Raw genomic sequence first — 56563 nt, 5'->3', positions numbered from 1 at the left:
GAGAGGGCTATCTGGCAAAAAATACTTAATCAGTCGGTTATTTTTTTGATTATCTTTTGGATGGCTTGTTTACTTAAATGATAGCGAACAATCTAATAAAGAGAGCGCTTTTACGGGGCGCTAGGCTTTCTTTTAACGAGCCAAGTCCAGCCTAATATGGTATAATAGGGTCAAGAAATTTAAAAGGAAGTGCCCTAATGTCTCAATATGATGTGAAGCAAGTGGCTTGCCACCAATGTCAGGCACCAATCGACGTCAAGGTCTATGGAACAATCGATGTCACTGACCAGTCACCGGAACGTGAAGCCATTCTGTCTGGGGAATTTTTCAAAGTAAAATGTCCTGAGTGTGGCCATGAGGGCATGGCGGATTACGGCTTCCTCTATCAAGATTTACAAAAGGGCCTTGTCCTCTTCTACGAACCAGATCCTAGTTTTTTTGAAGAAGATGTGCAAGTATTGAAGGACACCTTCACCCCTGAACAGATGGCTGTCACCACTATCCGGATTGTACACGGCTTGCCTAATCTCTGGGAGAAGATTCAAATTCATGAGGCGGGACTAGATGACCGCATTGTAGAGTTACAAAAATACTTGGTCTTTGCTGGTTTCCACCAACAAATGCCAGACCAGCCTATTAAGCATATTCTTTATCAAGTGGCCAAGGAAGGTAAAGCCCAATTTCTGCTGGGGGATGACCGAGAATTGGTCGCGACGGTAGCCTTTGACCAAGGCCAGTATGACCTAACTAAGGACAGCTTTGCCCAGGAGCTAGCCCGCTACGGTGGCGGCTTCTTCATCAATCAGCAATGGGCGGAATGGCTCATGGCTCAACTAGAGCAAGACCAAGACTAGGTGATGAGAATGAATCAACAAAGTTCAGAAACCATGGCGGCCATCAATCGTTTCCGCGATGAACGTCATTGGCGACCTTATCATAATGAGAAGGATTTGGCTATGTCTATTGCGATTGAAGCCGCGGAGTTGATGGAAATCTATCAATGGCGGACGCCTGAGGAAGCTAATAGTCAAGATTTAGAACATATTAAAGAAGAAGTAGCAGATGTTTTAATCTATACTTATATGCTGGCAGATAATTTAGGCCTGGATATTGACGACATTATTGCGGATAAACTGCGTAAGAATGCCATCAAGTACCCAGCCCCGCCAACAGAATTAGATGGGGCTGCTAGTGAGTAGCTTCTTTTATATTTAAAATCACATCTTCGCAGAATGTGGTGGAGTTTTTCATATCTTTTTCATATACGTGGTGTAAACTATGAATTGTAGAAAAGTAATCACTAGTTCTAATAGGGAACAAGGAAACGTTTGGAGTGAGTGAGTATGTTGAAATTTATGCAAGCAATCCAAGCCCATCGTAACTCACAGGTCCTGGCTTGCCAATTGAATCGTTTGAATCAGGATGCCCAAACACTCACCTATCGGGATATGTGGCTAGCCGTTGACCAATTAGCAGGCTGGTTGCATGAGACCTTAGGCCAGGACCGTTCACCCTTAGTCGTCTACGGACATAAGCATCCCTACATGTTGGTTTATTTCTTGGCTTGCCTCAAATCAGGTCATGCTTACTGTCCCATTGATTTGTCCATGCCGCTGGATCGGGTGGCCGCGATTATTGAGAAGTTGGCGCCACCTTTGGTTCTTACGACCGAAGACTTGCCACTAGATTGCCGGCAAGTCACTTTAGCCCAAGCTCAAGCCCTTGTGCAGGCGGGGAGCTATGATGCGCCAGCTGATGACCTGGCGGTTAAGGGTTTTGAGACAGCCTATATTATCTATACCTCTGGCTCTACTGGCCAACCTAAAGGAGTCTGTGTCTCAGCCGAGAACCTGGACAATTTCTTGACTTGGTATCTGCCACTGATTCCAGCCCAGCCAGGAGAGAGCCCTGTATTCATCGGCCAACCACCTTACTCCTTCGATCTGTCGGTCATGAGTGTCTATCCTGCCCTCTGCATGGGTGCCACCTTATACCAATTGGACAAGGGCTTGTTAAGCAATTATGGGGCCTTATTCGACTGCCTCAAGCAGTCGGGCATTTCCACTTGGGTGTCCACACCGTCCTTTGTGGATACTTGTTTGGCCGATCCGCAATTCAATCAAGAACTGCTGCCCCAAGTCAGACGTTTCGCCTTCTGCGGTGAGAAACTTCAGGCCCGTACGGCTCAGGCCCTCTTGGATCGTTTCCCGCTGGCTAAGGTCTATAATTCCTATGGGCCAACTGAATCGACAGTTATGATGACTTGGGTGGATATCGATCAAGATCTGATTGATGCCTATCCTGATAATTTACCAGTCGGGCGTGTCCGTCCTGGCAGTCTGGTCAAGTTGCTGCCCCTAGAAGAGGCAGAAGAAGGCCAGGGTGAAATTCAAATCATTGGGGATACGGTCGCTCAAGGTTATTATGGTCAACCGGAACTAACGGCCCAAAAATTTGGTCAAGTCGGTGGGCAACCTGCCTATAAGACAGGGGACGTGGGTTACTTTGAAGAAGACTTGCTCTTCTGTAATGGTCGGATTGACTTTCAGATTAAGTGGCATGGCTACCGGATTGAACTGGAGGACATTGATGCTAACCTAATCAAGCATCCTCTGGTCAGCCAAGCCATCACCCTACCCAAGTACGAAGGTGATACGGTCAGAAGTTTAGTCAGCTTTGTGATTTATGATCAGGTCATCCAGCAACGTTTCCAAACGGTGCGTGAACTCAAGGCGCATTTGAAGCAGACCTTGCCAGACTACATGATTCCTAAGAAAATCGTCTTTCTAGATAGCCTACCACTCAATCAAAATGGTAAGGTTGACCGGAAGGCCTTAGGAGGGCTCTTATGACCTACTTTGGTGATGAAAAGTTTGCTCTGATAGCAGCGATTTTCTGCCTTGGCGGACTGGTAATTCGTTGGCGCCAATGGCCAATCAAATATTGGCTGGCCCTAGGCTCCTTGATTATCTATGCGGGTGTCTTCGGCGCAGATTTCCAACATTTGGCAGTCTCGCTGGTCTTCTTGGCCTTTCAATATGGTTTGATTCAGTATCAATTTCGTCATCCCGAGTTTAAGTGGACGGTCTACCTGTCCTTTCTGCCCTTGGTTTTGGCCAAGTTACATGAAATTTGGCCCATCTACAGCTTTGGCTTTGTCGGCATCTCCTATCTGTCTTTTAAGGTGGTGCAGATTCTGCTAGAGACCCAGGACGGCCTCATTAAGGAAATGTCCTTGGTCGATTATCTTAGCTTCCTGCTCTTCTTCCCAGTTGTCAGTGCCGGCCCTATTGATCGCTCCAAGCGTTTTGTGGCGGATACGGAGAAGATTCTGGACTGGAAAGACTATTGGGAACTTCTGGGCCTAGGTAGTTATCGCCTGCTACTCGGGGCTGTCTACAAATTTGTCATTGCTGCGGTTATTTTCAAATGGCTGTCGGCTTTACAGGTTGGCAATTATTTTTACTATTTGATTAAATACGCCTACGGCTATACCTTCTATTTATTCTTTGACTTTGCTGGATATAGCCTCATGGCAGTAGGGCTCAGTAACCTCTTAGGGATTGAGACCCCAATGAACTTTAAGCAACCATTCTTGGCCATCGATATCAAGGATTTCTGGAATCGTTGGCACATTAGCTTATCCCAATGGCTGCGGGACTTCGTCTTCTCGCGCGTCATGATGAATTTTATTCGTCATAAGCGTTTCAAGACCCGGCTTAATCGGGCCATGGCAGCCTATATGGCCAATATGCTCTTCATGGGCTTTTGGCATGGTTTCTCCTTCCATTATATCCTCTATGGTTGTTACCACGGGGTTTTAATGGCTGGCTTTGAAGCCTATCAGAAGAAATCAAAATTTTATAAGAAATACAAAAACCACTCCCTCTACAAGCTAGTAAGCTGGGCAGTGACTTTGCAATTGGTTGTCTTGGGGATGTTCATCTTCTCCAATAAATTTCCAGAAGTCGTAGGGAAGTGGCTAGGATTTGGACAAGGTTAGGAGTGAGAGTATGGAAGAACAAGTATTAAGCCTTTTAGAAGAATTGTGTGAAGATGAAGTGGTGCGTGAGGATTTAGATATCAATCTCCGTGACGAAGGGCTCCTGGATTCCTTAGGTTTCGTTGAGATGCTAGTGCGGATGGAAGAAGTCTTCGGTTTTGCAACGGCACCAACGGAGGTCACCTATGAAGAGATTGATACGCCACGTCGGGTCATAGCCTACGTTAAGAAACGAGTGGCTGCTCTATGATTAAAATGAAGGCCTTAGTCTATGCCATTTGCTTAGCGCTTGTCAGCATGATTGGCCTCAATGCTTCCTTGTCCGGGGCCTACCAGGTGCCAGATAACAGTATACGTTACGGCCGACAAGTGGAGAAGAACCAGAGTAAGGATATTTTGACTCAGAATATGGACGCCCAGACCTTAACAGTCTTCGGTTCCTCGGAGTTGGTCCAAACCTTCAAGGAAAACTTCGACCCTAGCGTGGTCTTCAACTACAAGGACTTTCACCTGATGGAAATTGGCCGGGGGAATTATCGTAACCTAACCTTGGCTTCCATCTTGGGTTCTGTGGGGGATAATTTACCTCAACAAAAAGCAGTCTTATTGGAATCTCTACAATGGTTTACCAAAGAAGGCGTACCAGCTAACGCCTTACTCTATCGTCTGTCTTTTGAGCATGTTTATAATACCTTAAGTAATCCTAAGGTGACGGAAGAACACAAACGTGCCTTTATTGATCGTCTGCTAGAAGCCTCGACTCAGCATCCCCAAGTGCATGATGCCTTGGCTCGCTATAAGAAGGCCCTGCTAGACGAGCCAGATAATTGGCTAGAGAACCAATGGGCGCGGGCTCATTACCAGCTAGATGTCTTCAAGAACAAGATTCGTTATGCCCTAGCTGACAAGGACCCTCTGCCAATGGCAGGTGATAGGACACCGGACTATGATTGGGATCAACGTTATAAGACTATTGCTGAGCAAGAAGGGGCAGCAGACAAGACCAACAATAATGAATTTCAAGTTGAAAATCATTATTACACCAATGAAATTGGTCAAGATTTAGAGAAGTTTAAGAACAGTGATGTAGGAAAATACGTCACCGATTCACCAGAAATGAAAGACTTGAACATATTCCTCGACATCGCCCAAGACTTGGGCGTGGATGTCCGTGTCGTCCTCCTACCCGTTAATGGTAAGTGGTATGACTACACCGGCTTCCCTAAGGAAGACCGCCGGACTATCTATGAGGCAATCAAGCAAGTGCTGGATCAACGTGGGATCAAGTATTATGATTACCAAGATGATGATTACGAGCCTTATGTCATGCAGGATATGTTGCACTTAGGATGGAAAGGATGGACTCGCCTTGAAAAAGATCTTTATGAATATGGTAAGCAAGATTAAATCCTCCAAAATTCTCCAACTCATCTTGTGGATTGCGATTTTCTACGTATTGATTATGATCCTCGTCATCTACGGATTGGCTAAGGATACTGGAGGCGTGCAGCCTTACATTTATAGTAGTTTCTAAGAATGAAGGACTAGGTCAGCTGATCTAGTCCATTTTTTTTATGCTTTAATCGTTTGAGTGGTCCTGCCAAGATAAAAGGACTATAATAGAGCTAATAAAATAAGAAAAGGGGAAGTGCTATGACACATAAAGTAGAACGTGATCTGATTAAGACAGACCTCTTCCAGGCAGTCAATGGGGCCTGGTTAGAAACTGCTGTCATCCCGGATGATAAGCCAACAACGGGTGGCTTTTCAGATTTGGCCGACAAGGTAGAAGCCGACCTGATGAAGGATTTGGCTGACTTGATTGATCAGCCTGACTCACTGACCAAGATGCAAAAGGAAATGGTTGCTTACTATCAGTTAGCCTTGGATAAGGAGGGGCGCGCTGCTCTGGGTATGAGTCCCTTGCGTCCTTATATCGAGCGCATCCAAGCACTGACCTCAGTAGCTGACCTGACTGAGTGGGCTAAAACCGGTATTTTAGAAGGCCTACCAGGGCCCTTCGGCCTAGGCGTCATCCAAGATATGGCGGATTCCAATCGCTATGTGGTGCATTTGGGTCGCCCAGGATTGATTTTGCCTGACCGTACCTACTATGAGCCCGACCATGCGCAAGGCCAGCAATTATTGGCAGTCTACCGCCAAGTGGCCTTAGACTTACTGGCTTTATTAGGCTTGGATGCTAAGGAAGCAGTAGAACTGGTGACAGCCGGCATGGCCTTTGATGCCCGTCTAGCTCCTTATACCTTATCTAAGGAAGAAGCGGCAGAATATGTGGTCTTCCACAACCCTCGCAAGTTGGATCAAGTGGCGGCTTACTCCGACCAAATCGACTTCAAGGCAGTGCTAGAGTCCGTCTTAGGTGGCTTGCCTGAGACCCTAAACGTGGGCGAACCTAAATTCTTCGAGGCCTTCAAGGAACTAGTAGATCAAGCTGATTTGACTGAGCTTAAGGCCTGGTTGACCTTGCGTCTGGTTACGGGTGCGACCAGCTATCTGTCTGAAGAGGCGCGGGCTATCAGCCACCGTATGACCCAGGCCTTGACTGGCAACCCAGCCATGAGACCTTTTGAAAAATTGGCCTACAGCCATGTCAATCAAGCATTCGACCAAGTCTTAGGGGACTTCTATGCCCAACGCTACTTTGGCCCTGAAGCCAAGGAAGACGTGACTCAAATGGTCAAGAACATGATTGCCATCTACCAAAAACGCCTAGAAACCAAGGAATGGCTTAGCCCTGCCACTCGCGAAAAGGCCATTCTCAAGCTACAGAAAATGGACCTCTTAGTGGGCTATCCTGACAAGATTCCGCCAGTCTATGAGGAGTTAGTTGTCGGCGACCGCAACTTCTTCCAGGCTTCTATCTTCTTCACCCAAGTAGCAACTCGCTACAACCTCAGCAAGTGGAACAAGCCAGTGGACCGTGATCTCTGGGAAATTAGTGCCAACACGGTCAATGCCTACTATGATCCATCTAATAACTTAATCTGCTTCCCAGCGGCTATTCTGCAGGCGCCATTCTATAGCCTGCAACAATCAGCTAGCGCCAACTATGGGGGGATTGGGGCCGTGATTGCCCATGAAATTTCCCATGCCTTTGACAATAATGGCGCCCAGTTTGATGAGACCGGTAGCTTGTCTAACTGGTGGACGGAAGAGGACTTGGCTCACTTCAACAGCCTGGCCGATAAGATGATCAAGCTCTGGGATGGGATTCCGTTTGGTGACGGCAAGATTAATGGGACCTTGACCGTCTCTGAAAATATTGCGGATGCGGGCGGTCTAAGCTGTGCCCTTGAAGCAGCTCAAGCTCTGCCGGATGCTGACTTGGAAGACTTCTTCTTCAACTGGGCCCGCGTCTGGTGTCGCAAAGCACGACCAGAGTATGTCAACCTGCTTCTCAACATTGACGTTCACTCGCCAGGTGAGTTACGAGCCAACATGGCACCTAAGAATTTGGCGGCCTTCTATGAAACCTTCGGGATTGAGCCCGGCGACGCCATGTATTTGGCACCTGAAGAACGGGTAACGATTTGGTAATCTCAAGATAATAAAAAAGCCCCTGACCGATGGCATTGGAGCCATCAGCCAGAGGCTTTTTTCTTAGCCGTTAAAGGCATTGACAATGGTTTCGACATTTTTAATCATAACGGAAATAGAGCCGTCTGGATTGTTAATGAACTCAATGACTTCAGGGTCATCATAGAGCTCAGTTGGCACCATGAGCTCGATGCCATTGGCCAGCTTGAATTTTTGCTTGGCGTACTTCTTCTCATACTTGGGCACGTTGTTGACTGCAATGTTGGTTGGGACTTCTCTTTTGACTAGGGCCTCGCGCGCCGCGTCCTGGGCGCCTAGATTGCCCTTGAAGACCTGACGGGTGATTTCTTCTGCATTGATGACATGGTCCTCTTCTAACTGTTGCAGAATAACCTTTTGAGTAGTTGCCAGGGCCTGATAAGGTTCTTGGTCAAATTGCTTGGCGGTGTCGGCGACCGCCTTTTTGATTTGCTTGATTTGCTGCGGCGCTGCTTGAGGTGGGGCGATTTCCAAAATGCGTTCGGATAGGTAGAGGCAGCGTTTGCCTTCGATGACATATTGCTTCTCTAGAATTTGGTAGTCACCAGTGGCCAAGTTCAGCAAGAAGAATTCCGATGGCGTCTGGGTGGGGCTTGGGAGAATGGCGTGGTGCATGACCAGTTGATTGACTAATTGCGATTCGGCCGATAGGAAATGGGTGACCTGACTGGAGTAGTCCAGGCGTATCAGGCCAAAATAGCGCTGTTCATGGTCATCGCTAGCCTCGAAGAAGAGATAGTCGGCAGCGGCGATTTCTTCTGCTGGCCCAATCAAATCGAAGAGCTTATCGGCTAGGCTAGTGGATTTGTCAATCAGGCTGACTTGGTCATCCTTGAGACTAGTCCAGAGGGCGCTGTCAACTTCAAGCTTAGCGCGTTTGGGTTCTGCCTTTTGGACCTTGGTCAGGAGCTTATCCAGGTAGGTCCGAATCAGGGGCGAGGATAAGTCCATGGCTTCCTGGGATAGGAAGAGATTACCAGCATCCTTATCCAGGATGTGGAGAATGGCTTGGTGAATGTACATGTTGAGGAATCCTTTCTAGTGAAGAAAAAGGGGGCAGAAGCCCCCTAATATTTGAGATGCTTAGACGCGTTGGCCGACAAAACGGACCATATCATCAACAACTTGACGGGAAGGGGTCGTCATGACATAGAGACTGTCCCCAAGTAAATCAGCGAAAGCCTGCGGAATGCGGGCAGTCATCTTGATCTGGTCAGCGAATCGATCCAGGATGTCTTGGTGGCTGGCCACATAAGTATGCTCATCGCGACGGGCTACCGCCAGGCAGTAGCGACCATGGGCGGTCTGCTTTGGCAGTTCTTGGCCTGTCACTAGCTTAGCCCAATAATCGTAGAGGTCAATATCATGGGCATAGTTGTAGATGTCGATACAGAAGCCACCGGCTGGGCGGTTGTTGTATTCAATGGCGATAAAGTCATCGTCCGGCGTCCGGAAGAATTCGATATGGAAGAAGCGCTCCTTCATGCCGAAGGACTTGATGATGGCATGGCCATATTCACGCAACTTAGGATGGAGTTCCTTCTCAATATAGAAGGCATTGTCCTTACGCTCCAAGACTAATTCCAGTGGTGGGTAGTAGTAGGTCAGACCGGTTTCGAAGACAATATTACCCTCGGCATCAATCAGACCATCAAAAGTCGTCACCGTTGGATAGGAGACAAACTGCTCCAGGAAGTAAGAAGTGGACTCGCCCCAAGTAGCCTTGAATTGGGCCACATCTTCTGGCGTCATGAGTTTGTAGGTAGCGGCAGCCCCCACGCCATTATCGGGTTTAGCAATCAGTGGCAGGCCTAAGTCTTGGACGGCGGCATCGATTTCTGAAGTCTGGCTAACCACGCGACCGTCCACGACCGGTACGCCAGCCTTGCGGAAGTATTCCTTCATGACGGACTTGTACTTAGTTTTGGCCAAATCTTGGGGTTTGACGCCAAAGATATTGAACTGCTGACGCAGACCAGCATCTAATTCCAGCCAGTATTCATTGTGGGACTCAATACGGTCGATCGGTCCATACTTGTGGAAGAAGAAGGCAACCGCACGAGTGACTTGGTCCAGGTCTTCCAGATTATCCACCCGGAAGTATTCAGTCAGGGTCGCTTTGAGCTCATCGTTGAGTTGGTCATAAGGTTCCTGGCCAATCCCTAGGACATTGACGCCATGTTGACGTAACTTATAGGAAAAGGGCTGGAAGTTAGCAGGGTAGTAGGGAGAAATAACAATATAGTTCATAGGGAATCAATCCTTTCTGCTAGGGTCAGGGACCTTTAGCCTACCATTCTTCGCTTAGGAAACGTAGGCAATCGGGTAGATAGGTTGCCCAGGCTTCTTCACTGTGGGTGGCATCAGCCGCAATAATTAGCTGGAGTCGGTCCTGGGGCATGCCGCCAGCCAGTAATTGTTGATAGTAGCTGAGGGAGGCGTTGATGTAGATTTGCTTCATGTTACCGTGGGTCAGGTCGCGGTCGGTGTCGTCCCCTTCCTGGGTCCCCACTTGGATAAAGATGCGTTGGCTAGGGTCTAGCTTTTGACGGCTAATGTAGCGATTGAAGGCTTCGACGGTTAACCAGGAGGCACTAGAGAAGACCCCTAGGTTACCAATCTGGTCCGCATATTCCAAGCCCATAAATTGGGTGATATTGCCGCCCAAGGAAGAGCCGGCCATGGCTGTGTGGCGTTTGTCAGGCTTGGTCCGGTAGTGGCTATCGATAAAAGGCTTGACTACATTCATGACGAAGTCAGCATAATTCAGGCCCTTGCCCCCAAGGCGCATTCCTTCAGGAATCGGGGTGTTGGTGAAAGGCCAAGGTGAATATTCGTTGAGGCGGTTTTCGTTATCATTGTCAATCCCGACCACAATCATTTGGGGGATGTCAGGATTCTTCTTAATGGCTGGAATAATTTTCCAGGAGTGGCCACTGAAGGATTCGCGGCTGTAGAAGACATTCTGGCCGTCATGGAAGTAGAGAACAGGGTAGGACTTGTTCTCGTTCTTCTGGTAATCCTTAGGTAGGAGGACCCGAATGCGACGGGGTTTGTTGGTATAAGGGACAGTTAATTCATGGGTATGCATTTCTAGGTAAAAATAGGCTGCGTGATGCATGGCAGGGCTCCTTTCTTAGTCCTCCATATTTTAACATGAAGCCAGGGTCTAGGCTAGGAATTTTTGGCCGGGTCAAGCCTTGAGAATATAAAGAAAGTGTGAAGAAGGCTAGAAAGTTCTAGGACGAGGTCAAAACCTAGGCTTATAGGGACTTAATTCTATCCTAAAAGATAGTCAGTCTATGAAAAGTGCCTACTAGTTTTTACTAGGGTAAGCTTCTTATAATATAGATGTCTTTATCTCTCTATCCCAACGAAAGGAGTTTATGATGTATCAAGAAACTTTTGATTTAGAATCTGTCACACTCAATGTGATTAATTTGCCCTATATGGTGGCCTTCTATCAGCAGGCTTTAGGGATGGCTATCTTAGAAGAAAGCCCTGAGCGAGTGGGCTTGGGCATCCAAGGCAGTGACCGGCCTCTGCTTTACCTAGAAGCAGTGAGCGCGCCACAGGAAAGCCAAGCCCGTTATGGCCTCTATCACGTGGCCTATCTCCTACCAAGCCGAGAGGACTTGGGGACTTTCCTCGTTCATGCCATCAAGCAGGCCCTGCCACTGATTGGGGCTTCAGACCATGGCTACTCTGAGGCCATTTACCTAGAGGATCCGGAAGGCAATGGCATTGAAGTCTATCGCGATAAACCGGTAAGCCAATGGGAGATTGAATCGGACGGGCGCATCCCAGGCGTGACCCTAGAAATGGACGGTCAAGGCGTCTACGACAGCGCCAAGCCACTTGATGGCCCTTATAAAATGCCCGAAGGCTCTCGTATTGGTCATATTCACCTCAGTGTCCAAGATAGTAAGCGAGCGGCCGTCTGGTGGAACCAAGTCTTAGGTATGGAGACTAAATTCCAGATGTCTTCAGCGGCTTGGATGTCATCTGGGACCTATCACCACCAGTTAGCTGCCAACCAATGGGCAGGTAGCCGTCTAGCGCCACAAGAACCAGACCAAGCAGGACTTAAGCATTTTAGTATTGTCGCTAGCTCGCCTCAAGAAGAGGCCGCAATCGTCAAGCGCGCCCAAGATTTGGGGGCTAAAGTGCAAGCTCTAGAAGGGGGCTGGCAAGTAACCGATAGCAATGGCATTAGCCTAGTTTTACGGAGTTTGTAAGCTTGTCCATACCTTTGCTTTACGCTATAATAGTGTAGCGTAAGGAGGTTATGGCATGAAATTCTATTCTTATGACTATATGAAGAGTCGAATTAATATAACGGACTGGCTCCAATTGACCATTTTCGTTGGCTTGGCTATCTTAATTGGCTTGGCTATATGGTTTTACTACCATCGCAACAAGGATTCTAAGTACCGTGAATTAGCTATTATTGGGATTATCTGCTTCTTTATTTTAGCTGGGACTCGTTGGCAAGATGCGCAAGCTAAGCAAGCAGCCATTAGCCAATATTCAGGGGCTAGTCACTTGATGGAACAGGTGGCTGAAGATTTGGGGACTAAGCCCGAATTGCTCTATCTTAATACGGAAGCAGCGGCCGACGGAGGCATTATCAAATCCGGTGACCGCTACTATCGGACTATCATCGATAGAGAAGGACACTATATCCTTGAGGAAATGGCAGTTCAGCTGCCTAAGATCGAATTGGTGGAGGTAAAGCCATGACATTAAATTTTTTAGATATCGCCATTAAGCTAGCCTTAGGCGTGTTGGCCTTGGTTGTAGTCATTAATTTGACAGGTAAGGGCAATTTGGCGCCGGCTTCGGCCAGTGACCAGGTCCAAAACTATGTCCTAGGGGGCATTATTGGTGGGGTTATTTATAACCCTGGTATTTCTATCCTGCAATTTTTAATTATTCTCATGATTTGGTTAGTGCTAGTTCTGAGCTTTAAATGGCTGAAAACCCACAACCAACTTCTTAAGAAGACCATTGATGGGGAACCAACGGATTTGATTAGCCGTGGCGTCATCGATGTGGAGGCGACACGAGCAGCAGGTCTAACAGCTCAAGATTTGGCCTTCAAATTGCGTAGTCAGAATATCTACTCTATCAAGAAGGTTAAACGGGCTGTGATTGAACAAAATGGCAGCCTCAATATTGTGGTTTATGGTGAGGAAAATCCTAAGTATCCGCTAATTACAGACGGGCATATTCAATACAAAACCCTGGATTCTATTGACAAGACCGAAGAATGGCTGATGCAAGCTATTGCCGAGGCAGGGCAAGAAGATGTGGCCAAGATTTTCTTGGCAGAATATATTGATGGTAACATCACCATAGTGGAATACTAGCCATGCGTCTGGATCAAGTCATGAATCAGGCGGGACTAGGTTCCCGTAATCAAGTTAAGCGACTACTCAAGAGTTGTCAGGTACAAGTCGATGGCCAAGTGGAACGTCGCCCCAACCGTAATGTGGATCCTGGCTTGCAAGAAATCAAAGTCCAGGGAAGAATCTTGACCCAGCCGGCTGAGACCTATTGGCTATTACATAAGCCTCAGGGAGTCTTAACGGCAGTCACGGATAACCGCTTCACTACGGTCATTGACTGCCTGGCTCCTCAAGATCAGGCACCAGGCCTATATCCGGTAGGCCGTTTAGACCGTTCTACCACCGGCCTGGTCTTTCTGACCACCAACGGCCCTTTGGGTTATCGCATGTTGCATCCCCAATACCATGTGGAAAAGGAATACCAGGTAGTGGTCAATGGACCGCTAAGTCAGGACCATGTGGCTAGTTTTGCCCAAGGCATTCTGATTGATCAGGATCAGCCCTGTGCGCCAGCCCACTTGGTAATTGAGGCCTCTGGTCCGCTAGAAAGTCGGGCTCGCCTGACCATTCGGGAGGGCAAGTTCCACCAAGTCAAGAAGATGTTCCTGTCGGTAGGTGTCAAGGTGACGCAGCTTCACCGTCTGCGCATGGGCCACCTAGTCCTAGACCAGGACCTAGCCCCTGGTGCCTATCGGCCGCTTAAGCCAGAAGAACTGGCACAATTGAAGCACTATCTTTAAGGATAGTAATGGGAAATATTTAGCAAAAAGTCGATAATCGTTGAGAAAATAGGCTTTTAGCCGTATAATGTATAGTATCAAAAAATAGAGTGAGGAGTGTTGAGCGTGAAAGAAATCGTCATTGTCGGTGCCGGTTATGCCGGTATCTCGGCCGCCCGTAAGTTGGGCAAGACCTTCAAGAATGACGCGGATGTTAAGATTACTTTGGTAGATAAGCATGCCTACCATACCTACATGACTGAATTGCATGAGGTAGCGGGGGGACGTGTGGAAGCTAACGCGGTCAAGTATGACTTACAACGTATCTTCAACAAATACAAAAAAGTACAATTAGTAACAGACACGGTTGTCGGGATTGATGAAGCCACTAAGACAGTCCAAGGTGAAAGCTACAGCTATCATTATGATTATTTGATTTTAGCCATGGGTGGCGAAGCTAACGACTTCGGCGTCGCAGGTGTTAAGGAAAATGGCTTTACCCTCTGGTCACTGGCGGCAGCAGAGCGCATTCGAGCTCACATCAAGGAATGCTGTGCCAAGGCCGAACACGAACCTAACCAAGCTAAACGTCGTGCCTTACTCAGCTTCATCGTCTGCGGTGCAGGCTTTACTGGGGTTGAAATGGTCGGTGAGCTGATCGAATGGGTTCCTCGCCTAGCGAAGGATTACCACTTAGATGAAGAAGAATTCTCTGTTCATTTGGTAGAAGCCGCGCCAAAAATCTTGGCTATGGTGACTGACAAGGAACAAGACAAGGCCATGCGTTACATGACCAAAGTCGGTATCAAAGTCTCAACTGGTGACGGGATTCAAGCTGTTAACAAGCATAACGTAGAGTTAGCGTCAGGCAAGACCATCGACAGCTATACTACGATTTGGACCGCCGGGGTGCAAGGTAATACTGAAGCTAAGGTCTTTGGTTTAGAAACGGGCCGTGCTAACCGTCTGGTAGCAGACCAATACATGGAAGCTAAGGACCACCCAGGTATCTATGTGGTAGGGGACTTGGTTTACTATGAAGATCCAAATGAAGGCGGTCGTCCAACGCCTCAAATCGTTCAGGCAGCTGAACAAACTGGGGAAACCGCGGCCCACAACATCATTGCCGATATCAAAGGAACTGAGAAACACGCCTACAAGGGTAAATACGATGGCTTTATGGTCTCTATTGGCTCCCGTTACGGGGTGGCCTTCCTCATGGGCAAATGGCATTTGACTGGCTTCTTCGCTATGTTGATGAAGCACTTAGTCAATGTGCTCTACTTCTTCACCATTCGTTCCTTCTACTACATGTGGACCTATGTCCGTCATGAGTTCTTCAAGATTAAGGACAAACGCAACATTTTCCGCGGGCATTTAGCTGCTCACGGTAACATCCTCTGGTCCGTGCCATTGCGTTTCTTCTATGGGTCTGTTTGGCTCTTAGAAGGGCTTAAGAAGGCCTTCGGTCTCTGGGGAACCACTAACTGGTTTGGGGACAAAGTTGTCTTCCCATTTGCCTGGTTACAAGAAACTGCAAATGCTGCAGCATCAGCTGTGACTTCTGGGGCCTCTGAGGCAGCTAGCTCTGTGTCATCGGTTGTGACCTCTGGCGCTTCTGAAGCCGTTAGCTCTGTATCTTCTGCCGTGACTTCTGGGGCCTCTGAAGCAATGAGTTCTGCAGCTAGTTCTGCCGGCGGGGCAGTCGCTCAAGCCAGCCATGCGGTCTTCGGCCTCAGCTACGCTTATGGGGAAAGTCCAAAACCAGTCTTAGACGGTATGCCAGATTGGTTTGCGGCTATTATGCGCTTCTTCGTGCCTAACCGCGACGTGGCTCTCTTCATGCAGAAATTCATGACCGTTATGGAAATCTTAATCGGCTTGGCCTTGATTGCAGGTCTTTTCGTCTGGTTAATCAATGCTGGGACTGTACTCTTGGTTACTATGTTCTGCCTCTCAGGTATGTTCTACTGGGTTAACATCTGGTTTATTCCAGTTGCCATCGCCCTTATGAATGGCTCGGGTCGGGCCTTTGGTCTGGACTACTGGGTAATGCCTTGGTTAGGTAAGAAGCTGGATCGTTGGCTCTATGGCCGCACCAGTCACCACTATGGTCCACCAGCCTAAAAAATCAAGTAAATAAGGAGGCCCCCGTGTGGGGCCTCGCTTTGTAAGAGGAGCTTCTTATCCTCTCACTTTCTAGAAAGGAGGCCAACCATGGTTCACCCGATATGGGAGTCTTTACCATATATTCAAGAGGAGCTCGTGGCGGTCAAAGCTCTGATGAAGTCAGAGCTCCAGCTTAAAATCCCGGATGTCCGGGAGAAAATTCTGGCCTATATGGATGCCCCAGGCAAGTACCTGCGGGCCGGACTCTGTCTGGCCATGGCCCAGCTGACTCCAGAAGGCATCACCCAGTCCAAACGCTATATTGCGGCAGCCATTGAGGTCCTACATTTGGCCACGCTCATTCATGACGATGTCATTGATGAGGCGGATACTCGCAGGGGCATTGAGGCCCTCCATATTCAAAAGTCCAACCGCCTAGCCATCTATGCGGGAGACTATCTGATGACCTATGCGGCTCGCTTGATTCAAAAGAGCCAACAGGAATTTGACCGCAATCCTCTGGATGCCTGGGTGATGGAGGGGATTCTGATAGGGGAGCTTAACCAACTTGCCAACCAATACCGTCAGGGCATGACCATGTATGATTACCTACGGCAGATTCGAGGCAAGACGGCCCTCTTATTTGCAGCCGCGACTTTCTTTGGCTACTATAGCTTGAATCAGTCGGCCTTGCAGAATCGTCAGGCCTTCTATCTGGGCCAAGCCATTGGCATGGCCTTCCAACTCAGGGATGACTTAATTGACTACCAAGTGGATGTCGAGCTTAGTGGCAAACCCCGTATGCAGGATGTTCAAAATGGTATCTATACGGCGCCCCTAATTTTAGGCTTGCAGGAGGATCCAAGTTTGCGCCAGCAACTTAAGGAGCGGGGCCAGCCTTGGAGCCAGCAGGAGCTAGACCGGCTCTATCAAGCCCTAGTCGACTTAGGGACTTTGACAGAGACGGAGCGCCTGGTAGACAACTATCTAACCAAGGCTGAAAAACGCCTAAGAGGACTAGGGGGCAAGCAAGAAAGCCAAACACTGGTCAACTTACTCAATCAAGTTATGAGAGGACACTTTTGACAGGGGCTTGTCATGGACAAGGGCTTGGAATTGCGTTAAACTATAAGATGTAAACATATACAGTAAAGGGGTAATTAGAATGAAAAAATCATTGTTAAAATCAACCATGCTCTTAGCAGCAGTTTTATCTCTGGGGACTAGCTTATCTAGCGTAGTTTTAGCGGAAGATGCTAAACCAGCTGCAACCACTACTTTTGAAGTCAAAGACTTGAAAGACGGCGAATATACCGCTGTGTCTGACGCTGACGAACGTGGCTGGAAACTCCACCACACCATCGTGGTCAAAGACGGTAAAGTGGCTTCTTCTAACTACGACTATGTCAACGACAAGGGCGAGAAGAAATCTGAAAACGCTGAATACAACGACAAAATGAAAGAAAAAACTAAAGTTTCTGCAGCTGAAGCTATGAAGAAATTAGACGAAAGCTTGGTTAAAGACGGCAAGGCTGACGTAGTGACTGGTGCAAGCCACACTAGCGAAGTTTTCTTCTTCTCTACTAAGGTACTCTTGAAACAAGCCAAAGAAGGTAAGACTGGCGAAGTCAACATCTCTAAATTACCGCTTCAAGATGGTGAATACACTTTGGAAGCACCAGCTGACCAACGTGGTTGGACTACCAAGTTCGTCCTCACTGTCAAAGACGGTAAAGTAGAAAAAGCAGACTACGACATGTACAAAGACGGCAAACGTAAGTCTGAAGATGCTGACTACAACAAGATGATGGCTGACAAGGCTAAAGTCTCTTACGCTGATGCAGTTAAGCAATTGAACGAAGCCTTAGTTAAGTCTAGCAATGCCAATGTGGATGTTGTGACTGGGGCAACCAACACAACTAACGCCTTCAAGACCTATGCTAAACAATTGTTAGAAGCAGCCGCTTTAGGTGAAAAAGAAGTCATCAAAGCTGCCGTTGTTGGCGAATAATCAGAAGTGAAGGGAGGCTGGGATTGTTCCCGGCCTCTATTTTTATGGCTCCAAGCAGAGCCTGCCTGATCTATCAGGTAAGATTAGTTAGGTGGTAGGCCAGATAAACTGCCACCAAAAAGGAGTAAGTATGAAGAAAACAACTATAATGCAAGGCTTGGCTTTGGGCTTCTTAATCTTAGGCTCCTTGAGTCCCGTTTGGGTCAGTGCTGAGGAGACCAGCAGTAGCACCAGCCAGTCTGCTAGCAGCACCAGCTCTGAAGCGAACCCTGAGCCCTTGCCAGTGGTGACCACGCCCTTGATGCGGGCTGAGACCAAGCTCCATACGGCAGTCACCTTGCAAATTTTCCATGAAGGGTCAGAGGCCGAAGCGGCCATGACCGAAGCCTATGACTACATGGACCACATGGAGCAATTGCTATCCACCAACTTGGAAGGATCGGATGTCTACCGAATTAACCAGGCGGCAGGCCATGAGGCGGTCAAGGTTGATCCCGCCACCCTGACCATCATTAAGCAAGCCCTGGAAACGGCGGAAATATCCGGCGGGCGCTTCGATATTTCCATCGGGGCCGTGTCCAATCTCTGGAAAATTGGCGATGTAGATGCGCGCAAGCCCAGCGACCAGGAAATTCAGGCAGCCTTGCCTAAGATTGACTACCACAAAATCACCCTAGATGAAACAGCCCAAACGGTGCGTCTGGAAGAAGAGGGTATGGCCCTAGAATTGGGTGGGATTTCCAAGGGCTATATTGCCGACGGCATCCGCAATATCTTGGCCAAACACGGGGTCAATACGGCCATTATCAACCTAGGTGGTAATGTCATTGTTATGGGCACCTCGCCATCCAGTCCGGAAGGTTGGAATGTTGGAGTTCAAGACCCTGATGAGGTCCGGGGGCAAGTTGTGGGAACCAAGCGGGTCATCGACGGGACAGTCGTGACTTCTGGAATCTATGAACGTTATGTGGAAGTGGACGGTGTCCGCTATCACCATATCCTGGATCCTAAGACGGGCTACCCGGTGGATAATGACCTGTCGGGGGCGACTATTTTTACCAAAGTATCGCTCAAGGCCGATGCCCTGTCGACCACGCTCTTCCTCTTGGGGACCAAGGATGGATTGGCCTTTATTGAGAGCCTAGATGGGGTTGAAGCGGTGCTGATTGATAAGGATCACGGGGTTCACGTGACCTCTGGCCTCAAGGATAGTTTCCAACTAACGAATGAGGGGTATCATCTTGTTGAAGATTAAGCAAAAGCTAGCGATTTTCTTTGAATTTGTTGAGCTCAGGACCAAGGTGGCCAGCGTCTTTCCCATGCTGGCGGGATTCTTGTGGACCTATTATCACTTGGGACGCTTCAATTGGGTTAATGCTAGCCTCTTCGCCTTGGCGGTGCTGAGCTTCGATATGTGTACGACGGCCATTAATAATGCCGTTGATTACCACAAGGCCGTGGACCTGGATTACAAAACCAGCGAAAATGTCATTGGGGTCCATCAATTAGATTTTAGTCAAATGGTCCGGATTATTTTTGGCCTTTTGGCCTTCTCGGTTATCGTCTCCCTGGTCATTGTCAGTCGGACCGATGTCCTCCTGCTAGTTCTAGGAGGCCTCTGCTTCCTAATAGGGATTGGTTATACCTATGGGCCTATGCCCTTGTCGCGCCTGCCCCTAGGGGAAGTCTTCTCAGGCCTTACTATGGGTTTTGGCATCTTCTTCCTAGCCGTCTACATGACCGCCTACGACCAGTTGTTGTGGAGTCAGTGGTCAGGTGGGATGGTGACCATTGGCTGGAACTGGGCCCTGACTCTGGAGCTCTTTTGCTACAGTCTGCCCCTAGTCAGCTTAATTGCCGGTATTATGCTAGCCAATAATACCTGTGACTTGGAAGTGGATATCCGTAACCAACGATTCACCTTAGTTTATTACTTAGGCAAAGCGCGTGCGCTAGCCCTCTATACTGGCTTGCAAGTTCTGCCTTGGCTAGTCTTATTGGGGCTAGCCCTGATCGGTCGCCTGCCAATCTGGGGTTTGGTGACTTTTGTTGGCCTGGCCCTTCACTGGCCCAAGGTCGCAGCCTTCCGCGCTAAACAAGTTAAGCGCGAAACCTTCGTCCTCTCGGTCCAATCCTTTGTCCTAGTGGCCAGCCTCTATTGTGCCTGGTTGCTGCTGGGCATCCTCTTGCCTTAACTAAATAAATAGCCTCCCTAGCTTGGATGACAGGTCCAAGCCAGGGAGGCCTTTTTGGGTATTAAAGCCTATGCTATAATAGGATAAAAGGGGTGATAGGATGAAAGCAGGGCGTCTCTTAGGAATCTTGCATTATTTGTTGGCTCATGGCCGGACGCCGGCCCGAATCTTGGCCCAGCGTTTTGAGGTGACGGAGCGGACCATTTTGCGGGATATGGATGATTTATCGGAATTCGGCATGCCAGTTTATGCCATCCAGGGCCAAGGGGGAGGCTGGGAAATTGACCGGCGCTATGTCTTGCCGGCTGGCCTGCTCCAAGAGCAAGAGCAGAGCCAGATTCTGGCCGCACTTGAAGCCAGTCAGGCTGACGCTGGATTACTAGATAAGTTGCGAGCCCATTTCAAAGGCAGTCAAAAAGCCGACCACTGGCTCTTGGTGGACCAAACTACTTGGCATCAAAGCCCCCATCTGTCTCGTGACTTTGATTGGCTCAAGCAGGCTATTTTGGAGCGTCACTTGGTGACCTTTCGCTACTGTTCCAATCAAGGTAGCTGGAGTCAGCGGCAGGTGGAGCCAGCTCGGCTAGTGCTCAAGCACTATCGCTGGTATCTCTATGCCTGGTGCCGGGAACGGCAAGCCTTTCGCTATTTTAAGTTAAGTCGTATGCAGGACCTCCAAGTCTTGGCACAAGGCTTTGATGCGGATTATAGCCACTTGGACTTGCCCCAGACTCTGTTTGAGTCAGACTTAAGTCCAGTCAGTCTACGCTTTGATGATCAGGTGGCCTATCGGGTCTATGATGATTTCGCCGGACTAGCGGTCAAGGATGACCAAGGCGGCCTCCTAGTGCAGACCCAGCTGCCAATTAATCAGGACTTGGTGGCCTACCTCTTATCATACGGTGCTCATGTTCAAGTCCTAGCCCCTCAGTCACTCGCCCAAGCATTCCAGCATCAAATAAAAGAAATGTAGCAAAAAACTCAACCCTGACAGAAGATGTCGGGGTTAGCTTGCTATACTAGATATATCAAAGAGATAAAGGAGGAACTGTCATGACCTATGATGTCAAAAAAGCCGAACCCCACTACAAGGCCAAGGAGATGCCGTCTCTAGTGACCGTGCCTAGCCAACGCTTCTTGCAGATGACGGGGCAGGGTGACCCCAATGAGGAAGGGGGCGCCTACAGTCAGGCGCTGGCCATTCTCTACGGTGTAGCTTACGCCCTCAAGATGTCCTACAAGACTGACTATGTCATTCCCGACTTCCAGCAATATGTGGTCGCGCCCCTGGAAGGCCTCTGGTGGCAAGAAGATCAGCTTCAAGGGCAAGTCGACTATAGTCACAAGGCTAATTTTCACTGGCGTGCCTTAATCCGAGTACCTGACTTCATCCGTCCAGAGGATGTGGCATGGGCCAAGGCGCAAGTCAAAGCCAAGAAAGGTCTGGACTGTCAGGCGCTCACACTGGCTAGCTTGGACGAAGGGCTCTGTGTCCAGTGTCTGCACCTGGGGAGCTATGATAGGGAGCCTGCCACCATGGCTAAGATGCATGCCTTCATAGAGACTTCTGGCTATGAGTTAGACTTCCAAGAGGACCGACACCACCATGAAATATACCTGTCCGACCCTCGGCGGGTGGCGCCGGACAAGCTTAAGACGATTTTGCGGGTGCCGGTTAAACCATTTTAAAAGACATCAAAAAACGAGACTGGGTCTGCGATTCAGCCTCGTTTTTTTGATTATATTTCTTTATGGCTTTCATTTGCGGCAGGTTCACTAGCATCGGACTGATCTGAGATTGGCGCATCCTGATAGCCTTCTTTCTTCATAAGACGCCGCCAGTCACTGGTCTTGACTTGCGTGATTGCCAGTAAGGTATCATCGGTCAAAGTGATGCGACCAGACGCATCGTAGTGGAAGACTAAGGTCAGAGGCCGTCTTGGTTCATAGCCATCTAAGTAGGCGACACGAACCTGTTGCTTACTATGCTTGATGGCGTAAGTTTTCATAAGGCTGCCTAGCAGCCAGCGATCAAAGCGATTCTTTTTAGTTTTGGTACTTAGGCTGAGACTTAGGTCATTTATAAAGGGTCTAATCTCTGATTCGAAGTTGTCCAAGGATTGCAATTTGCGATTGTAATGGTCCTCGTCTATGCTACGTACCAGCACTTGAGCAGTCACGGTATCACCCTGTATGTCTAGGGAGACAATCTCATAGGCGTTAGCGAACTGCAAGGATTTCATGGTGAGTTTCAACAAATCCTCGACAATTTTATTGGCGCTATAGGTCTCGGCGAGGAATGTCACTTGATAGTCCTCCGGAAAATCCCATGAGATGGCATCACGGTAGGCTTGAAGGGTTAAGTTTGCAATCTTTTGTTGCAGTTTGTAATCATCCATCTGAAAGAGGTCCATACGCTTGTTTGCACCATTTTCATAGTAGAAGGCCTGAAGGACAAAATTAAGATCATCGCGAACATGTTCTTGGGAGCGCGGCGCAGGATGAAGCGTGAGAGACTTTGACTCAATGGCGTTATCTGGCTCTGAGCGATAGTAAAAGTCTCCATTATAACGATCTGGCTTATCTGTAGCCGAAACAGATAGAGTTATCAAGAAATGCGTGCTAAATAAGACTAGGGCTAAGAGGATTAATTTAAAGCGTTTCATCGAATCACTTCCTTCTATAAATAGTTGCCTTAATTACAAGATATCAAGCTAAGGCATCTATGTCGTTTTTTTGCAACGAGGCATAGGATAAAGGCTCTTTTCTATAAATCGGTTTTCTATCGACTTTCGCTAGAGCTATCTGATGAATCACTGACTTGGTCAGAGGATTGGGAGTCGGATGGTTTCTTCCATTCGCGGTTTTTGATTTGGGTGATGGCTAGCAGGGTCTCATCGGGAAGGGTTAGGCGACCTTGAGCATCGTAAACGAAGGTTAGTTTAATCTCGTGGACGCGGGTTGGATATTCTAGGGGGACCCGGTGATTGCCATCGACATTTACCTCATTGATCGCGTAATTCTTGAGCGCTCGGTTAATGAGGAGGCTGGCTGCTGGACTCTCAGGAAGGTCCTTTGTGTATTTAGCTCGCATTTTTTCAATGTAGGGCATGATCTCCGTTTGGAAGTTTGGCGCATATTGTAGCATGGCTTCATACTGGTATTGATCGATATAGCGAACCTCAACGGACACATTGACTGTGTCGCCGTCTATTTTCAGGTCTTTGATGGCAAATTTATTGGCGACCTGATGGGAGTCCATCATCACCTTAATGCTGTCACGAAGCTCCTTGCCGAGGGTGACTGGTTTGCCTAGGAAGTCGACGCTAAAGTCGGCATGGATAATATCGCCGTATGCCTCCTTCAGGGCAGCAATACTAAGTTCAGTCAACTTATCATATAAGACTTCATCATCCATTTGCACTAAATCAGCCCGTTTAGGGGCACCAGAATTATAGTAAAAGGCTTGGAGGGCGAAGGTAACATCTTCACGTACCTGGTCTTCAGTTCTTGGCGCCGGATGGAGGGTAAGGGTGGTGGCAGGAATGGCATCGAGGGGTTCTTCGATATTGGTGAAGTCTTTATCACGGATATTGATGATTCGAGGCGCCGCTTGGACCATAGGACCGGCTAGACAGGATAGTGCTAAGCCAGCTAGTAGGACTTTTTTGAGTGCTTTCATAGAATCACTTCCTTTGTAATAAATATATTAGGATAATAATACCATAATAGGATGGGCTTGTCTTCCTTTCAGTGCAATTTGTGGAGAAATGGTGTAAACTAGTAGGTGATAAGACAAGAATGGAAGTGACAGTATGAAAGCAATCCGTCTCATGGATGTTGTAAAATATACCAAGGCCATCGACTATACGGCCAAAGATCGTCAGATTTCAATCACCAGCGTCGAATTTGATGCCCGCAAGGTGACGCCTGGCTCTCTATTCGTTCCGCTAGTAGGGGGAGCGACAGACGGCCATTCCTATATTCAACAAGCCCTTGATAATGGGGCGGTGGCCACCCTCTGGTCCGCAGATTCAGCTCAGGCGCCGAGTGATGACCTAGCAGTGGTCTTCGTAGATGATACCCTCCAGGCCTTCCAAGACTTGGCTAACTTCTACCGTCGGGACCTTAATCCTATTGTGGTAGGGGTAACGGGTTCAAACGGCAAGACCACGACCAAGGACATGACCGCCATGGTTCTCCAAGCCAAGTACCGGGTTCACAAGACCCAGGGTAACTACAACAATGAGATTGGCCTCCCTTATACCTTGCTTCAGATGCCGGAAGACACCCAAGTGGCGGTCATCGAGATGGGTATGTCCGATTTCGGGGAAATTAAGCAACTGAGTGAGATTGCCCAGCCTGATATTGCGGCCATCACTCTGATTGGTGAGAGCCACCTGGAATTCTTGGGTTCCCGTGCTGGAATTGCCCAGGCTAAGTTGGAGATTTTATACGGCCTCAAGCCAAATGGCGTCTTGCTCTATCCAGCCAATGAGCCACTTATTGAATCCGAAATGCCTGAAATTGATCAGCCAATTTACCTACGTTCCTTTGGCTTCACAGACCATGCGGATGCCTTCGCCTATGACATGGTGGAGGAAGTGGACCGGACCTACTTCAAGACTAATCTGGAACCAAACGTCACTTGCACCATTCCAGTCCTAGGGGCCTACAATGTCAGCAATGCCCTGATTGCCCTTAGCGTGGCGGAGTTATTGGATGTGCCACTAGAACAGGCAATCTTCCAATTAGCTAACTTCCAGTTGACGGCTAACCGTCTAGAATGGTTGACCACCCATCAAGGGGCGCGCCTACTTAATGATGCCTACAATGCTAGCCCAACCTCTGTCTTAGCCGTGCTTAAGAGCTTGGCTGCCCTTAACTTGGCGCCTGGCCAACGCCGAATTGCTGTCTTAGGAGATGTCCGCGAACTAGGTGAAGCCAGTGCCCAACTGCACCGTTCCCTAGCCCAAGGCCTAGCGCCAGAGAGCTTCGAGCGGGTTTACCTCTTCGGTCCAGAAATTGCTAGCCTCTATGAGGCCTTGCAAGACTGCTATGAAGCCAGCCACCTCTTCTACGAGCCAGCTGACCACAGCCGCTTAATTGCGCAATTGCAGGCTGATTTAACAGATAAGGACCTAGTCCTAGTCAAGTCTAGCTTCGGGACAGACCTCTTGCAGGTAGTCACTGCCCTAACTGGTAAGGAGACACACTAGAAGAAAAGAAGAGCGACAAGCAGGAGATAGCTTGTCGCTTTTTTTCTTGAGGCTAGCGACTGGAAAGAAAATAAGCGCTAGCAGGGCAAAAAGACATATAAAACTAGCTCATTTGCCTAGTCCTCTCAGTTGTGTTTCCCTCCTAGTCATGGTACACTAAGAGTTAGAGGTTACAACCATACAACGCGTTAACAAAGCAACATGTGTAACTTGACCGCTTGATGGCCGACGGATTCGGCATCGCCTAGCGGTCAATTTTGATGTCTTGATGACAAGATGCCACTGGAATCAACCCCAAAATTTAGATAGAAAAGAGACGATATACCTTTGAAATTTACAGAACTTAACCTGATTCAACCCTTGCTTGACTCACTAGCCGATATGGGCTTTGAAGAGCCAACCCCGATCCAACAACAAGCAGTGCCTGTGGCCTTAGAAGGCCAAGACTTGATTGGTCAAGCCCAAACAGGGACCGGGAAGACGGCAGCTTTTGGCTTGCCAATGCTCAATAAATTGGACAAGAACCAATCCGCCATCCAAGGCTTGGTGGTAGCCCCAACCCGGGAATTAGCCATCCAAGTACAAGAAGAACTCTACCGCTTAGGTAAGTACCAACGTGCCCGTATTTATGTGGTCTACGGGGGTTCTTCCATCGGTAAGCAAATCGAATGGATCAAGCGTAATCAACCACAAATCGTGGTCGGGACACCAGGTCGTATTCTAGACTTGATGCGTCGTAAGGCACTCAGCCTCAAACATCTCAAGACCTTAGTCTTAGACGAAGCCGACGAAATGCTCAACATGGGCTTTATTGAAGACGTCAAGGAAATCGCGGCAACCACGCCAGCTTCACGTCAGACCCTCTTATTCTCAGCGACCATGCCACCTGAAATCCGCAGCCTAGCAGACCAATTCCTTAAGGAACCTGCTCACGTCAAGATTGAAGCCAAGCAAATGACCGCTGACTTGATTGAACAGTTCTTCATCAAATGCCGGGATGACGAGAAGTTTGATATCTTCACTCGCTTGTTGGATGTTCAGATGCCAACACAAGCCATCGTCTTCTGCCGTACTAAGAAGCGGGTTGACGAAGTGGCACGGGGCCTCAGCCTACGCGGCTACAATGCTGAACTCATCCACGGTGACATTCCGCAACAGAAGCGGACTAGCGTCATCAACGCCTTCCGTCAAGGTCAGGTAGAGCTCTTGGTAGCGACTGACGTGGCGGCGCGGGGCTTGGATATTTCCGGCGTGACCCACGTCTACAACTATGATATCAGTCAAGACCCAGAATCTTACGTTCACCGTATTGGCCGTACAGGCCGTGCCGGCAACGAAGGCATGTCCATCACCTTCGTGACGCCAGCAGAAATGTCTTACCTGCGCGTTATCGAAGATTTGACCCGCAAACGTATGCAACCAATGAAGCCGCCAACCTTGAAGGAGGCGCAAGCAGGTCAGGTTCAATCACTGATTGATCAACTTAACGAGACCTTGGAAGCCGGCGATGCTGATGAGCACCGTAACACGGCTAAACTCCTGCTCAACCACTATCAGCCTAACGACTTGGTAGCGGCTATGTTAGGGCAAATCCTGTCTAGCAACAGCCAAGTAGAAGTTCAAATTTCACCACAAAAACCATTGCCAAATGCCCACCGCAAATCCGGTGGTTACAAGACTGGTAAGGGCGGCGGCAACGGCCGTCGTGGTCATCACGGTAAGAAGCGGGACTTCCACAAGGACCGTGGCGACCGTCAAGACCATGGTCATAAGGAACGTTTTGACCGCAAAGACAAGCGGCCACGTTCAGCTGCTAAGCCTGTAGGCAAGCCTAAGGCGGACGGCAGCAAGAAACAATATACCATTAAAAAACGAACCAACTAACCAGAGAATAAGCCCAAAGGAGCGTGGCGATCGTGCGTATTGGAACTGACATTATTGAAATCGACCGAATTCAAGAAGCAGTGGCGCGGTCGCCACGCTTTGCGTCTAAGGTCTTGACGGCAGAGGAATTGGCTCGCTATGAGGCCATGAAGGAGCATCGGGCCCTCGAATTCTTGGCCGGCCGCTTTGCCGCCAAGGAAGCCTATGTCAAGGCCTTGGGGACAGGCATTGGTCGGATTCGCTTCACCGATATGAGCATTGCCAACAAGCCATCGGGTGCGCCTTATTTTGCGGTGGCCCCCCTGACGGCAGGCGTCCAGCTTAGTATCAGCCATTCGGACCACTATGCCACGGCCACCGTCCTGATTGAGCAAGACGAAGCCAGCTTGCAGGCGGCTTTGGATCAGTATTTGACTAGAGAAGATTAGAGTAAAAGGTAGGAAAGTCTTATGTCACAAGCCAGTGAACACCGCCCAACAGTGGCGATAATTAATCTCAATGCAATTCAACACAATGTGAGGGAAATGAAGCGTCATCTGGAGCCAGACCAGGCCCTCTACGCCGTTGTTAAGGCTAACGGTTACGGGCACGGAGCAGTTGCCGTCGCCAAGGCAGCCCTGGCAGCTGGCGCGCAAGGCTTAGCCGTTGCCACCGTTGACGAGGGGATTGAACTCCGTCAAGCCGGCCTCCTAGCCCAGCCTATCTTAATCTTGGGCTTGGTAGATCCACGCGCTATTGCTGAGTTGGTCTACTATCGCCTGACCGTCATTGTCTCTGACCTAATCTGGTTCCAGGAAGCTTGGGCTCAGTTAGTGTCCAACCACCAAGAAAGCCTGCTGGATGATGCTAAGCTCAAGGTTCATCTGGCCTTGGATACGGGCATGGGGCGCATCGGCCTACGGACAGTAGAAGAAGTCCAAGCCTTCGCTGAGGGCATTCAGGCCTTTCCATGGGTCAACTGGGAAGGGGTCGACACTCACTTCTCAACTGCCGGTGGGGGTGACCCTGCCTATGTGGAGACCCAGTGGGCTAAATGGCAGGAACTGCTGACCGCTGTGCCAGACTCGGTCACTGTGCGACACTATGCCAACTCCGCCATGGGCGTGTGGTTCAAGCGTCAGCCTGTTTCTTCCATTGAGCGCTTCGGCATCTCCATGTATGGTATGCATCCTAAGGATGAGCGTTCTAGCCTGCCCATTGATTTGCAGCCAGCCCTCCAATTGATTTCAGAAATTGTCTACGTCAAGCAAGTGGAAAAGGGCAGCAAGATTTCCTACGGGGCAACCTATGAAGCCCAGGAAGATGAGTGGGTTGCGACCATTCCAATCGGCTATGCAGACGGTTGGTTCCGCCACTACAAGGACATTCCTGTCTTGGTGGAAGGCCAAGCCTGCCCAGTCCTTGGCGTCATTAATATGGACCAACTGATGATTCGCTTGCCACATCAAGTACCAGTGGGAACCACCGTTACCTTGATTGGACAGGACCATCACTTAGAGAACCACGCAGCGGACTTGGCTCGTCAGGTTGGGACTATTTCCTATGAAATCTTCTGCGGGCTCAGCGATCGTATTCCACGGATTTACCTTCAAGATGAGGAAGGAGAGGACTAAGATGCTTACTGTTCATCAGCTGACCGTCGGGTCACTCGAGGAAAATACTTATGCAGTCGTCAATGAAGCTGGCCAGGCCCTCTTAATCGATCCAGGGGCTGACGCTCCTAAGATTCTGGACTGGATTGAGTCCAAAGGTTGGGCGCCGCAGGCCATCCTACTGACCCATGCCCACCACGATCATATCGGAGCGGTGGATGCGGTGCGGGACCGTTATGGCATCCCACTCTATATGCATCCAGTGGAGTCAGGCTTCCTCAATCAACCAGAACTCAACCTATCGGCATACTGGGGTCAGCCTTTTACGGCGCGTCCAGCAGAAGTCCTCTGGGAGGATCTAGGGGATAAGGAAGTGGCGGGGTTCCACTTCAAAGTGGTCTTCGTGCCAGGTCATAGCCCAGGCCATGTGGCTTATATTTTTGCTGAGGACCATTTCGTACTATCCGGCGATACCATCTTCGCCCAAAGCATCGGGCGGACGGACCTGCCAGGTGGCTCCTACATTGAGCTTATGCAGTCCATCCATCGGGAGCTGATTCAGTTGCCAGAAGACTATGTCCTCTATCCAGGTCACGGCCCGGCTGTGACCGTGGGAGAGTCCTTGGCGACTAATCCTTATTTTGAAGTCTTTCGCAATTTGTTTAAGCATCGGTTTGAAGAATAAAATAGTTGAAGGGGTGGTGAGGACTGACCCCAAAAAGTGAGAATTAAATAAAAACACCTCCAAGTTGGATTTGGTACAATATAATCAAATGCACATGGAGGTGTTTTTATTTAATTCTCATTTACGGGGGTCAGTGCCAAAGGTTATGAAGTTTGGGCAAGAAAACACAATATCAAAACAATGGCTGATTCAATAATTAAACTTAGAGAACAAGGAATTAATTCAATTACACAACTCGATGATCTAATCAAAAAATCTGTCGATGATAGACAAGTCTTGTTAGATAAAATAAAGATAATTGAAGAAGTTAAGTGGATTAACAAGATACTAGATCATACTTCAGGAAAACTGGCCGTTATTGAATGGACAAAAGAAGATCTTTGTGGTGATAAACTTTATCAGATATAGGAGGAAAAATGAAGAAAACTAAAGTTGCCTTTGTGTGTGTTCACAATTCATGCAGAAGTCAAATCGCTGAAGCACTGACAAAGAAATTTGCAGGAGATTCTATAGAGGTATATTCTGCAGGAACAGAATTAAAGGATCAAATAAATCAGGATACAGTAAGACTTGTCAAAGAAATATATGCAATTGATATGGAAGAGACCCAAAAGCCAAAACTTTTAGATGACATTCCTGAAGTGGATTATCTTATTACAATGGGATGTAATGTCGTTTGTCCTATTTTACCTTACACTGTTAAAAAAGATGATTGGGGACTTGAGGATCCTAGTGGAAAAAATGATCAAGAGTTTATTAAAACAATTAAGGAGATTGAAAGTAAGGTTCATAAATTAATAGAGGAAGTTGAGGCAATTTATTTTCGTGTGGAATTATAAAAAGGAGTCATCACTTGATGAACTCCTATTTTGAGGCTATATAAGTTGCAGTTTTCTTATATGTATAACGATAGATTAGTGGATTCTCATCTAAGGTGCTTATGTCGAAAATGAAGAAGTGATCACGGTTATCTCTAGCCTTTTCCTTATTGAGAACAAAGTAATTCTTACGAGAAGTTGCCATTGTTTTGAGGATATCATCAGTCAGAAAGGTCAATGGAATATTCATGTTGGAGTAGCGGTAGAAGTCACGTTCAAAATCTCGGTAGCTCTCACTGTAATAGTCCATTTGTAGGTGATTACGCTGAAATTCAAGCTGATTCATAGAGCACCTCCTCAACAAGTTCAATACTAATAATGTTATGTACTTAAAGTCTTATGCAGATTGGTTATTTTGTTATTAGAATTGGGTACTCCAAGTCTTTTTTTTATTCACTCAAAAAAACACTTGAATTAATTAATGAAAAGGGTTATACTATGTTCAAGCGAATACTTGAATGATATTGGGGTGAGAATATGATTAAAAAAGATACTTGTGAAATTTATTATTATGACGAAGAAAAGGTCAATCGAATACAAGGTAATTTACAGACAGTAGATATTTCTAGTGTTGCCCAAATGTTAAAAGCTATTGCAGATAAAAATAGAGCAAAAATTACCTATGCATTGTGTCAAGATGACGAACTGTGTGTGTGTGATATTGCAAATATTATAGGTGTTACGGTTGCAAATGCCTCTCATCACCTGCGAACGCTCCATAAGCAAGGGATTGTTAAGTTTCGAAAAGAGGGAAAACTTGCATTTTATTCATTAGATGATGAGCATATCAGACAAATTATGATGATTGCATTGGCACTTAAGAAAGAGGTGAAGATCAATGTCTAGTGGGAAAGCAAAACAGTTCGAAGAAGAAATGAAAGCCTATCGTGTTCAAGGATTTACTTGTACTAACTGTGCAGCCATTTTTGAAAATAATGTTAAAGAACTTCCCGGTGTTCAGGATGCGAAAGTAAATTTCGGAGCATCTAAAGTTTATGTTAAAGGGACGACAACCATTGAAGAATTAGAAAAAGCAGGAGCATTTGAAAATTTAAAAATTCGAGATGAAAAAGAACAAAGGGTAGAAGGAGAACCTTTTTGGAAGCAGAAAGAAAACATTAAGGTATATATATCAGCTCTTTTACTTGTAGTTAGCTGGTTCTTAGGAGAGCAGTATGGTGAAGAGCATGTTCTACCGACAATTGGTTATGCAGCGTCCATTTTAATCGGTGGATATTCGTTATTTATTAAAGGTCTCAAAAATTTAAGCAGATTAAATTTCGATATGAATACGCTTATGACTATTGCCATTATAGGAGCTGCAATTATTGGTGAATGGGGTGAAGGGGCAACCGTTGTTATCCTATTTGCGATTAGTGAAGCATTAGAGCGTTATTCAATGGATAAAGCACGTCAATCTATTGAATCTTTAATGGATATTGCCCCAAAAGAAGCGTTAATTCGACGAGGCAATGAAGAAATGATGACTCATGTTGATGAGATTCAAGTTGGAGACATCATGATAGTTAAGCCCGGTCAAAAGTTAGCAATGGATGGAATAGTGGTTAAAGGTACATCGACATTAAATCAGGCTGCGATTACAGGTGAAAGTGTTCCAGTAACGAAAATCACAAATGATGAAGTATTTGCAGGAACCTTGAATGAAGAAGGGTTACTTGAGGTTAAAGTAACAAAACGAGTTGAAGATACCACTCTTTCAAAAATCATTCACTTGGTAGAAGAAGCCCAAGCTGAACGGGCCCCCTCTCAAGCGTTTGTCGATAAATTTGCAAAATACTATACACCAGCTATTGTCATACTAGCTCTTTTAATTGCAGTAGTTCCACCATTATTTGGCGGAGACTGGAGCCAATGGATTTATCAAGGATTAGCTGTATTAGTGGTTGGTTGTCCTTGTGCCTTAGTAGTCTCAACTCCAGTTGCTGTGGTTACAGCAATAGGAAATGCAGCGAAAAATGGTGTATTAATTAAAGGTGGTATCCATTTAGAAGCAGCAGGACACTTAAAAGCGATAGCCTTTGATAAAACAGGAACATTAACCAAAGGGATTCCAGCTGTAACAGACATTGTGACATATGGTAGAAATGAAAATGAATTAATAACCATAACATCAGCCATTGAAAAAGGATCGCAGCACCCTCTTGCTTCAGCGATTATGCGAAAAGCAGAAGAAAATGGATTAAAATTCAATGAAGTAACAGTAGAGGATTTTCAATCCATTACAGGTAAAGGCGTTAAAGCCAAAATAAATAATGAAATGTATTATGTGGGAAGTCAAAATCTTTTTGAGGAATTACACGGAAGCATTTCAAGCGATAAAAAAGAAAAAATTGCCGATATGCAAACTCAAGGTAAAACGGTGATGGTGTTAGGAACAGAAAAAGAAATTCTTTCGTTTATTGCTGTAGCCGATGAAATGAGGGAATCGTCTAAAGAAGTTATCGGCAAGTTGAACAATATGGGAATCGAAACAGTGATGCTAACAGGCGATAACCAAAGAACGGCAACAGCCATCGGAAAACAAGTTGGTGTTTCGGATATTAAAGCTGACTTACTTCCAGAAGATAAGCTTAATTTTATTAAAGAACTTCGAGAAAAACATCAAAGTGTGGGGATGGTCGGAGATGGCGTGAATGATGCTCCAGCCCTTGCTGCATCTACCGTTGGTGTAGCAATGGGTGGTGCTGGAACTGATACAGCTTTAGAAACGGCTGACATCGCCTTAATGTCTGATGATTTGAGTAAATTGCCATATACAATAAAATTAAGTCGTAAGGCTTTAGCAATCATCAAGCAAAACATTACCTTCTCTTTGGCGATTAAATTAGTGGCATTACTTTTGGTCATGCCCGGTTGGTTAACACTTTGGATAGCGATATTTGCTGATATGGGAGCAACTTTACTTGTAACATTAAACAGTTTACGCTTATTGAAAATCAAAGAATAGGTTCTAAAATGGGTGTCAACAATCGGGTGCGATCATTGAAAACAATGTTATGCTTCAAAAGGGATATTAACAGGAAATATACAACTAAAGGACGCTTTAACTGAGCAACGGAAAAAGCCAAATTTCTCAATTGATGTTGAGAAATTTGGAGAATGTTTATACGATTAGTAAAGTTGGCGAAAATAATAAAGTTATTAATCTCATGGAGTATTTGAACTTGCAAAAAAATATTTATGAGTCATTGTACTGACCCCAAAAAGTTAGACAAAAAATATTATTGAAAGGATTTAGTTCTATACTGAACAGGACTAAGTCCTTTTAGTTTTGCTTTAATGCGTTTATTGTTGTAGTAAAAAATATACTCGGTAATAGCTTGCTCCAGTTGATCCAGAGACTTGAAATTTTTCTCAAATCCGTAAAACATTTCTGTTTTCAAGATGCCAAAGAAGGACTCCATCATGCCATTATCTATGCTGGTTCCCTTGCGAGACATGGATGGACGTATGCCTTTACTGGCAAGAACAAATTAAATGTACCGCATATTTATCTTTCAATTCTTCCACTAACTATACAACTACTTGAGGCGACACTTCCTTTCCAATTCCTTGTATTTTTTTAATATTTCTAATTCAACTTCTTTTCTTTTTAGTTCTAATTTTAATTGATCGATTTCTGAAAGTTCAGCCATTCCTTTTTCGTAAGAATATTGTTTTCCTATCTGTTGGTGGAAACGATGAGTTTCTCCATTTTTATACCATCTAAACCATGTTTCTACTTGAGTTTCATTTTTTTATGTTTAACTACTGCATTATTTGTTTTGTACTATATCCCTGTAATTTCATTTCTACGGCTTTATTCTTTGTATCGACAGAATAGGCCACACGTTTTTTAACCATAAAAAGACACCTCCATGTGCATTTGATTATATTGTACCTAATCCAACTTGGAGGTGTTTTTATTTAATTTCATTTACGGGGGTCAGTGCCGTGAGCATGCCCACCCTTTTTATGAAGAAGGCCGATTGGGCTGGCTTCAAACAAATAAGAGCCTCAAAAGGTGGACCTAAGATCCAGCTTTTGAGGCTCCTTTATACTTTACAGGCTCCTTATTCTTCCCGATACAAATCTGCCTGTAGGGCATACAAATCAGCATAGTAGGCGTTATGCTGAAGTAACTGGTCGTGGTGATCAAAGCCGACGACTTGGCCGTCTTTTAGGACTAATACCTTATCGGCTTTTTTGACCATGGCCAAGCGGTGTGTGACAAAGAGAACAGTCTTGTTTTCCGCTAGTTCAAGAAACTTGGTGACAAGTTGATTCTCTGCGCGTGCATCTAAGGCAGCAGTTGGCTCATCGAGGATGAGAATGGGTGCTTGAGAATAGAAGGCACGTGCCAAGGCAAGTTTTTGCCATTGGCCGCCCGAAAGCTCGCGGGAATCTTCAAAACGTTTGCCTAGGGTTTGGTCCAAGGTTAGCAAGTCGCCTTCTTCAATTCCGCCACGTTGCAGGCTAGCTTGCAAGGCAAGGGGGTCATCGACTTGGTCAATTCGTGATAAGGCCACATTCTCTCGGGCTGTCAGGTCAAACTTAGCGAAATCCTGGAAGACGGCGCTGAACTGTTGCCGGTAGTGGACGATATCTAAGTCCAAAATGTTATGGCCATCAAACTCTACCTGACCTTTATCCGCCAGATAGAATCCTAACAAGAGTTTGATTAAGGTAGACTTGCCGGCCCCATTTTCACCGACCAGGGCGATTTTTTGACCACGTGCTATGTCAAAGCTGACTTGGGACAGGGTGGCTTTATCTGCGCCTGGATAAGTGAAGCTGACATTTTGAAATTCGAGTGAGTCAAATTCACTCGGAACTTCTTGATTTCCAAAACTGGTTTCTTCCTCAAGTTCCAAGAAGTCAAAGAAATTAGACATATAGAGGAGCGTATCATAGAGCAAGCTCGAATCCTCTACCAAGCGGCTGACACCTTGAATGGTGTAGGTGATTGCAGTCGCAAAAATCATAATAGCGCCCACGGCGAAGAGTCCGGACTTGACCCCTTGAACAAGATAGGCAAAGCTCAGGACACTGACAAGGCCAGTCACTACTAGAAAGGCAGTTGAGAGCCAGAGCTGACGCCGTCGGTTGCCTTGAACTGCGGAGCGTATTTGGCTGAAAATTTGCCGATACTTATTTTGGAAGTAGCCATGCAAATGATAGAGACGGACTTCCTTGATATAGTCTGCTGTCAGTACAAGGCTCGCGTAGTAGCTTAGTTTGCGCGAATCCTCACTGTTAGCAACCAAGGTTTCAAAGGCCTGTTGCTGAATCCGATAAGCCATCAGACCTTGAGGAATCAGCACCATGATTAAGACCACCGCAATCAGCCAATGGAATTGGCTGAGGAGGGCGAACATGGAAATCACCAAGAGGGCATTGCTGATGAGACTGGTCCCGAAAACTAGCAGATTGACTGGACGCCAACTGGCTTCTGAACTGATTAAATCAATTTTATTGTAGAAGTCATGGTCTTCATACCAAGCCAAGGTCTGAATAGATTCCGCCTTTTTCATTATCTGATCATTAAGGGCAAAGGTTAATTGGTCAGTCAAGCGCCCCTGTAAATAAAGGTTGAGAGGGGTCATGGCATTGCCCAGTATGAAAGCTAGCCCCCAAGCTAATAGGAGCCAGACTCCTTCTTGGCTACCACTTGCCAGTTCATTCATGAGCTGGTTAATCAGATAGAGCGTCAGGGAAGGCAGTAAGGCTTGTAGGGGAATAGTAATCAAAAGCCCCAGAGCTAAGCCACCCGCTGCCTGCCAGACAAAACGAAGACTGCTGTAGTAGAGCGACATATAGGATGTGAAAGTAGAAAATAGGCTCATAAATTATAGGCTCAAGCAGCTTATCGCGCTTGAGTCAGATTCCCTGAGTCGTAGGAGTGATTTGGGGAAGAGTAGCTTTCAGATAGACTAGCCACATCCTTACTAGTATGAAATGCTACCTTCCCATTGTTTGTTTGAGTCACTGAATCTTTAACCCAAATCATGTTAGACAAAGGATGCTTTGAGTCATGATTAAGGAATCCATAGAAAGCAAAATTCGACATGCATAAACCTCCGTTCATCGTGATGACTATTATAAGTGTTGATCGATGACGACTAGCATTGTAAATAAGTTTAAGGCACATCCTTTGTTTCAAGGAAGTGACCTAGTTAAATTGAGTCATGGGTATCACTTCTTTCAAGTAAGACTAGGGAGTCAGATACATAGGTTTACTAGTATTATACAAGGAAAAGTTAGAAAATCAAATCTATTTATATTGGTAATCTAATTATGTGTGTATATCATTAGATTGATGACATACCTCAAATAAGAGAGAGTGGCTGAGAAATCATTCAGGTTAAAGGCTAAGCTTAAGGGTAGCCAGCTGCACGTTTTGACAAAAAAACAGTAAATCGTAAGTGATTTACTGCTGATTGCCTTTTTGGGCGCTTATTTAGATTTGTCAATTTCCTTGGCTATTTTGCTCTTTCTAAGTTTCCTCTTTGCCACCTTACTTAAGAGAACCAGGGGATTGAGGCTGTATGATAGTTGCCAGTGAAAGTAGTTAACCCACTCTATGAGAGCGAACAGCCAAATGGCTACTGCTATTAGGCTAACTGGCCAGGAGCTGAACTCAATTAGGATGATTGGCATGCCGAGGACTAATAGGATGAGGTCTACTTGTCTGAGTAGGCCATAAATCCGGCCTGTCTGCTTAATCGCAAAGTTGGGCTTGCGAAGGCGCTTGATTAGAATCCACCAATAAAGGGAACCTTGTAGCAAGATAAGGCTGACTAGCAGGAGGGGGTAAGCAATGGAAATCAGGGCTTGTGGCGTGGTTAACCGTTTTTTGAAAAGGAAGAAATTGAGCCAGAAGACGGCAAGGGCAACTAATTCGCCGCTGGCCAGACTATAGAGTTTTTGCTTGATATGACCTTTCACAGTATGCGCCACCTCCCTTATCTTAAATTCTAAAGGGCTTAGGAGCCAAATACAAGTTTAATTTAAAAAAGGGCTTCCAAAATACTTGACACTGGTGTATAATGAAAAAAACATTAAAGCAAGAGGTGAATTTAATGAAAGAAACTAGGTCGCTTAATGTCAATTCCCTCAATAGCACTGGCTATTATTGTTCTTAATTTATGGTATCTAGCGAGTTAGGAGGAAATACTATGAACCATACGCACTATACCCTAGCAGCCAATCGTCAGTACGCAAGCAAGCGGACCTTATTTTATTCACTTCTAGCAACTTTCATGCTAGTCTTATCCCTTGTCACGCCTAGTCTAGCCCTGGCTCAGTCTAATGCCTTGTCAGGGACTTATCAAGCGCAATCTGCCCATCTCGTTAAGAAGGTAAGTGTCACGGACACCGGTATGGAGCTTGAGATTGATGCTGAGCAACTAGCTAAGCAAAGTCAAGCCTTCCAAACTTTAATGACCGTCAACCAGCGAGCGCTAGCTAAGAAGATTAAACCCGGCATGACTAGCCAGGAAATCGAGAAAACGCGCCAAGAACTGGGGCTGGATGTGGCCGCCTATCAGAAAGCCCTAGGCCAAGAAGTAGAACCAGATAAGATGGTAGAAGTCCTGGAGAATCAGGTGTCCGGTCTTTACGCCCATGTTAGAGAGACAGGGACTATCTATCTGCGGCTAACGAAGCCAGAACTGAGCCAGTCAGAAGGCACGATTCGGGTTCGCCTACTAGGTGAAGAAGTCCTGACCTTGACCGAGGTCTCAGATCAGGGCTTTAAGTTGGATCAGGTCTCTTTCGTTAAAGAATAGTCTCCTAAGCACCTTGCCTGAGGGCAGGGTGTTTTTGTCTTTGGGAGGGCCTTTTGGGCTTGCAGTTGCTACTTTATCCCGCTACAATAAAATGAGAAGACATAAGGAGGCCGGTCATGACATTTCCAGCAGGATTTCAAGCAAAATATTTAGCCCTATTGGGCCCAGAGGAGGGGCAGGCCTTCCTGGATTCCTTTAAGTTAGAGGCGGAGTCCGGCTTCCGGGTCAACCCTCTAAAGGCTAGTCAGTCAGCTTTGCCTGAATCAGCCCAGCCTATGCCGGGCACCCCTTGGGGCTACTATGGCAAGGTGGCAGGCAGCTCGACCGCCCATGTGACGGGCTTGGTCTATTCTCAGGAGCCAGCCGCTCAAATGGTGGGTCAGGCAGCCGCGCCCCAGCCAGGGCTCAAGGTCCTGGACTTGGCAGCTGCTCCTGGGGGCAAGTCGACCCATTTGCTGTCATACTTAGATAACCAAGGCCTCTTGGTAGCCAATGAAATACATCCCAAGCGCAGCAAGATTCTGGCTGAGAACCTGGAGCGCTTCGGGGCCCGCAATGTGGTGGCAACCAATGAGTCGCCAGAGCGCTTGGCCCAGGTCTTTCCGGCTTACTTTGACCTGATTGTACTGGATGCACCCTGCTCAGGCGAGGGCATGTTCCGCAAGCAGGCTGAGGCTATGGACTACTGGACGCCGGAATATCCTAGCCAGTGTGCGGCGCTGCAGCGAGAAATTCTGGAGCAGGCGCTACTCATGCTCAAGCCGGGTGGGACCTTGGTTTATTCGACCTGCACTTGGGCGCCTGAGGAAAATGAGGACATCGTGGCTTGGTTGTTGGAACACTATCCGCTGACCTTGCTTGAGGTGCCTAAGCTCAATGGCATGGTGCCGGGCCTGTCTTATGCTGAGACGGCCCGCATGTATCCGCAACATTTCCGGGGCGAGGGGCAGTTTGTGGCCAAGTTCTGCTATGAGGGGCAGGAGACTGAAAGCAAGTCCCGTAAATTCAAGCCACTCAAAGCCAAAGTGACGGCTGAGCAGCTCAAGCTCTGGCAGGACTTTGCGGCTAGTCATTTGATTGTGACCTTGCCGGGCATTCTCCAGACTTTTGGCGACCATCTCTATCTCTTGCCAGAGGGTCTGCCGGATTTAGGCAAATTACGGATTGCTCACAAAGGTCTGCATTTGGGCGAGTTCAAGAAGAAACGCTTCGAGCCGAGCTTTGCTCTGGGCCTGGCGTTGCGTCCGGACGAGACAGTTAGTCAGGTGGCCCTGCCCGAAGAGCAAGTCACCCGCTACCTAGCCGGCGAGACGGTCGATTTGGCAGAGGACAAACCAAATGGCTGGTACCAAGTCCTAGCGGGCGGCAACGGCCTAGGCTTCGCCAAGGTCACCGGCCAAGTGCTCAAGAACTACTATCCAAAAGGCCTGCGCCTTCGCCGCAGCTGAGTGCGCTGATGGCGGAAACAGAGGAAAGGCTGAGAGCCAGTGGTCCACTCCGTCGAGTGGACCACTAGCTCGGCGAGAAAGCCTGGAAAAAGGGGCAAACTGAGTCAAAAGCCGAGAGCCAGTGGACCACTCCGTCGAGTGGACCACTAGCTCGGGGCGGAAGCCTGGATAAAGGCGCAAATCGGTCCAAAAGTCGTGAGCCAGTGGCCCACTCTGTCGAGTGGACCACTAGCTCGGCGAGAAAGCCCTGAAAAGGGCTCAAGCTGAGTCGAAAGCTCATAAGCCAAAAAGAAACCACACAAAAAAGCGAGGCAGCACTGGGCTGGCTCGCTTTTACTTTGTCTACTATGAGATTATTCAGCTTCAGCGTCTGAGGCTGGAATAATAGAGGTTGGGATTTCGTCGATGGTGCCGAAGTACCAGTCGATAGAGTCGCCGGCTTTGAGGACTTGAGTTTTAGCCCCGTGATCTGCCACTTGGCCATTTAAGAGGTAAACCCAGGTGTTTTCGCCGTCGTTGACGTTGTCGAAGAAGTTGTCGATGACTTGTTCTTCTTCATTGTAGTTGAAGCGGATTTCCTTGTTGGATTTCATTGCTTCGAAGACGGTCTTACCAGCGGCATTTGGTACATCAAAGCTACCGATGATTTCGCCGTGTACATAGAACTTGAAGGTAACGGTGGTAGATTTTTCTTCGCCAGAAGCTTTGGATTCGCTACTTTGGCTTTCGCTAGAAGTGCTAGCGGAAGAGCTAGAAGCAACAGAAGAGCTAGATTCTGAAGATGAGACAACTTGGGCAATGTTAGAGCCGGATACTTGAGGACTTGGTTGGTTGCCCTTCAATACCCCTGATAAAATAGCCCACAAGGCAATAATAATCGCAATTAAGAAGACAATCGCCGCAAGTACAAGTGCTAATCGTTTGTTTTTCATACGATCCCTCCTGATTAAGTGTAGTTACCTATACGTTACCAAGAATCAGGCGGAAAGTCAAATCTTTCGCAATTGTAACCGGATTAGCTAGCATATTATTTCCGTCTTGACGGGCTTTTGGTTATAATATAATGAAGGAAATATATCATGTCAAAAGGAGTGCCGTCATGAGAGTAGAGACCCATTCAGCCCAAGACACCCAAGCCTTGGCAGCCAGCCTGGCTCCCGTCTTACCTGCAGGAACCTGGATTCGCTTGGAAGGGGATCTGGGGGCGGGCAAGACCACCTTTACCCAAGGACTGGGCAAGGCGCTAGGGATTGCGCGGGCAATTAAGAGTCCCACCTATACCATTGTGAAAGAATATGACTTGGAAGGCCAGGCGGCACCTCGTCTCATTCATATTGACGCCTACCGACTGGAAGAAGGGGGCGCCGATACGGTGGACTTGGCTTCCTATCGCCAGCAGGGCGACTTGGTCCTAGTGGAGTGGGCTCAATTTATCGAAAGGGAACTCCCGACGGCCTATCTTGACCTGGCACTCTCATACGGTCAAGAGGTCGACGACCGGGTCTTGACCATCCAATGGGTGGGGGGCCAGGAGCCAGAATGGTTGAGCCAATGGAGCAAGGAGGTAAGCGACCATGCCAGATAAGCAGGATGTAGAAGTCATTATTCGCCAGGCAGAAGTCGGCGATGCTCGTGCTATTTTGGGTATGTTGAGCCAGATTCGCCAGGAGTCACCCTATGTGGTCCTAGCCGATAATGCCGATGATGTGGAGGCACAAGTCACCATCATCGAGCAATATGACCAGCATCCCCACGCCCTCATGCTAGTTAGCGAAGTGGATGGTCAGCTGGTAGGCTTTGCGACGGTTCAGCCTCAAGGACTGCCGGCGCAAGCTCATGTGGCCGAAATCGGGGTCTGCCTGATCGCCGAGTATTGGGGCTATGGCATTGGCTCCCTCTTAATGGAGACCATGCTGGACTTTGCCCAGGGGGTAGGACTGCGAGTCCTGCATCTAGAAGTCATTGCGGACAACCTGCCAGCTATCGGCCTCTATAAGAAGTTCGACTTCCAGGAGCGGGGTCGACTGACGCAACGCGTGGCCCGTGGCGGCCGCTACTACGATACCATCCTGATGGAACATGTCCTCAAGGATTCAGGCCAGTAAATTATGTGAAAAGAGGTTAATTTATGGTGGATTTAGCCAAATTACAAGATATCTTAGGGACTTTGACCATCAAAGCCAATGAGCCCTTATCCAATTATACCTACACCAAGACCGGGGGGCCTGCTGATCTATTAGTCTTCCCGCGTTCGGTAGAGCAAGTCCAAAGGGTCCTAGCAGCAGTCAAGCAAGAAAACTTGCCTCTAACCGTTCTGGGCAATGCCAGCAACCTCATCGTCAAAGACGGCGGTATTCGGGGCCTGGTCATGATCCTAACCGACATGCAGGAACTGGTCCTAGAAGGCAACCAGTTGAAGGCAGCCAGTGGGGTGGCCTTGATTGAAGCCAGCCGTCAGGCAGCTGCTGCCGGGCTGACTGGCTTGGAATTTGCCTGTGGCATTCCGGGTTCCATTGGTGGGGCCATCTATATGAATGCCGGCGCCTACGGGGGCGAGGTCAAGGACGTCATTAGCCAGGTGCAAACCATGACGCGTGACGGCCAGCTCAAGACCTACGCGGGAGCGGACTGCGACTTCAGCTATCGCCACAGTCGTTTCCAAGAAGGAGACGAGGTTATTTTAGGCGTCACCTTCGATTTAGCGCCAGGAGATCAGAGCGCCATTGATAGCAAGGTGGCCGAGTTGACCCACCTGCGTCAAAGCAAGCAACCGCTAGAGTATCCGTCTTGCGGCTCAGTCTTCAAGCGGCCTGAGGGTTACTTTGCCGGCAAGCTCATTCAAGATGCTGGCCTGCAGGGCTACCAAGTAGGTGGGGCGCAAGTCTCGACCAAGCACGCGGGCTTTATTGTCAATGTAGACCATGCGACAGCTACCGACTACTTGGAAGTCATTGAACACATTCGTCTGGTGGTCTGGGCCCGGACTGGGGTCTTCATGGAGCCAGAAGTACGAATTATCGGCGAAGATTAAGAATTTGGGACAGGTTAGTAGACCTGTCCTTTTTGCTTGGCGTTATGCAAACTTAATCTAAAAAATTCGTAAATATCGTTGACTATTGAGCGGAGATGGTTCACACTAGAGCAGTGAGATGAATTTATGAACAAAGGAGTGGGAGACTATGACCTGCCGAGTCATCAAACTGGCCGTGTTTGCCCCCCCATTAAGTGGGCATCTCTATCCCGTTCTGGGCTTGATGCAACCCTTATTAGATAACCCTAACTATGATATTACCGTCTATACAGGCCTGACTAAGCTGCCGGTAGCCCAGGCTTTGGGCTTTAAGTGCCAGGCCCTCCTTCCTGATCAACCAGATGTCTTCGACAACATTGCTTCGACCGATACCAAACTCAATGCCTCCACCCTCTACGGGCAGATTCAGGCTGCCATCACCATGTGTCAGGACCTCATGACCCAGGTGGAAGCTATTTTGAGAGAGACTCAACCAGATGTGGCGACCGTAGACTTTGTCTTCGCGCCCCTAGGCATGGTCTGTGATAAGCTAGGCCTGCCATGGTTGACGACCAACCCGACACCTTTTTCAATCGAAAGTAAGACTGACGCACCAGCCTTCTTAGGGGGGCTCAAGCCACCAAGTAACTGGCGCCAAGCCTTGCGCAACCGTCTAGGGCGGGGCGCCGTCCATGGCTTCAAGCGTCTAGTCTATGGTCTCTTCGTTAAGAAGGCTCTTAAGCGCTTCGACCCCGTCATCTATCAGCAGTTTAAGCTCTATCGTGAAAATGGCGAAGAGGGCTTTTATTCACCTTATGGTATTCTGGCTCTAGGTATGGAAGAGTTGGAGTTCCGCAAGGACTTTCCAGCTCATCTGACCTGGTTAGGCCCGACCTATCCTAAAAAGCCAGTAGTCGACTTCCACTTACCAACCGACCTGCCAACGGTCTTGGTGACCAATGGGACCCTGCTACCTTGGGGTAAGGAATCCCTGCTGACGATCGTCAAGCGTCTGGCTCAGGCTCATCCGGATATTTGCTTTTTGGTGACGTCTGGCAGTGAAGCCCGCAAAGATCAGCCGGTAGAAGCTATTATGGACAATGTCTACCGCTATCAGTACATTGATTACGAGGCGGTTCTACCTCATGTCGATTACGTCATCCACCACGGTGGGGCCGGCATTCTCTATGCTAGCATCCGCCATGGCAAGCCTGCCTTGGTCATTCCCCATGATTATGACCAGTTTGACTATGCCGCGCGACTAGAATGGGCTGACGCTGCCTTGGTAGCTAGCCTCAAGCGGCCAGACTCCATTGAAGCGGGCTTTAAGCAGCTGCTAAGTCGGACGGACTGGACCGCTATGAAGGCCTTACAAGGCCAGCTCCTAGCCTATCCAACCCAGGAGCGCTTAGAAGCGGCCATTGCCCGCGTCCTCAAATAGACTAGATTCAAAAGGTTGAAGCAGTAAAAGCTTCAACCTTTTTTGCCCACAAAAAAAGCCTGGGCAAAGCCCAGACTTGATTTGGCTGATTAAACTTGCTCTTGGTAGTTGGTCTTGGTTTGGTTCAGCCAAGTGTAGACAACCCCGATTAAGAGGCCACCACCTACCAGGTTACCAAGGTAAGAAACACCCCAGTGGCGTAGGACATTGACTAATTCAAAACCTTTAGCTCCTTTGAAAGGTGAGAAGAGCAAGATAGACATAGAAGCGAAGTTAGCTACCACGTGCTCGTTGGTCATGTAGACAAACATGAAGATAGCAGAGAGCACTAAGGTGAGGCGTGCTGCTTGATCCTTAACTAAGACGAAGCAGAGAATGGCAATGTTAACTAAGACGTTAGCCACAATCCCTTCAAGGAAGACTTGGGCGTTGCCACGCGCGAGTTTCGTTTGGATAATGCCGACCATGGCTGAGTTTTCATTGAGGTTAGCGAAGGCTGCGGTGTTGCCTAAGAGATAGCCAGCGAATAAGGTCCCAACTAAGTTGAAGATGGAACAGATTAAGAGAACTTTGAGTGCTTTTTTCCAATCAATGGCCTTGCTGAAGGTCCCTGCAGTGAGGAACATCATGTTGGAAGTAGCCAGTTCCCCGTTGAGGAAGACAGCGTAAGCCAAGCCGAAGGCGAAGATGAAGGCGAAGAAGAAGCGGCCCAAGCTTGGGTGCAGGGTGTTGATTTGATCAGCAGCAACAGCCCCAGCTGCGGTTGACAAGGTTAAGAAGGCGCCGGCGTAAATAGAGCGCGCTGCGTAACGACCTAGGCTTTCTTCCAGAAGCGCCGCTTTTTTGGTGCAGGCTTTCTTAATAAAATCTACGAATGGTGATAATGACATATCTGACATGGTTTTCCCTCCAATAAAAGATAGTTTCATTATAGCGCATTTTTGGGGGCTTGATAAGTAGCTGAGGCAATAAAATGACAAATTTTCGACAGCCTTTTCATTTGGCTGAGCTTGTGCTAGAATAGGCCAGTAAATAAATTAAGTAAAGGAGTCTCTTATCTTGAGCCAACGCCGTCTCATCCTACCTAGCCTGATTGTCCTAACAGAGCTCGTAGGCCTCACCTTCAATCTCTATCCTAATAAATGGCACCAGTTAACCTACTATACCTTGTTATCCAATATCTTGGTCTTAGCCTTCTTCGCTTGGCTAGTGCTAGGGCGGCCGGCACCATCCGCTAGCCTGACCCGTATCAAGGGGGCGGTGACAACGGCCATTCTCCTGACCTTCTTCGTCTACCTGGTCTTGTTGATGCCGACTGCGACACCCGAGCAGTTCTGGCGGGTCCAGAACTTTGCCCTTCATTTTATTGCGCCTATTCTGGTCATTCTAGATTGGCTCCTCTATGATGCCAAAGGCCACTATCGTTGGTTTGAGCCCTTGACTTGGACGGTATTGCCCCTTATTTATATGACCTTTGCCCTGATACGGGGTGGTGTCTTCCATCTGCCCATTCCTAACGAAAAAGCCTCACCTTATCCCTACTTTTTCCTCAACATTGACCGCATTGGCTGGTGGGGCTTCAGCAAATATTTTGTCGCCATTTTGGCGGTCTTCCTCTTGCTGGCCTATGGCATGCTGGCCCTGAAACGAGCGCCAAAAGTAGGGCGTTTTCATGAAAAACACTAGTACAGATTAATTCTCATATAAAACAGACTAAAGGCGGAATCTAAAAGATTTGCGCCTTTTTTGTTTTTTTTAGACTGAACACTTTTTTTTTAGGCCTAAAGGGTGTAAACTAGGAGTTAGAGTTTTATCACTAGAAAAAGGAAGTGGCCAAATTTTATGGTAATGTTCAAACGCTTAGCTAACAACATCAAGGGTAAACACCTCAAGATTGTGTTCCCAGAAGCTAACGACAAACGTGTATTAGGGGCGGCTGTTCGTCTACGTGTAGATGACTTAGTAGAGCCAATCCTCTTAGGGAATGTAGCAGAAGTCAAGGCCTTGGCAGCACAAAACAGCTGGAATATCGACGCCTTTACCATTATCGATCCAGAAACTTATGCAGAATACGATGCTATGGTAGCAGCTTTCGTAGAACGTCGTAAGGGCAAAGCGACTGAAGAACAAGCACGCGACTTGCTTAAAGACGTGTCCTACTTCGGGACTATGTTGGTCTACATGGGCTTAGCTGATGGCTTAGTCAGCGGGGCTGTTCACTCCACCGGTGACACCGTTCGTCCAGCCTTACAAATCATCAAGACCAAGCCAGGCATTACCCGTACATCTGGGGCCTTCATCATGGTGCCAGCTGAGAGCGACGGTCAAAAATTAGTCTTCGCCGACTGCGCGATCAACATCAACCCTTCACCACAAGAATTAGCTGAAATCGCAGTAGAATCTGCGCACACTGCTAAAATCTTCGACATCGAGCCACGCGTGGCCATGCTCAGCTTCTCAACCAAGGGCTCAGCTAAGGCGCCTGAAGTGGACAAGGTGGTAGAAGCAACTAAGTTGGCGCAAGAATTAGCGCCAGAAGTGCTCATCGACGGGGAACTTCAATTTGACGCTTCTTACTCAGAAATCGTGGCGGACCAAAAGGCACCAGGTTCTGAAGTAGCCGGTCATGCAACGGTCTACATCTTCCCTGACCTCCAATCTGGTAACATCGGCTACAAGATTGCCCAACGTTTGGGTCGCTATGAAGCCGTAGGTCCAATCTTACAAGGTTTGAACGCGCCAATCTCTGACTTATCTCGTGGTTGCGTGGAAGAAGATGTCTACAAGGTAGCCATTATCACCGCTAACCAAGCTTTAGCAAAATAAGCCATCAAGAAGAGGCTGGGCAACCAGTCTCTTTTTTCTTAGCTAGCGTCCAGCTTTGAGCTTTCAAGGCTCGTCGGATAGGCCTTCATGTGCTATAATAAACCATGTGCTAAGAGCACCTAGTCCCCGTACCTCAGTAGGATAGAGGATTCGCCTCCTAAGCGGACTGCCGCAGGTTCAATTCCTGCCGGGGACGTCACTAAGTAAGAGAGTCTGACCATTCGCCCGAGCGAGTGGTCAGGCTTATTTTTGTGGGCAAAATTACTTGGCCTGCTAGCAAGATAGTGTTAGCTTGTCGCCAACTCGGCCCTGGCTAATGGTAGGGCTTCATTTGGCTAGAGGATAGGGCTTTAATGGCCTCTTGAGGAGGGCTAGATTTCTAATTTATGAATTTATGATGAAGATTATTGATTTAATCTAGACTTCTTATTGACATGGCCCACAGGGTCGATTGAATGTGGTAATATATGGGTAAAGGAGGCGAGAGTATGAATCGCTTAAGAAAAATTGGCGCTGCCCTTGCAGTTGCCGGAATGTTAGCGACCTATGTACCTTCTGGACTGGTCCTAGCGCAAGTGAATCCTAACTCACCGATTGAAGTATCGGTGGATATTCTGTTACAAGTTGATGCCAATCCGCCAAAACGTCAGGAAAATGCGACCTACGAAATTGTGGATGAGGCAGGTAATGTGGTTTATCGTCATGAATCTGACGCCCAAGCGAGCCAAGTACCTAAGTTAACCGCTGGTAAGTATCGTTTACGCTTGTATGATGGCCAAGGCTTCAAACGTGCGGACAAGGTTCTCAAGGCACAAAAAGTTGAAACCTCTATTCCTAAGCGGTCGGAACAAGATATCGCCGCCAACAAGCAATTACAGGAACAGTCTGACAAGGGCAGTCTCAAGACAGACGACCAAGGTCAGGCCTACTATGAAGTGGCCTTCGAAGTCAAGGCAGGTCCTGACTTAGAAAGTGCTGACCATCAGAAAATGGTCTCTAAATTAGCCGTTACCCTATCTGACCAAGAGGGGGCAGGCAGTGCGCCACAAGCACCAGCCCAATCCTCTAGCCAGGCGCCAGAGGTGAAGCGCAACTTGACGGTCAAGGTCTTAGACCAAGCGCAAGAAATTGTGCCGGGTGCCACGGTCACCGTGGAAGGCCAAACAGCTGTGACGGATGAAAACGGGGATGCCCACTTCAAGGATCTCACTCCTGGAACAGTTCACTATGCCGTGACCCAATTGCCAGCAGGTTATGAAGGCAACCCAAGTGGTGAAGCTGAACTCCCAACTGACACTGACCATTCCATTACCTTACAAGTGGCTAAGAAAGCTGAGCCTCAAGTGACTAAGCGCGATTTAACCGTTAAGGTTCTGGACCAAGAACAAAAGACAGTAGCAGGCGTAACGGTAACAGTAGAAGACCAAAGTGCCGTAACGGATGAAAATGGGGATGCCCACTTCAAGGGCTTGACGCCAGGTACCGTACACTATGCCGTGACTAACTTGCCAGAAGGCTACGAAGGGACACCAAGTGGCGAAGCCCAACTGCCAAGTGACACTGATCATTCCATTACCTTGCAAGTAGCTAAGAAGGCTGAGCCTCAAGTGACTAAGCGCGACCTAACCGTTAAGGTTCTAGACCAAGAACAAAAGACGGTAGCCGGCGTAACGGTCACTGTGGCAGACCAAACCGCAGTAACCGATGAAAATGGGGATGCCCACTTCAAGGGCTTGACTCCTGGTAAGGTTCACTATGCCGTCACTCAATTGCCAGAAGGCTATGAAGGCATGCCAAATGGGGATGCCGAACTGCCAGCTGACACTGATCACTCCATTACCTTGCAGGTAGCTAAGAAGGCTGAATCTTCTAGTCAAGCGCCAGCAGCTAAACGCGACTTGACCGTTAAAGTCCTAGACCAAGAACAAAAGATTGTGTCCGGCGTAACGGTCACTGTAGAAGGCCAAAGTGCTGAGACCGATGAAAATGGGGATGCCCACTTCAAAGGCTTGACGCCAGGGACGGTTCACTATGCCGTAACGGATTTACCAGACGGCTACGAAGGCACACCAAGTGGTGATGCCGAATTGCCAAGTGACACCGATCATTCCATTACCTTACAAGTGACTAAGAAACCAGTACAACCAGCGGTTGAAGCTGTCAAACGCGACTTGACTATCAAGATTTTAGACCAAGATCAGAAGATTGTAGCCGGCGTGACCGTGACCGTTGGCGACCAAACGGCTGTCACTGACGAAAATGGGGATGCCCACTTCAAGGGCTTAACGCCTGGTAAGATTCACTACGCGGTAACCCAATTGCCAGAAGGCTATGAAGGCACGCCTAGTGGTGACGCTGAATTGCCAAGTGACACCGACCACTCCATTACCTTACAAGTGAGCCGCAAGGATCAAGCTTCTTCTTCAAGTTCATCCTCTTCTTCTCAAGCTGAGAAGCGTGACCTGACCGTCAAAGTCTTGGATAATGCCGGCAAGGAAGTACCAGGCGTTAGCGTCAAGATTGGCGACCAAGTACAAGTCACCAATGAATACGGCCAAGCTGTCTTCAAAGGCTTGACCCCAGGGACCTTCCACTATGAGATTGTCAACTTGCCAGAAAATTACACCGGCGCCCAAGCAGGCGACGCGGAATTACCAGCTGACACCGATCATTCCATTACTTTGACTGTTCAACGTCAACAAGCAGTCGCTAATGTGACGGTGAAAGTCATGGATGACAATAACCAAAGTGTCCCAGGTGTGACGGTTTACTTAGGTGAATTGGAAGGCCAAACGGACGACCAAGGCAATATCCTCTTCGAAGCTTTGGAAGCAGGTAAGTACACTTACGGCATTAAGGAAGTGCCAGAAGCTTATCAAGCTGAAACAGGTGCGCAAACCTTAGATGTGGCCCCAGGTGCGGACTTACATCCAATCCTCAAGGTCAGCCGTAAGGCCCAAGTAGCCAGCTTGGAACTCAACGTGGTCAACGTTGCCGGCCAAGCAGTAGCAGACGTAACCCTAGCCGTAGGCAACCAACAATTGAAGACGGATGCCCAAGGGAAAGTCACCTTTACCAATCTTAAGGCAGGGGACTACGACTACTATGTAGTGGCCGTTCCAGAACCTTACCAATTGGATCAAACCAAGATTAAATTAACGCTGGCCAACGGGCAGACGGCTAAGCGGACCATTCAATTAGCTGAGAAACCAGCGGCTTCCTCAAGTTCGAGTGCTTCATCTGACAAGGTGACAGCGACTAAGACTTCTGGTGTAGAACGCAAGGACGGCAATTTGCCATCAACCGGTGAACAAGTCATGGCTTGGTTAACACCACTGGCTCTTGCTCTCCTAGCTCTCGGCGGCGCTATTCTCTTCTTCCGTCGTCGCAAGAATCAAGCGTCTACTGACGCCTCACAAGATGAGGATCATGAAGCATAATCAAGACTAGCTGGTCACCTCGCTTTAGAAAGTATTCTAGGCGAGGTGACTTTTTTGCTAGCTTAGAAAAAAATAATGGCTCCCAGGCTAATAAAGTGTCGCATTTTTTTTGGCAGTGGAGTATAATAGGATTGTAGTCAAGGATATAAATATAGCGAGGGCGATAGCATGCGGTCAAAGGACAAGAAGAATCTACTTTATAATAGCTTATTGGCACTTATTTTGTGCCTGGTCTGTATTGTCTGCATCTTATCCGTCATGCTCTTCCTACAGACCCTTGAAGGGCAGGACAGTTCTCAGCAGGCTAGCTCAAGTCAGATAGCCTTAACAGGGCAGTCTCAATCTTCAGCCAGTCAAGAGTCCAGTAAGAAGGAAGTAGAAAGCAAGCCCCAAGAACTGGTCAAGGGATCTAACCATAACCAGGCGGCCAGCGCCTATGCCTATAAGGCTCAGGATGTGCGTAAGCTCCTCTACGATCCTAAAGCCTCAGATAAAAAAATAGTATTTTTAACCTTCGATGACGGTGTTAACTTTGAAGTGACGCCTAAGATTTTAGATGTTCTCAAGGCTAAAAAGGTGCCGGCTACCTTCTTCGTGATTGGTAAGACGGTGGGAGACAAGACCCGGCCCTTGTTAGAACGGCAAATTCGCGAGGGACATGCCATCGGGATTCACTCCTACAGTCATGATTACAATCGTCTCTTTCCGGGCGGGGTAGTCGATGTCAATCAAGTAGTCAAGGAAGTCAAGGAAACCCAAGCTTCTATGCAGGAAGTGCTAGGTCGGGATTTCCATACGGCTGTCTGGCGTTACCCAGGTGGCCATATGTCCTGGAAGGGGACCGAAGAACTGGATGCCTCTCTTAAAAAGCTAGATGTGGACTGGATGGACTGGAATGGTATGTCCGGCGATGCGGAAACACCGTCTGCCCGGCCAACCACGCCTAGTGATATGCTAGCCTATATGGAAAAATCCTTCTATGTGGCGCCGGATGCCAAGGTGCGGGTCATCCTCATGCACGATGCTTCAGATAAGCAATTGACCATTGAGGCCCTGCCTCACATTATTGATTACTTCAAGTCTCAAGGCTATGAATTTGGGGTGTTAACATGAGTTCACTTGCTTGGTTAGGACTAGGTTTGGGTATGGCTGCCTATGCCTTGGCTACCTTTTGGGGCTGGCACTTAGGCCCTAAGTTAGGGGCGCGGCCTTGGGTTCGTAGCCAACTACTCTTGTTGACCTGCGGCATCTGGCTAGAATTAGTCTTCTTCGATTTATTGCCTTCTACCCAGCCCACACTTATGGGGATTCTGGGTTTCCGCATGGCCACTTTGTTTAGCCTTATTCTCTTCTTTACCCCGGTCATCCTCATGTCAGGCCTGCATTCCTTTGTTGGTTGGGCACCGAGTGGGCGCCTGCGCCTAGGGGCCTTCACCCTTCAAAATATGCTGGAAGGGGTGCTGATTTATAGCCTCTGCCGGGTCAATCCTTGGTTGGGGACAGCCTATCTCTTCCTGACAGCGCCACACGCTTTAGTGGAAGCTATGACCATACGGGAATTAAGCCGTCCAGCCAAGGCTGGTACCTGGCTCTGGTTGGTGCTGGGCAACTTAGCTGGGCTAGGCCTTGGCTTTGTCCTAATCGAGGGCATGGGCTCCTTAATTAGCCTAGCCGTCTTCAATCAACTTATGGCCGGCTATCTCTTCTATGTGGCCTTTGTGGACCTCTATCAGGAGGTTGTCCGCCAAGCTAAGCGCCCAATCACTCCCTATGCCGTCTTCCTAGGCATGGGCCTCATGGGTCTCTTGAATGTGCTAGTTTAATTGAATATAAAAATAACGAGCTAGGATGCTTCCTAGCTCGTTTTTCTTATCCTAATAAATGTAATCCCATCATATAGACGGCAGTGCCCAGCGCGATGCTAAGGAGGAAGTTATGCTTCCACAGGTGGCAGACAGCTGTGATAAGGGCTGCGCCAATCAAAAGCAGACTGTCTTGGGGCAGACTAGGGCTGAGATGGCGGAAGGCATAGACGACTAGGAGTCCCATGACGGCAGTGGGTAGCATTTGGCCTAAGTAGCTAACGAAGGCTGGTGGCCGCTTGTGAGCTGGGAAGATCCAGAAGGCTAGAAAACGTGTCAGCACCGTTCCTAGAACGACTAGAGCGATGGTAATCGCTTGCTGCCAAGGGGTCATGCGCTCACCTCCTGGTCTTGCTGCTGCTTCTGCTGCCAGTAGCGGTAACCAAAGAGGACTAACATGAGGATCATGGCCGGAATCATAAAGTTTTCCGGGCCAAAGAGAACCAAACAGAGAATCGATGCGCCTAAGCCAATAAAGGCAGCGGAGTGTTGACGGTGGGAACGCCATTGTTCAATCAGCAAGACAATGAAGAGGGCGTTGAGAACGAAGTCCATGCCCTTGATATTAATGGGCAGGTAGGGACCAATAAAAGCCCCCATGGCCGTCGCGCAGACCCAGTAGAATTGGTTGAGCCAGGTCACATGGAAGTAGGCCCAGCCTCGGTCAAGGTCTTGAGGTAGATCTAGCGTCACATTAATAGAGAAGGACTCATCACACATGCCGAAGATCAGATAGGGTTGCTGCCAACCTAGATGGTGGTATTTGTCCAGCATGGCCAGGCCATAGAAGAGATGGCGGGCATTGACCATGAGGGTCAAGAGCAGGGCCTGGAGTGGATTGAAGGCAGCAAGCAAGAGCTGCAAGGTCACAAACTCCATGGAACCAGCGAAAATAAAGAGGGACATTAAGACCGGCAAGTAGGGTGGGAATCCCTTGCTGACGGCTAACATGCCCAGGGAGAATCCTAGGAAGAGAAAGCCCGTCATAATAGGAATGGTCTTAGGGAAGACATAGGAGAGAGCGCGTTTCATTGATTCACCTCGGCATCGTTAATAGTCCCATTCTAATTGCCTTCCTTGGCCCTGTCAAGTCCACCTGACTTATGGTATAATGACCAAGTGAAGATTTAACGTGAAAAGAGGGAAGTCACCATGACCTTATATTACCAAAGTACTCGTAACCCAGAAAACCGTGTCACCGCTTCTCAAGCTATCCTTAAGGGGATTGCGGAAGACGGGGGCCTCTATGTGCCGGTGGAGCATCCCAAATTGCCAGTCCCTCTGGCTGACCTAGTGGGCAAGTCCTATCAGGAGGTTGCCTTTACCGTCATGAAGGCTTATTTTGATGACTTCAGCCAGGAAGAATTACAGGCTTGCATCGATGGGGCCTATAACAGCGACAAGTTTGACACGTCAGAATTGACCCCAGTTAAGAAGGTAGGGGATGCCTACTATCTGGAGCTCTTCCATGGCCAGACCATCGCCTTTAAGGATATGGCCCTGTCCATCCTGCCTTATCTCATGACCACTTCGGCTAAGAAACAAGGCTCTGACAAGGAAATCGTCATCCTGACTGCCACATCCGGTGATACCGGTAAGGCGGCCATGGCCGGCTTTGCGGATGTGCCCGGTACTAAGATTGTGGTCTTCTATCCTAAGGGTGGCGTCAGCCATATCCAAGAACTGCAAATGCTGACTCAGAAGGGTGACAACACCTATGTAGTCGGCATTACCAGCAACTTCGATGATGCCCAAAGTCAAGTCAAGGATCTCTTCGGGGACCAAGCTCTCAATGAGCAGATTGCCGCGGCAGGCTACCAATTCTCAAGTGCCAACTCTATTAACATTGGCCGGCTCATTCCCCAAGTGGCTTACTATGTCTTTGCCTACTTGCAACTGGTGAGTCAAGGTGTCATTGCTTTAGGCGACGCCATCAATGTGGATGTGCCAACCGGTAACTTCGGTAACATTTTGGCAGCCTACTATGCGCGTCAAATGGGCTTGCCAATCAAGACCTTTATCTGTGCCTCTAACAAGAACAATGTCTTAACCGACTTCTTCAAGACCGGCGTCTACGACCGCCAACGTCCTTTCTATGTGACTAATTCGCCATCCATGGATATCCTCATCTCTAGCAACCTAGAGCGTTTGATTTACCATGCGACCGGCAATGATGCGGCCCAAACGGCTACTTATATGAAGCAATTAGTGGAACAAGGTCACTACCAAGTGACGCCTCAAATGCAGGCAACTTATGCTGATTTCTATGGGGGTTACGCCGATGAGGCCCAAATCGAAGCTAGCATTAAGGCCGTCTATGAAGCGACCGGCTATGTCTTAGACCCTCATACGGCAGTAGCCACTTCGGTTTACAGCGACTACCGTCAGGAGACAGGCGACACCACGCCAACCTTAATCGCCTCGACCGCCAGCCCTTACAAGTTCCCACGCTCTGTCATGCAGTCCTTCCAGGACTTAGATCCTGAGGTGGATGACCTGACCCTGGTGGACCAACTGGAAGCTATCTCTGGCGTGCCACAACCTGCGGCCGTTCTCGAAGTCAAAGCAGCCCAAATCCGTCATAATGAAGTGGTAGATGTGGCCGGCATGAAGGCTAGCATCTTGACTAAGTTGGGGCTCTAATCGTCGAATTCCTAAGAAAGAGGGTGCTCAAGATGATTGAATATCGTCATGATAAGAAGATTTCTGATGTCCAGTTGCGACCACTCTATCAGGCAGTCGGTTGGACAGCCTACCTAGACCAGGTGTCTGACTTGGGGCAAATGCTGGCGGCTTCCCAAGATGTCATCAGCGCCTGGGACCAAGACCAGCTAGTGGGGCTGGTGCGTACAGTGGGAGATGGCCACTATGTGGCCTTGATCCAAGACATCTTAGTTCTGCCAGCCTATCAGAAGCAAGGCATAGGCCGACAATTGCTGAATCGAATTCAGGAAGCTAGCCAGGCCTATCGTCAGGTCTTCCTAGTGACGGACACCACGCCTTGGAACCAGTCTGTCCGGGAATGGTACGGGCGTCGCGGCCTAGTGGGCTTTGCCCAGGCGGAGCTAACTGGATTTTTAGCCAATCAAGGAGATTAGGACGCTGTCCTAGTCTCTTTTTATTTGCTATGGTTAGGCAAATAATTCGTACTGGGGACCTTAAAGTGGTAGACTAAAGTTATCATAGTAGAAAGGAGGGGACTGAGATGTTGGAAGATAAACTCGACCAAGCTGCTGGCAAAGTCAAGGAAGTGGCAGGTAAAGTAACTGGCGACAAAGGCCTTGAAACTGAAGGCGTTGTTGAAGGCGTCGTTAGTAAAGCCAAAGAAGTGGCTCATGACGTGGCTGAAGCTGCCAAAGGTGCAGTGGAAGGCATCAAAAATTCCTTGGGCAAATAATCCAAGTAAAACAAGCTTAGCATCACCAGTACCCCTCAAGTCTAGGGGTGCTTTTTTTGTGCTTGGAGGAAGTAGGAGAGATAAAAAAGGGATGAAAAAATATGAAATGAAAGGCGACAACAGTAGAATATTTTAATAGTACCAAAGTTAATAGAAGAATTAAGCCTGGTTCAAAGTGGATTTATCTCAAACTTACCCTTTTACTTTTGTTGTTTTATGCTATACTAATTTTGGAGAGAGGAAAATCCAAACATTAGGTGATAATACATGCGAAGACAACTATTAGATGGTGTAATCATAAATGAATTTGATGAATATAAGATTATTGAGATAACAAATCTTTCTGATGAATTAAAAGATAAAATTAAGGATGAGCTTACAGTTATTTGTCACGGACAGTGTGCTTTGAGCGGTATCACACAATATTATAGTTTTGAAAAAACAATTCTTGAACTAGTCAACTGTAGATTATCTCCAGATAAAAATAAGAGAGTAGGAGCAATTGGAGAGTTGCTATTAAATGTTATAATTCGAATGGTAGGAGGTTTGGAAATCATTTCTCCTTTCTTTAATATGGAAGAAAGGAATGTAAAAAAAGGATTTGATATCATAGCATGTGATGCAAGTAATGGTATTTGGATAATAGAATCTAAAGCTGGTGAAGTAGGGTCTGACTCTAATTCGAACAAAAAAGTGGAAGAGAGAATTAATGAAGCGAAAAGAGATTTGCAGAAACGGCTAAACGAAGAGAATGCTCAACTTTGGCTTAATGCTATTAATTCAGTTCGTGCTAGTATGGGTGGGTCGGATGAAAAGAATGTAGTTCTTAAAATCCTTGGAGAAAAAAGCGATACAAATGTTAGTACTGATAAAAATGTAGTCCTTGGCGGGACGGTATTTTGTAGCTTTGATTCAAATATCGATGAAGCAAAAGTTGAGTCTATTTATGAAAAAATAAGAGAGCAAGAATTGTTCTCAAATGTGAAAATCATAGCGATACAAAAGAAAACAATGGAAGCTGTCGTTGAGTTTTTAAGCGGCTTAACAGAGGTTGTAAAATGAAAAAATTAACATTAAAAAGATTATATAATACAACATTTAAAGAG

At 47.7% G+C, this 56563-nt stretch carries 54 protein-coding genes, 1 tRNA gene and 3 pseudogenes (1 of these 58 only partly in view); 44 read left to right on the top strand and 14 right to left on the bottom strand.

From position 1 onward, the window contains the following. Positions 1–197: 197 nt before the first annotated feature. The 7 genes from HMPREF3093_RS05655 to HMPREF3093_RS05625 all read left to right on the top strand — a co-directional run bounded on the left by HMPREF3093_RS05655 (position 198) and on the right by HMPREF3093_RS05625 (position 7561). On the top strand, positions 198–854 hold the full coding sequence (locus HMPREF3093_RS05655) for a CpXC domain-containing protein (RefSeq protein WP_070756075.1): 657 nt from the start codon (positions 198–200) through the stop codon (positions 852–854). A 9-nt stretch (positions 855–863) separates the two neighbouring features. After that, positions 864–1199, top strand: coding sequence for a nucleotide pyrophosphohydrolase (locus tag HMPREF3093_RS05650; protein WP_070756074.1), 336 nt, complete (start codon positions 864–866; stop codon positions 1197–1199). Between the two features lie 144 nt (positions 1200–1343). Further along, positions 1344–2852: a D-alanine--poly(phosphoribitol) ligase subunit DltA gene (gene dltA / locus HMPREF3093_RS05645; RefSeq protein ID WP_070756073.1), complete on the top strand. Its 1509-nt coding sequence runs from the start codon at positions 1344–1346 to the stop codon at positions 2850–2852. Beyond that, the gene (gene dltB / locus HMPREF3093_RS05640) at positions 2849–4003 is read left to right on the top strand and encodes a D-alanyl-lipoteichoic acid biosynthesis protein DltB (RefSeq protein WP_070756072.1); all 1155 of its coding nucleotides are present in this window, start codon (positions 2849–2851) and stop codon (positions 4001–4003) included. Before dltA ends, dltB begins: the two co-directional genes overlap by 4 nt. A 10-nt stretch (positions 4004–4013) precedes the next feature. After that, the gene (gene dltC / locus HMPREF3093_RS05635; protein WP_070756071.1) at positions 4014–4253 is read left to right on the top strand and encodes a D-alanine--poly(phosphoribitol) ligase subunit 2; all 240 of its coding nucleotides are present in this window, start codon (positions 4014–4016) and stop codon (positions 4251–4253) included. Next, on the top strand, positions 4250–5410 hold the full coding sequence (gene dltD, locus HMPREF3093_RS05630; RefSeq protein ID WP_070756070.1) for a D-alanyl-lipoteichoic acid biosynthesis protein DltD: 1161 nt from the start codon (positions 4250–4252) through the stop codon (positions 5408–5410). The genes dltC and dltD overlap by 4 nt, the downstream gene beginning before the upstream one ends. A 246-nt stretch (positions 5411–5656) precedes the next feature. Then, positions 5657–7561: a M13 family metallopeptidase gene (locus tag HMPREF3093_RS05625; RefSeq protein WP_070756069.1), complete on the top strand. Its 1905-nt coding sequence runs from the start codon at positions 5657–5659 to the stop codon at positions 7559–7561. A 63-nt stretch (positions 7562–7624) separates the two neighbouring features. Here HMPREF3093_RS05625 and HMPREF3093_RS05620 read toward each other — a convergent pair whose 3' ends face one another. From HMPREF3093_RS05620 to HMPREF3093_RS05610, 3 genes are read right to left on the bottom strand one after another with little or no spacing between them, the layout of a single operon-like run. Further along, positions 7625–8623, bottom strand: coding sequence for a nucleoid-associated protein (locus tag HMPREF3093_RS05620; protein ID WP_070756068.1), 999 nt, complete (start codon positions 8621–8623; stop codon positions 7625–7627). 60 nt (positions 8624–8683) lie between these two features. Then, positions 8684–9850, bottom strand: a complete 1167-nt coding sequence (locus HMPREF3093_RS05615; RefSeq protein ID WP_070756067.1) for an ATP-grasp domain-containing protein — start codon at positions 9848–9850, stop codon at positions 8684–8686. A 40-nt stretch (positions 9851–9890) separates the two neighbouring features. Continuing rightward, positions 9891–10721 (bottom strand): alpha/beta hydrolase, encoded by an 831-nt coding sequence (locus tag HMPREF3093_RS05610; protein ID WP_070756066.1) that lies wholly within the window; start codon positions 10719–10721, stop codon positions 9891–9893. Positions 10722–10989: 268 nt separating this feature from the next. Between HMPREF3093_RS05610 and HMPREF3093_RS05605 the strand changes: the two genes are divergently transcribed. From HMPREF3093_RS05605 to HMPREF3093_RS05555, 11 genes are all read left to right on the top strand, one after another. Beyond that, the gene (locus HMPREF3093_RS05605) at positions 10990–11838 is read left to right on the top strand and encodes a VOC family protein (protein WP_180363276.1); all 849 of its coding nucleotides are present in this window, start codon (positions 10990–10992) and stop codon (positions 11836–11838) included. Positions 11839–11893: 55 nt separating this feature from the next. After that, positions 11894–12343: a DUF3290 family protein gene (locus HMPREF3093_RS05600; RefSeq protein ID WP_070756064.1), complete on the top strand. Its 450-nt coding sequence runs from the start codon at positions 11894–11896 to the stop codon at positions 12341–12343. Further along, positions 12340–12972, top strand: coding sequence for a DUF421 domain-containing protein (locus HMPREF3093_RS05595; RefSeq protein ID WP_070756063.1), 633 nt, complete (start codon positions 12340–12342; stop codon positions 12970–12972). The genes HMPREF3093_RS05600 and HMPREF3093_RS05595 overlap by 4 nt, the downstream gene beginning before the upstream one ends. 2 nt (positions 12973–12974) lie before the next feature. Continuing rightward, positions 12975–13691: a pseudouridine synthase gene (locus HMPREF3093_RS05590; RefSeq protein ID WP_070756062.1), complete on the top strand. Its 717-nt coding sequence runs from the start codon at positions 12975–12977 to the stop codon at positions 13689–13691. A 105-nt stretch (positions 13692–13796) separates the two neighbouring features. Next, positions 13797–15797 carry an NAD(P)/FAD-dependent oxidoreductase gene (locus HMPREF3093_RS05585; RefSeq protein WP_070756061.1) on the top strand — a complete coding sequence of 667 codons (2001 nt, stop codon included), beginning with the start codon at positions 13797–13799 and terminating at the stop codon, positions 15795–15797. Positions 15798–15887: 90 nt separating this feature from the next. Continuing rightward, positions 15888–16865 (top strand): polyprenyl synthetase family protein, encoded by a 978-nt coding sequence (locus HMPREF3093_RS05580; protein ID WP_070756060.1) that lies wholly within the window; start codon positions 15888–15890, stop codon positions 16863–16865. Positions 16866–16944: 79 nt separating this feature from the next. Beyond that, positions 16945–17790: an FMN-binding protein gene (locus HMPREF3093_RS05575; RefSeq protein WP_023391601.1), complete on the top strand. Its 846-nt coding sequence runs from the start codon at positions 16945–16947 to the stop codon at positions 17788–17790. 130 nt (positions 17791–17920) lie between these two features. Next, positions 17921–19045 (top strand): FAD:protein FMN transferase, encoded by a 1125-nt coding sequence (locus HMPREF3093_RS05570; RefSeq protein ID WP_070756059.1) that lies wholly within the window; start codon positions 17921–17923, stop codon positions 19043–19045. Next, on the top strand, positions 19017–19985 hold the full coding sequence (locus HMPREF3093_RS05565) for a UbiA family prenyltransferase (protein WP_143227664.1): 969 nt from the start codon (positions 19017–19019) through the stop codon (positions 19983–19985). Before HMPREF3093_RS05570 ends, HMPREF3093_RS05565 begins: the two co-directional genes overlap by 29 nt. 100 nt (positions 19986–20085) lie before the next feature. Continuing rightward, positions 20086–20958 carry a helix-turn-helix transcriptional regulator gene (locus HMPREF3093_RS05560; protein WP_070756058.1) on the top strand — a complete coding sequence of 291 codons (873 nt, stop codon included), beginning with the start codon at positions 20086–20088 and terminating at the stop codon, positions 20956–20958. Between the two features lie 80 nt (positions 20959–21038). After that, positions 21039–21674, top strand: coding sequence for a GyrI-like domain-containing protein (locus tag HMPREF3093_RS05555; RefSeq protein WP_070756057.1), 636 nt, complete (start codon positions 21039–21041; stop codon positions 21672–21674). 50 nt (positions 21675–21724) lie between these two features. On the opposite strand, the gene HMPREF3093_RS05550 is transcribed toward HMPREF3093_RS05555, so the two are convergent. Then, positions 21725–22651 carry a hypothetical protein gene (locus HMPREF3093_RS05550; RefSeq protein ID WP_070756055.1) on the bottom strand — a complete coding sequence of 309 codons (927 nt, stop codon included), beginning with the start codon at positions 22649–22651 and terminating at the stop codon, positions 21725–21727. 116 nt (positions 22652–22767) lie between these two features. Then, on the bottom strand, positions 22768–23667 hold the full coding sequence (locus HMPREF3093_RS05545) for a hypothetical protein (protein ID WP_070756053.1): 900 nt from the start codon (positions 23665–23667) through the stop codon (positions 22768–22770). A gap of 133 nt (positions 23668–23800) precedes the next feature. Between HMPREF3093_RS05545 and murF the strand changes: the two genes are divergently transcribed. From murF to HMPREF3093_RS05510, 7 genes and pseudogenes are all read left to right on the top strand, one after another. Then, entirely contained in the window at positions 23801–25204 is a 1404-nt protein-coding gene (gene murF / locus HMPREF3093_RS05540) for a UDP-N-acetylmuramoyl-tripeptide--D-alanyl-D-alanine ligase (protein ID WP_070756051.1), read from the top strand. Positions 25205–25531: 327 nt separating this feature from the next. Next, positions 25532–27088: a degradosome RNA helicase CshA gene (locus HMPREF3093_RS05535; RefSeq protein ID WP_070756049.1), complete on the top strand. Its 1557-nt coding sequence runs from the start codon at positions 25532–25534 to the stop codon at positions 27086–27088. 32 nt (positions 27089–27120) lie between these two features. Next, entirely contained in the window at positions 27121–27516 is a 396-nt protein-coding gene (gene acpS, locus HMPREF3093_RS05530; protein ID WP_257244537.1) for a holo-ACP synthase, read from the top strand. Between the two features lie 21 nt (positions 27517–27537). Continuing rightward, positions 27538–28701: an alanine racemase gene (gene alr / locus HMPREF3093_RS05525; protein WP_070756045.1), complete on the top strand. Its 1164-nt coding sequence runs from the start codon at positions 27538–27540 to the stop codon at positions 28699–28701. 1 nt (position 28702) lies between these two features. Next, a complete protein-coding gene (locus HMPREF3093_RS05520) occupies positions 28703–29365 on the top strand; it encodes an MBL fold metallo-hydrolase (protein WP_070756043.1) in 663 nt (220 codons plus the stop codon). 132 nt (positions 29366–29497) lie between these two features. Beyond that, positions 29498–29773, top strand: a pseudogene (locus tag HMPREF3093_RS05515) (hypothetical protein); the annotation flags it as partial. An 8-nt stretch (positions 29774–29781) separates the two neighbouring features. Beyond that, a complete protein-coding gene (locus HMPREF3093_RS05510) occupies positions 29782–30204 on the top strand; it encodes an arsenate reductase ArsC (RefSeq protein WP_070756039.1) in 423 nt (140 codons plus the stop codon). Positions 30205–30229: 25 nt separating this feature from the next. Here the strand turns inward: HMPREF3093_RS05510 and HMPREF3093_RS05505 are convergent, their stop codons facing one another. Next, positions 30230–30529 carry a DUF5960 family protein gene (locus HMPREF3093_RS05505; protein ID WP_070756037.1) on the bottom strand — a complete coding sequence of 100 codons (300 nt, stop codon included), beginning with the start codon at positions 30527–30529 and terminating at the stop codon, positions 30230–30232. Between the two features lie 191 nt (positions 30530–30720). On the opposite strand from HMPREF3093_RS05505, the gene HMPREF3093_RS05500 reads away from it, so the two are divergent. Together HMPREF3093_RS05500 and HMPREF3093_RS05495 are read left to right on the top strand one after the other, a co-directional pair. After that, a complete protein-coding gene (locus tag HMPREF3093_RS05500) occupies positions 30721–31089 on the top strand; it encodes an ArsR/SmtB family transcription factor (protein WP_003783707.1) in 369 nt (122 codons plus the stop codon). After that, the gene (locus HMPREF3093_RS05495) at positions 31082–33211 is read left to right on the top strand and encodes a heavy metal translocating P-type ATPase (RefSeq protein WP_070756035.1); all 2130 of its coding nucleotides are present in this window, start codon (positions 31082–31084) and stop codon (positions 33209–33211) included. Before HMPREF3093_RS05500 ends, HMPREF3093_RS05495 begins: the two co-directional genes overlap by 8 nt. 274 nt (positions 33212–33485) lie before the next feature. On the opposite strand, the pseudogene HMPREF3093_RS05490 reads toward HMPREF3093_RS05495, so the two are convergent. From HMPREF3093_RS05490 to HMPREF3093_RS05475, 4 genes and pseudogenes are all read right to left on the bottom strand, one after another. After that, positions 33486–33731: pseudogene (locus HMPREF3093_RS05490) on the bottom strand (transposase); the annotation flags it as partial. 49 nt (positions 33732–33780) lie between these two features. Then, positions 33781–34107 (bottom strand): annotated as a pseudogene (locus tag HMPREF3093_RS09890) (transposase); the annotation flags it as partial. 209 nt (positions 34108–34316) lie between these two features. After that, positions 34317–36089, bottom strand: a complete 1773-nt coding sequence (locus HMPREF3093_RS05480; RefSeq protein WP_070756033.1) for an ABC transporter ATP-binding protein — start codon at positions 36087–36089, stop codon at positions 34317–34319. 610 nt (positions 36090–36699) lie between these two features. Continuing rightward, positions 36700–37191, bottom strand: coding sequence for a hypothetical protein (locus HMPREF3093_RS05475; protein WP_070756031.1), 492 nt, complete (start codon positions 37189–37191; stop codon positions 36700–36702). Positions 37192–37421: 230 nt separating this feature from the next. Between HMPREF3093_RS05475 and HMPREF3093_RS05470 the strand changes: the two genes are divergently transcribed. Together HMPREF3093_RS05470 and HMPREF3093_RS05465 are read left to right on the top strand one after the other, a co-directional pair. Further along, entirely contained in the window at positions 37422–38033 is a 612-nt protein-coding gene (locus HMPREF3093_RS05470) for a hypothetical protein (protein ID WP_070756029.1), read from the top strand. 116 nt (positions 38034–38149) lie between these two features. Continuing rightward, positions 38150–39481 (top strand): RsmB/NOP family class I SAM-dependent RNA methyltransferase, encoded by a 1332-nt coding sequence (locus HMPREF3093_RS05465; protein ID WP_070756027.1) that lies wholly within the window; start codon positions 38150–38152, stop codon positions 39479–39481. A 353-nt stretch (positions 39482–39834) separates the two neighbouring features. Here the strand turns inward: HMPREF3093_RS05465 and HMPREF3093_RS05460 are convergent, their stop codons facing one another. Next, entirely contained in the window at positions 39835–40413 is a 579-nt protein-coding gene (locus HMPREF3093_RS05460; protein WP_070756025.1) for a DUF4430 domain-containing protein, read from the bottom strand. A 167-nt stretch (positions 40414–40580) separates the two neighbouring features. Between HMPREF3093_RS05460 and tsaE the strand changes: the two genes are divergently transcribed. From tsaE to HMPREF3093_RS05440, 4 genes are all read left to right on the top strand, one after another. Beyond that, complete coding sequence (tsaE, locus tag HMPREF3093_RS05455; RefSeq protein ID WP_070756023.1) at positions 40581–41066, top strand: tRNA (adenosine(37)-N6)-threonylcarbamoyltransferase complex ATPase subunit type 1 TsaE; 486 nt, start codon at positions 40581–40583, stop codon at positions 41064–41066. Beyond that, positions 41056–41586, top strand: coding sequence for a GNAT family N-acetyltransferase (locus HMPREF3093_RS05450; protein ID WP_070756021.1), 531 nt, complete (start codon positions 41056–41058; stop codon positions 41584–41586). The genes tsaE and HMPREF3093_RS05450 overlap by 11 nt, the downstream gene beginning before the upstream one ends. 23 nt (positions 41587–41609) lie before the next feature. Next, positions 41610–42512 (top strand): UDP-N-acetylmuramate dehydrogenase, encoded by a 903-nt coding sequence (gene murB / locus HMPREF3093_RS05445; protein WP_070756019.1) that lies wholly within the window; start codon positions 41610–41612, stop codon positions 42510–42512. Between the two features lie 148 nt (positions 42513–42660). After that, the gene (locus HMPREF3093_RS05440) at positions 42661–43932 is read left to right on the top strand and encodes a nucleotide disphospho-sugar-binding domain-containing protein (RefSeq protein WP_070756017.1); all 1272 of its coding nucleotides are present in this window, start codon (positions 42661–42663) and stop codon (positions 43930–43932) included. A gap of 89 nt (positions 43933–44021) precedes the next feature. On the opposite strand, the gene HMPREF3093_RS05435 is transcribed toward HMPREF3093_RS05440, so the two are convergent. Beyond that, a complete protein-coding gene (locus HMPREF3093_RS05435; RefSeq protein ID WP_070756105.1) occupies positions 44022–44822 on the bottom strand; it encodes a formate/nitrite transporter family protein in 801 nt (266 codons plus the stop codon). A 169-nt stretch (positions 44823–44991) separates the two neighbouring features. Between HMPREF3093_RS05435 and HMPREF3093_RS05430 the strand changes: the two genes are divergently transcribed. The 6 genes from HMPREF3093_RS05430 (at position 44992) to HMPREF3093_RS05405 (ending at position 52021) form a co-directional block, all read left to right on the top strand. Next, positions 44992–45618 carry a Pr6Pr family membrane protein gene (locus HMPREF3093_RS05430; RefSeq protein ID WP_083316288.1) on the top strand — a complete coding sequence of 209 codons (627 nt, stop codon included), beginning with the start codon at positions 44992–44994 and terminating at the stop codon, positions 45616–45618. A 156-nt stretch (positions 45619–45774) separates the two neighbouring features. Next, positions 45775–46758, top strand: a complete 984-nt coding sequence (pta, locus tag HMPREF3093_RS05425) for a phosphate acetyltransferase (protein WP_070756013.1) — start codon at positions 45775–45777, stop codon at positions 46756–46758. Positions 46759–46880: 122 nt separating this feature from the next. Further along, positions 46881–46954: transfer RNA gene (locus HMPREF3093_RS05420), tRNA-Arg, on the top strand. 292 nt (positions 46955–47246) lie between these two features. Then, complete coding sequence (locus HMPREF3093_RS05415) at positions 47247–50198, top strand: SpaA isopeptide-forming pilin-related protein (RefSeq protein WP_070756012.1); 2952 nt, start codon at positions 47247–47249, stop codon at positions 50196–50198. 210 nt (positions 50199–50408) lie between these two features. Then, on the top strand, positions 50409–51311 hold the full coding sequence (locus tag HMPREF3093_RS05410) for a polysaccharide deacetylase family protein (protein ID WP_180363275.1): 903 nt from the start codon (positions 50409–50411) through the stop codon (positions 51309–51311). Continuing rightward, a complete protein-coding gene (locus HMPREF3093_RS05405; RefSeq protein WP_070756008.1) occupies positions 51308–52021 on the top strand; it encodes a hypothetical protein in 714 nt (237 codons plus the stop codon). The genes HMPREF3093_RS05410 and HMPREF3093_RS05405 overlap by 4 nt, the downstream gene beginning before the upstream one ends. A gap of 46 nt (positions 52022–52067) precedes the next feature. Here HMPREF3093_RS05405 and HMPREF3093_RS05400 read toward each other — a convergent pair whose 3' ends face one another. Continuing rightward, on the bottom strand, positions 52068–52394 hold the full coding sequence (locus HMPREF3093_RS05400) for a branched-chain amino acid transporter permease (RefSeq protein ID WP_070756006.1): 327 nt from the start codon (positions 52392–52394) through the stop codon (positions 52068–52070). Further along, complete coding sequence (locus tag HMPREF3093_RS05395) at positions 52391–53092, bottom strand: AzlC family ABC transporter permease (RefSeq protein ID WP_070756004.1); 702 nt, start codon at positions 53090–53092, stop codon at positions 52391–52393. The genes HMPREF3093_RS05400 and HMPREF3093_RS05395 overlap by 4 nt, the downstream gene beginning before the upstream one ends. A 120-nt stretch (positions 53093–53212) precedes the next feature. On the opposite strand from HMPREF3093_RS05395, the gene thrC reads away from it, so the two are divergent. From thrC to HMPREF3093_RS05370, 5 genes are all read left to right on the top strand, one after another. Next, a complete protein-coding gene (gene thrC, locus HMPREF3093_RS05390; RefSeq protein ID WP_070756002.1) occupies positions 53213–54703 on the top strand; it encodes a threonine synthase in 1491 nt (496 codons plus the stop codon). Positions 54704–54735: 32 nt separating this feature from the next. Then, positions 54736–55158, top strand: a complete 423-nt coding sequence (locus HMPREF3093_RS05385) for a GNAT family N-acetyltransferase (protein WP_070756000.1) — start codon at positions 54736–54738, stop codon at positions 55156–55158. 107 nt (positions 55159–55265) lie between these two features. Continuing rightward, positions 55266–55457: a CsbD family protein gene (locus HMPREF3093_RS05380; RefSeq protein WP_070755998.1), complete on the top strand. Its 192-nt coding sequence runs from the start codon at positions 55266–55268 to the stop codon at positions 55455–55457. Positions 55458–55724: 267 nt separating this feature from the next. Further along, the gene (locus tag HMPREF3093_RS05375) at positions 55725–56519 is read left to right on the top strand and encodes a Hachiman antiphage defense system protein HamA (protein WP_070755996.1); all 795 of its coding nucleotides are present in this window, start codon (positions 55725–55727) and stop codon (positions 56517–56519) included. Then, positions 56516–56563, top strand: partial view of a DEAD/DEAH box helicase gene (locus HMPREF3093_RS05370; protein WP_070755994.1) — the 5' end (the start) only. Its footprint extends 2418 nt past the window's final position; only the first 48 of its 2466 coding nucleotides appear in the window; its start codon is at positions 56516–56518; its stop codon lies off the right edge, out of view. Before HMPREF3093_RS05375 ends, HMPREF3093_RS05370 begins: the two co-directional genes overlap by 4 nt.

The organism is Abiotrophia sp. HMSC24B09 (genome assembly GCF_001815865.1).
GTDB lineage: Bacteria > Bacillota > Bacilli > Lactobacillales > Aerococcaceae > Abiotrophia.
Note: the sequence above shows the minus strand (reverse complement) of the source record. Positions and strands in the feature narration are given on the sequence as shown.

Coding starts and splice junctions, on each gene's coding strand:
- HMPREF3093_RS05570 (WP_070756059.1), top strand. CDS start 17,921: ATGAAGAAAACAACTATAATGCAAGGCTTGGCTTTGGGCTTCTTAATC.
- HMPREF3093_RS05620 (WP_070756068.1), bottom strand. CDS start 8,623: ATGTACATTCACCAAGCCATTCTCCACATCCTGGATAAGGATGCTGGT.
- HMPREF3093_RS05650 (WP_070756074.1), top strand. CDS start 864: ATGAATCAACAAAGTTCAGAAACCATGGCGGCCATCAATCGTTTCCGC.
- HMPREF3093_RS05465 (WP_070756027.1), top strand. CDS start 38,150: ATGACATTTCCAGCAGGATTTCAAGCAAAATATTTAGCCCTATTGGGC.
- HMPREF3093_RS05590 (WP_070756062.1), top strand. CDS start 12,975: ATGCGTCTGGATCAAGTCATGAATCAGGCGGGACTAGGTTCCCGTAAT.
- HMPREF3093_RS05405 (WP_070756008.1), top strand. CDS start 51,308: ATGAGTTCACTTGCTTGGTTAGGACTAGGTTTGGGTATGGCTGCCTAT.
- HMPREF3093_RS05565 (WP_143227664.1), top strand. CDS start 19,017: ATGAGGGGTATCATCTTGTTGAAGATTAAGCAAAAGCTAGCGATTTTC.
- HMPREF3093_RS05380 (WP_070755998.1), top strand. CDS start 55,266: ATGTTGGAAGATAAACTCGACCAAGCTGCTGGCAAAGTCAAGGAAGTG.
- HMPREF3093_RS05510 (WP_070756039.1), top strand. CDS start 29,782: ATGAAGAAAACTAAAGTTGCCTTTGTGTGTGTTCACAATTCATGCAGA.
- pta (WP_070756013.1), top strand. CDS start 45,775: ATGGTAATGTTCAAACGCTTAGCTAACAACATCAAGGGTAAACACCTC.
- HMPREF3093_RS05440 (WP_070756017.1), top strand. CDS start 42,661: ATGACCTGCCGAGTCATCAAACTGGCCGTGTTTGCCCCCCCATTAAGT.
- HMPREF3093_RS05625 (WP_070756069.1), top strand. CDS start 5,657: ATGACACATAAAGTAGAACGTGATCTGATTAAGACAGACCTCTTCCAG.
- HMPREF3093_RS05375 (WP_070755996.1), top strand. CDS start 55,725: ATGCGAAGACAACTATTAGATGGTGTAATCATAAATGAATTTGATGAA.
- murB (WP_070756019.1), top strand. CDS start 41,610: ATGGTGGATTTAGCCAAATTACAAGATATCTTAGGGACTTTGACCATC.
- HMPREF3093_RS05580 (WP_070756060.1), top strand. CDS start 15,888: ATGGTTCACCCGATATGGGAGTCTTTACCATATATTCAAGAGGAGCTC.
- HMPREF3093_RS05605 (WP_180363276.1), top strand. CDS start 10,990: ATGTATCAAGAAACTTTTGATTTAGAATCTGTCACACTCAATGTGATT.
- HMPREF3093_RS05400 (WP_070756006.1), bottom strand. CDS start 52,394: ATGACCCCTTGGCAGCAAGCGATTACCATCGCTCTAGTCGTTCTAGGA.
- HMPREF3093_RS05460 (WP_070756025.1), bottom strand. CDS start 40,413: ATGAAAAACAAACGATTAGCACTTGTACTTGCGGCGATTGTCTTCTTA.
- HMPREF3093_RS05385 (WP_070756000.1), top strand. CDS start 54,736: ATGATTGAATATCGTCATGATAAGAAGATTTCTGATGTCCAGTTGCGA.
- HMPREF3093_RS05615 (WP_070756067.1), bottom strand. CDS start 9,850: ATGAACTATATTGTTATTTCTCCCTACTACCCTGCTAACTTCCAGCCC.
- HMPREF3093_RS05575 (WP_023391601.1), top strand. CDS start 16,945: ATGAAAAAATCATTGTTAAAATCAACCATGCTCTTAGCAGCAGTTTTA.
- HMPREF3093_RS05480 (WP_070756033.1), bottom strand. CDS start 36,089: ATGAGCCTATTTTCTACTTTCACATCCTATATGTCGCTCTACTACAGC.
- HMPREF3093_RS05435 (WP_070756105.1), bottom strand. CDS start 44,822: ATGTCATTATCACCATTCGTAGATTTTATTAAGAAAGCCTGCACCAAA.
- thrC (WP_070756002.1), top strand. CDS start 53,213: ATGACCTTATATTACCAAAGTACTCGTAACCCAGAAAACCGTGTCACC.
- HMPREF3093_RS05610 (WP_070756066.1), bottom strand. CDS start 10,721: ATGCATCACGCAGCCTATTTTTACCTAGAAATGCATACCCATGAATTA.
- dltD (WP_070756070.1), top strand. CDS start 4,250: ATGATTAAAATGAAGGCCTTAGTCTATGCCATTTGCTTAGCGCTTGTC.
- HMPREF3093_RS05495 (WP_070756035.1), top strand. CDS start 31,082: ATGTCTAGTGGGAAAGCAAAACAGTTCGAAGAAGAAATGAAAGCCTAT.
- HMPREF3093_RS05545 (WP_070756053.1), bottom strand. CDS start 23,667: ATGAAAGCACTCAAAAAAGTCCTACTAGCTGGCTTAGCACTATCCTGT.
- tsaE (WP_070756023.1), top strand. CDS start 40,581: ATGAGAGTAGAGACCCATTCAGCCCAAGACACCCAAGCCTTGGCAGCC.
- HMPREF3093_RS05595 (WP_070756063.1), top strand. CDS start 12,340: ATGACATTAAATTTTTTAGATATCGCCATTAAGCTAGCCTTAGGCGTG.
- HMPREF3093_RS05555 (WP_070756057.1), top strand. CDS start 21,039: ATGACCTATGATGTCAAAAAAGCCGAACCCCACTACAAGGCCAAGGAG.
- HMPREF3093_RS05600 (WP_070756064.1), top strand. CDS start 11,894: ATGAAATTCTATTCTTATGACTATATGAAGAGTCGAATTAATATAACG.
- alr (WP_070756045.1), top strand. CDS start 27,538: ATGTCACAAGCCAGTGAACACCGCCCAACAGTGGCGATAATTAATCTC.
- dltB (WP_070756072.1), top strand. CDS start 2,849: ATGACCTACTTTGGTGATGAAAAGTTTGCTCTGATAGCAGCGATTTTC.
- dltA (WP_070756073.1), top strand. CDS start 1,344: ATGTTGAAATTTATGCAAGCAATCCAAGCCCATCGTAACTCACAGGTC.
- HMPREF3093_RS05560 (WP_070756058.1), top strand. CDS start 20,086: ATGAAAGCAGGGCGTCTCTTAGGAATCTTGCATTATTTGTTGGCTCAT.
- dltC (WP_070756071.1), top strand. CDS start 4,014: ATGGAAGAACAAGTATTAAGCCTTTTAGAAGAATTGTGTGAAGATGAA.
- HMPREF3093_RS05655 (WP_070756075.1), top strand. CDS start 198: ATGTCTCAATATGATGTGAAGCAAGTGGCTTGCCACCAATGTCAGGCA.
- HMPREF3093_RS05395 (WP_070756004.1), bottom strand. CDS start 53,092: ATGAAACGCGCTCTCTCCTATGTCTTCCCTAAGACCATTCCTATTATG.
- HMPREF3093_RS05500 (WP_003783707.1), top strand. CDS start 30,721: ATGATTAAAAAAGATACTTGTGAAATTTATTATTATGACGAAGAAAAG.
- HMPREF3093_RS05415 (WP_070756012.1), top strand. CDS start 47,247: ATGAATCGCTTAAGAAAAATTGGCGCTGCCCTTGCAGTTGCCGGAATG.
- HMPREF3093_RS05550 (WP_070756055.1), bottom strand. CDS start 22,651: ATGAAACGCTTTAAATTAATCCTCTTAGCCCTAGTCTTATTTAGCACG.
- HMPREF3093_RS05505 (WP_070756037.1), bottom strand. CDS start 30,529: ATGAATCAGCTTGAATTTCAGCGTAATCACCTACAAATGGACTATTAC.
- HMPREF3093_RS05450 (WP_070756021.1), top strand. CDS start 41,056: ATGCCAGATAAGCAGGATGTAGAAGTCATTATTCGCCAGGCAGAAGTC.
- HMPREF3093_RS05470 (WP_070756029.1), top strand. CDS start 37,422: ATGAACCATACGCACTATACCCTAGCAGCCAATCGTCAGTACGCAAGC.
- HMPREF3093_RS05520 (WP_070756043.1), top strand. CDS start 28,703: ATGCTTACTGTTCATCAGCTGACCGTCGGGTCACTCGAGGAAAATACT.
- murF (WP_070756051.1), top strand. CDS start 23,801: ATGAAAGCAATCCGTCTCATGGATGTTGTAAAATATACCAAGGCCATC.